General features: G+C 61.3%; 56 protein-coding genes and 1 tRNA gene (2 of these 57 only partly in view). 36 read left to right on the plus strand and 21 right to left on the minus strand.

Going from position 1 to position 55,780, the window contains the following annotated elements; genetic code table 11:
* A protein-coding gene (gene dnaG / locus BW967_RS03950) for a DNA primase (RefSeq protein ID WP_076483755.1) crosses the window boundary here: on the minus strand, positions 1–1,638 show its 5' portion. It extends 294 nt beyond the left edge of the window; only the first 1,638 of its 1,932 coding nucleotides appear in the window; its start codon is at positions 1,636–1,638; its stop codon lies off the left edge, out of view.
* A 324-nt stretch (positions 1,639–1,962) separates the two neighbouring features.
* On the opposite strand from dnaG, the gene BW967_RS03955 reads away from it, so the two are divergent.
* From BW967_RS03955 to BW967_RS03965, 3 genes are all read left to right on the plus strand, one after another.
* Positions 1,963–3,681: a TadE/TadG family type IV pilus assembly protein gene (locus BW967_RS03955; RefSeq protein WP_076483756.1), complete on the plus strand. Its 1,719-nt coding sequence runs from the start codon at positions 1,963–1,965 to the stop codon at positions 3,679–3,681.
* Positions 3,682–3,752: 71 nt separating this feature from the next.
* Positions 3,753–4,247, plus strand: a complete 495-nt coding sequence (locus BW967_RS03960) for a hypothetical protein (protein WP_143128637.1) — start codon at positions 3,753–3,755, stop codon at positions 4,245–4,247.
* Between the two features lies 1 nt (position 4,248).
* On the plus strand, positions 4,249–4,875 hold the full coding sequence (locus BW967_RS03965) for a hypothetical protein (protein ID WP_076483758.1): 627 nt from the start codon (positions 4,249–4,251) through the stop codon (positions 4,873–4,875).
* Between the two features lie 15 nt (positions 4,876–4,890).
* On the opposite strand, the gene BW967_RS03970 is transcribed toward BW967_RS03965, so the two are convergent.
* A complete protein-coding gene (locus tag BW967_RS03970) occupies positions 4,891–5,478 on the minus strand; it encodes a TetR/AcrR family transcriptional regulator (protein ID WP_076483759.1) in 588 nt (195 codons plus the stop codon).
* Between the two features lie 105 nt (positions 5,479–5,583).
* Between BW967_RS03970 and BW967_RS03975 the strand changes: the two genes are divergently transcribed.
* From BW967_RS03975 to BW967_RS04000, 6 genes are all read left to right on the plus strand, one after another.
* Positions 5,584–5,802: a hypothetical protein gene (locus BW967_RS03975; protein WP_076483760.1), complete on the plus strand. Its 219-nt coding sequence runs from the start codon at positions 5,584–5,586 to the stop codon at positions 5,800–5,802.
* Between the two features lie 92 nt (positions 5,803–5,894).
* A complete protein-coding gene (locus BW967_RS03980) occupies positions 5,895–7,190 on the plus strand; it encodes a homoserine dehydrogenase (RefSeq protein WP_076483761.1) in 1,296 nt (431 codons plus the stop codon).
* A 32-nt stretch (positions 7,191–7,222) separates the two neighbouring features.
* Positions 7,223–7,924, plus strand: a complete 702-nt coding sequence (locus BW967_RS03985; RefSeq protein WP_076483762.1) for a ceramidase domain-containing protein — start codon at positions 7,223–7,225, stop codon at positions 7,922–7,924.
* Between the two features lie 91 nt (positions 7,925–8,015).
* Complete coding sequence (gene glpX / locus BW967_RS03990) at positions 8,016–8,981, plus strand: class II fructose-bisphosphatase (protein WP_076483763.1); 966 nt, start codon at positions 8,016–8,018, stop codon at positions 8,979–8,981.
* 76 nt (positions 8,982–9,057) lie between these two features.
* Positions 9,058–10,800: a single-stranded-DNA-specific exonuclease RecJ gene (gene recJ, locus BW967_RS03995; RefSeq protein ID WP_076483764.1), complete on the plus strand. Its 1,743-nt coding sequence runs from the start codon at positions 9,058–9,060 to the stop codon at positions 10,798–10,800.
* A 156-nt stretch (positions 10,801–10,956) separates the two neighbouring features.
* Positions 10,957–11,031 (plus strand) — tRNA-Glu (locus BW967_RS04000).
* Between the two features lie 174 nt (positions 11,032–11,205).
* Here BW967_RS04000 and BW967_RS04005 read toward each other — a convergent pair.
* The 8 genes from BW967_RS04005 to BW967_RS04040 all read right to left on the minus strand — a co-directional run bounded on the left by BW967_RS04005 (position 11,206) and on the right by BW967_RS04040 (position 20,338).
* Complete coding sequence (locus BW967_RS04005; RefSeq protein WP_076483765.1) at positions 11,206–11,469, minus strand: hypothetical protein; 264 nt, start codon at positions 11,467–11,469, stop codon at positions 11,206–11,208.
* Positions 11,470–11,950: 481 nt separating this feature from the next.
* Entirely contained in the window at positions 11,951–15,475 is a 3,525-nt protein-coding gene (locus BW967_RS04010) for a class I SAM-dependent DNA methyltransferase (RefSeq protein ID WP_342742902.1), read from the minus strand.
* 26 nt (positions 15,476–15,501) lie between these two features.
* Positions 15,502–15,870: a hypothetical protein gene (locus BW967_RS04015; protein ID WP_076483766.1), complete on the minus strand. Its 369-nt coding sequence runs from the start codon at positions 15,868–15,870 to the stop codon at positions 15,502–15,504.
* Entirely contained in the window at positions 15,860–17,353 is a 1,494-nt protein-coding gene (locus tag BW967_RS04020) for a YfjI family protein (RefSeq protein ID WP_076483767.1), read from the minus strand. The genes BW967_RS04015 and BW967_RS04020 overlap by 11 nt, the downstream gene beginning before the upstream one ends.
* Positions 17,350–18,120, minus strand: a complete 771-nt coding sequence (locus tag BW967_RS04025) for a DUF7146 domain-containing protein (RefSeq protein ID WP_245826426.1) — start codon at positions 18,118–18,120, stop codon at positions 17,350–17,352. The genes BW967_RS04020 and BW967_RS04025 overlap by 4 nt, the downstream gene beginning before the upstream one ends.
* Before the next feature lie 107 nt (positions 18,121–18,227).
* Positions 18,228–18,551: a hypothetical protein gene (locus tag BW967_RS04030; RefSeq protein WP_139327793.1), complete on the minus strand. Its 324-nt coding sequence runs from the start codon at positions 18,549–18,551 to the stop codon at positions 18,228–18,230.
* A 3-nt stretch (positions 18,552–18,554) separates the two neighbouring features.
* Positions 18,555–18,740: a helix-turn-helix transcriptional regulator gene (locus tag BW967_RS04035; RefSeq protein ID WP_076483770.1), complete on the minus strand. Its 186-nt coding sequence runs from the start codon at positions 18,738–18,740 to the stop codon at positions 18,555–18,557.
* A 323-nt stretch (positions 18,741–19,063) separates the two neighbouring features.
* On the minus strand, positions 19,064–20,338 hold the full coding sequence (locus BW967_RS04040; protein WP_076483771.1) for a tyrosine-type recombinase/integrase: 1,275 nt from the start codon (positions 20,336–20,338) through the stop codon (positions 19,064–19,066).
* A gap of 523 nt (positions 20,339–20,861) precedes the next feature.
* Here BW967_RS04040 and BW967_RS04045 point away from each other — a divergent pair.
* From BW967_RS04045 to hydA, 12 genes are all read left to right on the plus strand, one after another.
* Complete coding sequence (locus BW967_RS04045) at positions 20,862–22,064, plus strand: CaiB/BaiF CoA transferase family protein (protein WP_076483772.1); 1,203 nt, start codon at positions 20,862–20,864, stop codon at positions 22,062–22,064.
* A 33-nt stretch (positions 22,065–22,097) separates the two neighbouring features.
* On the plus strand, positions 22,098–23,258 hold the full coding sequence (locus BW967_RS04050; RefSeq protein ID WP_076483773.1) for an acyl-CoA dehydrogenase family protein: 1,161 nt from the start codon (positions 22,098–22,100) through the stop codon (positions 23,256–23,258).
* Between the two features lie 14 nt (positions 23,259–23,272).
* Entirely contained in the window at positions 23,273–23,668 is a 396-nt protein-coding gene (locus BW967_RS04055; RefSeq protein WP_076483774.1) for a hotdog domain-containing protein, read from the plus strand.
* Entirely contained in the window at positions 23,661–24,095 is a 435-nt protein-coding gene (locus tag BW967_RS04060) for a MaoC family dehydratase (protein ID WP_076483775.1), read from the plus strand. Before BW967_RS04055 ends, BW967_RS04060 begins: the two co-directional genes overlap by 8 nt.
* A complete protein-coding gene (locus BW967_RS04065; protein WP_076483776.1) occupies positions 24,092–25,021 on the plus strand; it encodes a dihydrodipicolinate synthase family protein in 930 nt (309 codons plus the stop codon). The genes BW967_RS04060 and BW967_RS04065 overlap by 4 nt, the downstream gene beginning before the upstream one ends.
* Complete coding sequence (locus BW967_RS04070; protein WP_076483777.1) at positions 25,021–25,944, plus strand: dihydrodipicolinate synthase family protein; 924 nt, start codon at positions 25,021–25,023, stop codon at positions 25,942–25,944. Before BW967_RS04065 ends, BW967_RS04070 begins: the two co-directional genes overlap by 1 nt.
* A complete protein-coding gene (locus BW967_RS04075) occupies positions 25,941–26,222 on the plus strand; it encodes an EthD domain-containing protein (protein ID WP_076483778.1) in 282 nt (93 codons plus the stop codon). The genes BW967_RS04070 and BW967_RS04075 overlap by 4 nt, the downstream gene beginning before the upstream one ends.
* 34 nt (positions 26,223–26,256) lie before the next feature.
* Positions 26,257–27,186 carry a LysR substrate-binding domain-containing protein gene (locus tag BW967_RS04080; RefSeq protein ID WP_245826428.1) on the plus strand — a complete coding sequence of 310 codons (930 nt, stop codon included), beginning with the start codon at positions 26,257–26,259 and terminating at the stop codon, positions 27,184–27,186.
* Positions 27,187–27,542: 356 nt separating this feature from the next.
* Positions 27,543–28,121 carry a TRAP transporter small permease gene (locus BW967_RS04085; RefSeq protein WP_083951923.1) on the plus strand — a complete coding sequence of 193 codons (579 nt, stop codon included), beginning with the start codon at positions 27,543–27,545 and terminating at the stop codon, positions 28,119–28,121.
* Entirely contained in the window at positions 28,118–29,395 is a 1,278-nt protein-coding gene (locus tag BW967_RS04090; protein WP_076483780.1) for a TRAP transporter large permease, read from the plus strand. Before BW967_RS04085 ends, BW967_RS04090 begins: the two co-directional genes overlap by 4 nt.
* A 56-nt stretch (positions 29,396–29,451) precedes the next feature.
* Positions 29,452–30,423, plus strand: coding sequence for a TRAP transporter substrate-binding protein (locus tag BW967_RS04095; RefSeq protein WP_076483781.1), 972 nt, complete (start codon positions 29,452–29,454; stop codon positions 30,421–30,423).
* Positions 30,424–30,505: 82 nt separating this feature from the next.
* Complete coding sequence (gene hydA, locus BW967_RS04100; RefSeq protein WP_076483782.1) at positions 30,506–31,915, plus strand: dihydropyrimidinase; 1,410 nt, start codon at positions 30,506–30,508, stop codon at positions 31,913–31,915.
* On the opposite strand, the gene BW967_RS04105 is transcribed toward hydA, so the two are convergent.
* Genes BW967_RS04105 through BW967_RS04120 form a run of 4 tightly spaced genes read right to left on the minus strand, consistent with a single transcriptional unit; the run spans position 31,916 to position 34,613 of the window.
* Positions 31,916–32,587 (minus strand): GntR family transcriptional regulator, encoded by a 672-nt coding sequence (locus BW967_RS04105; RefSeq protein ID WP_076483783.1) that lies wholly within the window; start codon positions 32,585–32,587, stop codon positions 31,916–31,918. It abuts the gene before it with no gap.
* 14 nt (positions 32,588–32,601) lie between these two features.
* Positions 32,602–33,042, minus strand: coding sequence for a MaoC family dehydratase (locus BW967_RS04110; protein ID WP_076483784.1), 441 nt, complete (start codon positions 33,040–33,042; stop codon positions 32,602–32,604).
* On the minus strand, positions 33,039–34,202 hold the full coding sequence (locus BW967_RS04115; RefSeq protein ID WP_245826430.1) for an acyl-CoA dehydrogenase family protein: 1,164 nt from the start codon (positions 34,200–34,202) through the stop codon (positions 33,039–33,041). The genes BW967_RS04110 and BW967_RS04115 overlap by 4 nt, the downstream gene beginning before the upstream one ends.
* A 45-nt stretch (positions 34,203–34,247) precedes the next feature.
* A complete protein-coding gene (locus tag BW967_RS04120) occupies positions 34,248–34,613 on the minus strand; it encodes a tautomerase family protein (RefSeq protein ID WP_076483786.1) in 366 nt (121 codons plus the stop codon).
* Positions 34,614–34,718: 105 nt separating this feature from the next.
* On the opposite strand from BW967_RS04120, the gene BW967_RS04125 reads away from it, so the two are divergent.
* From BW967_RS04125 to BW967_RS04165, 9 genes are all read left to right on the plus strand, one after another.
* Positions 34,719–35,612, plus strand: coding sequence for a dihydrodipicolinate synthase family protein (locus BW967_RS04125; protein ID WP_245826431.1), 894 nt, complete (start codon positions 34,719–34,721; stop codon positions 35,610–35,612).
* 59 nt (positions 35,613–35,671) lie between these two features.
* On the plus strand, positions 35,672–36,649 hold the full coding sequence (locus BW967_RS04130; RefSeq protein ID WP_076483787.1) for a TRAP transporter substrate-binding protein: 978 nt from the start codon (positions 35,672–35,674) through the stop codon (positions 36,647–36,649).
* Between the two features lie 79 nt (positions 36,650–36,728).
* Positions 36,729–37,244: a TRAP transporter small permease gene (locus tag BW967_RS04135; protein WP_076483788.1), complete on the plus strand. Its 516-nt coding sequence runs from the start codon at positions 36,729–36,731 to the stop codon at positions 37,242–37,244.
* Between the two features lies 1 nt (position 37,245).
* Positions 37,246–38,532 carry a TRAP transporter large permease gene (locus BW967_RS04140; protein WP_076483789.1) on the plus strand — a complete coding sequence of 429 codons (1,287 nt, stop codon included), beginning with the start codon at positions 37,246–37,248 and terminating at the stop codon, positions 38,530–38,532.
* Positions 38,533–38,551: 19 nt separating this feature from the next.
* Positions 38,552–38,965 carry a DUF3830 family protein gene (locus tag BW967_RS04145; protein ID WP_076483790.1) on the plus strand — a complete coding sequence of 138 codons (414 nt, stop codon included), beginning with the start codon at positions 38,552–38,554 and terminating at the stop codon, positions 38,963–38,965.
* Between the two features lie 27 nt (positions 38,966–38,992).
* Positions 38,993–40,486, plus strand: coding sequence for an AMP-binding protein (locus BW967_RS04150; protein WP_076483791.1), 1,494 nt, complete (start codon positions 38,993–38,995; stop codon positions 40,484–40,486).
* Between the two features lie 158 nt (positions 40,487–40,644).
* Positions 40,645–40,935 carry an ArsR/SmtB family transcription factor gene (locus tag BW967_RS04155; RefSeq protein WP_076483792.1) on the plus strand — a complete coding sequence of 97 codons (291 nt, stop codon included), beginning with the start codon at positions 40,645–40,647 and terminating at the stop codon, positions 40,933–40,935.
* The gene (locus BW967_RS04160; protein ID WP_083951925.1) at positions 40,932–41,987 is read left to right on the plus strand and encodes a permease; all 1,056 of its coding nucleotides are present in this window, start codon (positions 40,932–40,934) and stop codon (positions 41,985–41,987) included. The genes BW967_RS04155 and BW967_RS04160 overlap by 4 nt, the downstream gene beginning before the upstream one ends.
* An 11-nt stretch (positions 41,988–41,998) precedes the next feature.
* Positions 41,999–42,235 (plus strand): thioredoxin family protein, encoded by a 237-nt coding sequence (locus tag BW967_RS04165; RefSeq protein ID WP_076483793.1) that lies wholly within the window; start codon positions 41,999–42,001, stop codon positions 42,233–42,235.
* Between the two features lie 19 nt (positions 42,236–42,254).
* Here BW967_RS04165 and BW967_RS04170 read toward each other — a convergent pair whose 3' ends face one another.
* The 3 genes from BW967_RS04170 to BW967_RS04180 form a co-directional block, all read right to left on the minus strand.
* Positions 42,255–43,022, minus strand: a complete 768-nt coding sequence (locus tag BW967_RS04170; RefSeq protein ID WP_076483794.1) for an EcsC family protein — start codon at positions 43,020–43,022, stop codon at positions 42,255–42,257.
* A 51-nt stretch (positions 43,023–43,073) separates the two neighbouring features.
* Positions 43,074–43,559 carry a GNAT family N-acetyltransferase gene (locus BW967_RS04175; RefSeq protein ID WP_076483795.1) on the minus strand — a complete coding sequence of 162 codons (486 nt, stop codon included), beginning with the start codon at positions 43,557–43,559 and terminating at the stop codon, positions 43,074–43,076.
* Positions 43,560–43,639: 80 nt separating this feature from the next.
* The gene (locus BW967_RS04180; protein WP_076483796.1) at positions 43,640–44,494 is read right to left on the minus strand and encodes a DMT family transporter; all 855 of its coding nucleotides are present in this window, start codon (positions 44,492–44,494) and stop codon (positions 43,640–43,642) included.
* 129 nt (positions 44,495–44,623) lie between these two features.
* Between BW967_RS04180 and BW967_RS04185 the strand changes: the two genes are divergently transcribed.
* From BW967_RS04185 to BW967_RS04195, 3 genes are read left to right on the plus strand one after another with little or no spacing between them, the layout of a single operon-like run.
* Positions 44,624–45,502, plus strand: a complete 879-nt coding sequence (locus BW967_RS04185; RefSeq protein ID WP_076483797.1) for an S-methyl-5'-thioadenosine phosphorylase — start codon at positions 44,624–44,626, stop codon at positions 45,500–45,502.
* 3 nt (positions 45,503–45,505) lie between these two features.
* Positions 45,506–46,036, plus strand: coding sequence for an adenine phosphoribosyltransferase (locus BW967_RS04190; protein ID WP_076483798.1), 531 nt, complete (start codon positions 45,506–45,508; stop codon positions 46,034–46,036).
* Positions 46,033–46,866 (plus strand): DUF1444 domain-containing protein, encoded by an 834-nt coding sequence (locus BW967_RS04195; RefSeq protein ID WP_076483799.1) that lies wholly within the window; start codon positions 46,033–46,035, stop codon positions 46,864–46,866. The genes BW967_RS04190 and BW967_RS04195 overlap by 4 nt, the downstream gene beginning before the upstream one ends.
* A gap of 184 nt (positions 46,867–47,050) precedes the next feature.
* Here BW967_RS04195 and BW967_RS04200 read toward each other — a convergent pair whose 3' ends face one another.
* From BW967_RS04200 to thrC, 4 genes are read right to left on the minus strand one after another with little or no spacing between them, the layout of a single operon-like run.
* Entirely contained in the window at positions 47,051–48,460 is a 1,410-nt protein-coding gene (locus BW967_RS04200) for an FAD-binding oxidoreductase (protein ID WP_076483800.1), read from the minus strand.
* Positions 48,461–48,496: 36 nt separating this feature from the next.
* Positions 48,497–49,081, minus strand: coding sequence for a GNAT family N-acetyltransferase (locus BW967_RS04205; protein ID WP_076483801.1), 585 nt, complete (start codon positions 49,079–49,081; stop codon positions 48,497–48,499).
* On the minus strand, positions 49,081–50,340 hold the full coding sequence (locus tag BW967_RS04210) for a M16 family metallopeptidase (RefSeq protein WP_076483802.1): 1,260 nt from the start codon (positions 50,338–50,340) through the stop codon (positions 49,081–49,083). Before BW967_RS04210 ends, BW967_RS04205 begins: the two co-directional genes overlap by 1 nt.
* Complete coding sequence (gene thrC / locus BW967_RS04215) at positions 50,337–51,728, minus strand: threonine synthase (protein ID WP_076483803.1); 1,392 nt, start codon at positions 51,726–51,728, stop codon at positions 50,337–50,339. The genes BW967_RS04210 and thrC overlap by 4 nt, the downstream gene beginning before the upstream one ends.
* A 173-nt stretch (positions 51,729–51,901) precedes the next feature.
* On the opposite strand from thrC, the gene tldD reads away from it, so the two are divergent.
* The 3 genes from tldD to topA form a co-directional block, all read left to right on the plus strand.
* Positions 51,902–53,323 (plus strand): metalloprotease TldD, encoded by a 1,422-nt coding sequence (gene tldD / locus BW967_RS04220; RefSeq protein ID WP_076483804.1) that lies wholly within the window; start codon positions 51,902–51,904, stop codon positions 53,321–53,323.
* A 173-nt stretch (positions 53,324–53,496) separates the two neighbouring features.
* Positions 53,497–54,657 carry a DNA-processing protein DprA gene (dprA, locus tag BW967_RS04225; RefSeq protein ID WP_076483805.1) on the plus strand — a complete coding sequence of 387 codons (1,161 nt, stop codon included), beginning with the start codon at positions 53,497–53,499 and terminating at the stop codon, positions 54,655–54,657.
* Between the two features lie 107 nt (positions 54,658–54,764).
* Positions 54,765–55,780, plus strand: the 5' portion of a protein-coding gene (gene topA, locus BW967_RS04230) for a type I DNA topoisomerase (protein ID WP_076483806.1). The gene runs 1,687 nt beyond the window's last position; the window shows 1,016 of its 2,703 coding nt (coding positions 1–1,016); its start codon is at positions 54,765–54,767; the stop codon falls past the right edge of the window.

The following is a 55,780-nucleotide window of genomic DNA, read 5'->3' on the forward strand; positions in this document are numbered from 1 at the left end:
CACATGGGGGTGGTTCAGCAGCTTTTCAAGCGCAGCGGGCGCTTCACGCGCAAGGGTTTCACCCAGCGCCTCGGGCATATCGTGGGCATGGGTCAACATCAGCGTCAAAAGCGCATCCAGTTCGGCATCTGACAGATGCAGACGCTCCATCTGGCTTTCAAACTCGGCCACCAGCGCGGGATGCGTGATCAAGATCGCGAGGCACATCGTTTCACGCAATTGCTCGGCCACCGCATCGCCTGCGGCAGCGGCGAGCAGCGTGGAGCGCGTTGAACTCAGTGGCAGCACCGGCCCCTTACCCGGTTTCCACGGCATCCGCGGGCGCGGCTGCCAACCCGCATTAGCGACGGGACCAAGGCCGAACAACTCTTCGCGCAGGCGCTTAATTTCGGCGCCGTAATGGCTGCGCAGCGATGGATCAACGATCCGCTGCAAGGTGGTGCGCAGGGTTTTATCCAGCGCGGCGCGGCGTTCGGGGCTGTCAAACACCTTCCCCTCAGTCTCGCGCCGCCACAAAAGATCGACCATCGGGCGCGCGCCCAAGATCACCTTTTCCATCGCCTCGCGCCCTTCGGCACGGATCAAATCATCGGGGTCTTGGCCACCGGGCAAAATGGCAAAGCGCAGCCCTTTGCCCGCTTCCAGCATCGGCATGGCCACATCCACAAGCCGCATCCCCGCGCGCAGACCCGCCGCATCGCCATCCAACGCAATGATCGGCTCGTCAGAAATACGCCACATCAGCCGCAACTGATCTTCGGTGATCGCCGTGCCCAAAGGCGCCACGGCCCCGGTGAACCCCGCCTCCACCAGAGCAATCACATCGACATAGCCCTCAGCCACGATCAGCGGCTGCCCCTTGCCGCAGGCTTGGCGTGCGGGGCCGACGTTATAGAGGTTTCGCCCCTTATCAAAAAGCTCGGTCTCGGGCCCGTTGAGGTATTTGGCGCGGGCATTTGGGTCCATTGCCCGGCCCCCCAACGAAATCGCCCGCCCGCGCGCGTCGCGAATAGGGAAGATGATCCGCCCCCGAAACCGGTCATAAGGCGCGCCACCGTCATCTGGGCGAATGCAAAGCCCGGCATCCACAATCAGGTCGGGCGCAATCCCCTTGCCGGTCAGCGCCTGAAACAGCCCCTGGCGGCTGTCGGGCGCGAAGCCAATTTCAAAGTGCTCAAGCGCCGCAGCAGGAAAGCGGCGCCGCGCCAAATAATCCCGCGCGCCCGCACCTGCCTGCGTGTTCAATTGCAGGCGGAAATATTTCACCGCCTCTTCCATCACATTGGCCAGTTCGGTGCGCCGGTCGGCCCGCTCTACCGCCCTTGGGTCGCGCTCGGGCATTGGCATGCCCGCCTCCCGCGCCAAAATCTCTACCGCTTCCATAAAGGAGACGTTCTCGGTTTCCTTGATGAAGCCCAGCGCATCGCCCTTCGCGTGACAGCCAAAGCAATAGTAAAAGCCCTTGCGGTCATCGACATGGAAAGAGGCGGTTTTTTCATGGTGAAACGGGCACGGCGCCCAATAATCGCCCTTCGCCCGGTTCGACTTTCGCTGATCCCACATGACTTTGCGCCCGACAACGTCAGACAAGGTCACGCGCGAGCGCAGGTCATCAAGGAATCCGGGGGGCAGCGACATGGCGCTAATATCGGGCTTCGCCGCGCCGGAGTCGAGAGCCCCAAATACAAGCCGACACGCCGCACCCTTCTGCGAATCGCTACGCCCAAAGACTTAACGCCCATATCCAAATGCATAAGCTACACGGAATTTTCGTGTCACACTGTTAATTTCACAGAAACCAAGCTGCTGCGCAGCGTCAAACCGTTGCAAATCCTAAGACAATACAGCCCCGCTGCCCTCGTGGCGCCTCATTTCCGCCCCTATCCCCCCGGATAAGAGGGACGGGAAATTATATTCCGGTTGCCCTCACACCCCGGGGGCAAACCGATGCGGAGTGGTGGAATGCAACAGAAGCGGCACAGAACGGACGCCTCACAAAGCTGCGCAAAGCGCTGGCTTGCGAAGTTCATACGCGACGAAGATGGCGCACTCATCATCCTGTCTCTGCAAATCTTCATTCTGATGATGGTCTGCACCGGCATCGCCATCGACTTCGTGCGGGTCGAGGATCGACGCGCCGTTATCCAAAACACGCTGGACCGCGCGGCGCTTGCAGCGGCCTCCCTCTCCCAAGACCTCGAGCCTGAGGCAGTGATTGACGACTATCTGGCGAAGGCCGGGCTCGACTATCTTGATGTGGACACCACGGTTGAAGAGGGCAATTTCAAAGAGTGGCGCCGTGTCACGATCCGCGCGACGGATCGGATGCCCACCCTGTTTGGCCCGCTGATGGGCATTAATGAGCTTTACACCGCGGGCAACAGCCAAGCGACAGAGTCCATCGGCAACGTCGAAATCTCGCTCGTGCTCGACATTTCTGGCTCGATGAACTTCAACATTTATCATGACGATGACTCGCGCTGGAACGGCGTCTACCCGACGCGCATGGACCAGTTGCGCCCGGCCGCATTGAATTTTGTTGAGCAGATGTTCGATACCGTGCAACCGGCCAGCGCACCCGCCGGGCGCTTGTCGATTTCGGTGGTGCCTTACAACCAGCAAGTGACGCTCGGCTCGCGCGTTGGTTCGGTGTTCAGCCTGTCGACGGAGCACACGCAAAACACCTGCGCCGATGTTTTCAAACTGCCGACGAGCCAGATTGCCATCTCCCCCTCTACGACGCTCCAACGCACCATGTATGGCGATAGCTTCGACTATTGGGGCAACAACTTCAGCCTCGTGCGCACGACCTCTAGTGGGATCATGAACTGCCCGAACGAAAGCTTCGCCTCGGTTCTGGCCTACGGTAACGATGAGCAAACGATCAAGGACAAGATTTCGGGGTTGACCCCCGGTGGCGACACCGCAATTGACGTCGGCGCCCGCTGGGGGCTTGCACTTCTGGACCCGGCAGCGCGTCCGGCCCTGACCTCGATGATCTCGCAAGGCTGGGCATCGAACGATCTAGCGGGCCGCCCGCTCGATTACGATGACGGTACGAAGGATGTCGACGACACAGCGATGAAAGTCATGGTCCTGATGACGGACGGTCAAAACACCCGTTCCTACTCCACCAAGACCGCCTATCGCACCGGGGACTCGGGCTTTGTCTCGACGCGCAACTCGTCTGCCTTCTCGACCAACAGCACCGATTGGGACAACCTCTATTACTACGTGCCGTCCTACTATAAACCCTACTACCGGATGCGTGATGGCGCGTGGCTCTATTCTTGGCAAATGCCGAGCCAGAAATACAACATCACGTGGCAAACGATCTGGGGCAAAGGCTACACGCTGCAAGGGTTCATCGACCAGTTCGGCGGGCGCGCAGCCGGGGCAGCCTATGGCATGAGCAAAACTGCGATCTATGACACGATGGCAGAACAATCGGAATTTTCGACCAAGGACTCCGCGCTTATCAGCCTGTGCGAAGCGGCTAAGGACGAAGACCGCAATATCGTGATCTTTACCGTCGCGGTGGACGCTCCGGATGCGGGCAAAGAAGTTCTGAGCGAATGCGCGACGGCGGAAACCTATGCCTATGAGGTTGATGCGCTCGATCTAACAGAGGCCTTCGCCTCGATTGCTTCGGCCATCAACTCGCTGCGGCTAACGAACTGAGCAGAAAAATGAAAATCAGGGGGCTTCACATCAATCTGCCGCGCCAGTTGCGCCGCTCCGAAGAGGGCGCGGTGACGATCCCTACCCTTTTCTGGCTCCCGCTGTTTTTGATGATCATGGCAGCTGGGGTTGAATTGGGGGTGACGACGATCAAGCAAACCCTGTTTGACCGGGGCGTTGACATGAGCGTGCGCATCTTGCGCCTTGGCATCGCCGATCTGCCAACACGCGAACAGCTTAAGCGCTCGATTTGCGAAAATATCGCCTTCATTCCCGATTGCATGGAAACGCTCTCGGTCGAGGTGGTGCCGATCATCACGACCGGCACCCCTTGGACCGCCCCGCAACAAGTTCCCGCGCTCTGCCCAAAAGACATCGCGAACTATCCAACCCCGCAGGTTCTGCGGGGGGCAACCAACCAACCGATGCTGGTGCGTGCCTGCCTTGAAATGGAACCGATGATGAAGGCAAACCCGCTTGGCATGGTCTTGGGCAGCGGCCCGAACGGGACCTTCCCGCTGATTGCCCGCAGCGTCTTCATTAACGAACCTCGCCCCGGGTCGTAAAATGATTAAATTTTTCAGAAAATTCCGGCAACGTGAGGAGGGCTCAGTCGCAATCGAGGGGCTCTTTGGCGGGCTGCTCGTTCTGGGCTGGTTCGTGATTGCCTTCCAATTTTACGAAGCTTTCCGCATGCGCTCGCAGGCGCTGCGCGCAAGCTACACGATTGCCGATATGGTCTCGCGCGAGCGCGATGCGATTGGGCCGAACTATGTTTCTGGCCTGAAGCAGATTTTCGATTTCATCAGCTTTGCGCCAAATGAAAACTACACTTGGCTGCGGCTCTCGATCATTACTTGCGGCGCAACGACGTCCGATCTGCGCGCCTGCGACGGCACCAACAAGCAATTCACGCTTGAAAAGTCCTACACCGCCGCGAGCGGGGTCGCGATCCATACCCAATCCTCGATCAATGCCGAGGCCGACCGGATTCCGATGATGGCCGCAGGCGACACAGCGGTGGTCCTCGAGACCTCCTATACCTTCTTCCCGATCTTCTCGATTGGCGACAAGGCCTTGAAGCTCGACGGTCAAAACTGGACCCGGCAGGGCCTAAGTAGCCGGATCAGGATGTCGAATTTTGTTGTCACGCGCCCGCGCGGCCCGCGCACCGTCTGGAACGACACGAAATAGGTTTGGGCCGGCCGATCAGGCCCCAACCGCCTTTCGCACCATATCCCAGTAGATCGTTTCGACGGTGGCGCGGCTCAGCCGCCCCCCTTCGCGATACCAGGTGTTCACCCCCGTCAGCATCGCGATAATCGCCATGGTTGCGAGCTTGGTATCGGGCACAGAAACGGCACCCGCCGCCTGCCCCGCCTTTAAAATTTCCTCAAGCTCGGTTTCATATCGCTTCCGCAGCCCCTCGATCACCGCGAAATTCGGCTCTGACAGGTTACGCAATTCCATATAGCTCAGAAACACCGCCTCAGCGCGTTCAAGATTGAAGCGGATGTGAAAGCGCACGAAACGCTCAAGTGCCGCAAGCGGGTCTGTGCCGCGCGGTTCTTGCGCCCAAGCGGCAAGCAATTCATCCATGTGCCCTTTGAGCAGATCAAAAAGCAGCGCCTCTTTATCGGGGGTGTAAAGATAAAGCGCTCCGGCCTGCACGCCCACTGCTGCCGCGATCTGGCGCATTGAAACAGCGGCAAAGCCGTGGCGCGCAAACAGGCGGCTGGCCTCCGCACGAATCCGCGGGCCGGTGATTTCTGCATGTGAGCCAGTCTTGCGTGCCATAGCCCAAGGTAACTGAACACCCGTTCAGAATTCAACTGCAAAGCACTCTGGCGCCGCCTGCCCGGCCCGCCTATGGTGGGCCGATCCGAACCAGAGCGATGCCGCATGCCCTGCAACACCCCTACGTTCCCGCTGTTTCTAACCGCGCTCTTGCTGGCACTCGCCGCCTGCGGTGGCCCGCAAAGCAGCCCCTATCCTGCCCTCGTGCCCTCAGAAACGCTGCTGATCGAAGAGCCGCTTTCCCCCTCCCCCGCACCGGAGCTAGAAGCGCGCGCCGCCGCGCTGAAAGCCCGCGCGGCGGCCTTGCGCTCGGCGACGCCATAACTCTACGCGCGGCCATACCGCACGGGCGCGTTGCAAGCGCCACGGCAAACGGCTAACAGAGCGCAACAGTCCGTCAATCGCACGAGGTTCCCATGTCTGCCCCCGCCCAACCGCTCCGCCTCGGCATCGCGGGACTTGGCACCGTCGGCATCGGCGTGGTGAAGATTGTGCAGCGCCACGCAGAAATGCTGACCGCGCGCACCGGTCGCCCCGTCACGATCACGGCCGTTTCGGCGCGTGACCGCACGAAGAACCGCGATGCGGATCTTTCGGCCTATGCATGGGAAACCGATCCAGTGGCGCTGGCCACGCGTGACGATGTCGATGTGTTCGTGGAATTGATGGGCGGGCATGAAGGCACGGCAAAAGACGCGACCATTGCCGCGCTCAATGCGGGCAAAGATGTGGTCACCGCAAACAAAGCGCTTTTGGCGCATCACGGCCAAGAGCTTGCCGAATTGGCCGAAGGCGCAGGCCGCGTGATCCGCTATGAAGCCGCCGTGGCCGGTGGCATTCCGGTGATCAAATCCCTGACCGAAGGTTTGGCGGGCAACGCGATCCGCCGTGTCATGGGCGTGATGAACGGCACCTGCAACTACATCCTGACGCGCATGGAAACCGCGGGCCTGCCCTATGACACGGTCTTCGAAGAGGCCCGGCAATTGGGCTATCTGGAAGCTGACCCGAACCTAGACGTCGGCGGCATTGATGCCGGGCATAAGCTTTCGATCCTCGCCGCGATCGCTTTTGGCACCAAGGTCAGCTTTGACAATGTGGTGCTGGAAGGCATCGGCTGCATCTCGATTGATGACATCCGCCGCGCCGCCGATATGGGCTATAAGATCAAACTGCTGGGTGTCGCGCAGATGACCGGGCGCGGCCTAGAACAACGTATGACGCCCTGCCTTGTGCCGGCGGCCTCGCCCTTGGGCCAGCTGCAAGGCGGCACGAATATGGTGGTGATCGAGGGCGACTCGGTTGGCCAAATCGTGCTGCGTGGTGCAGGCGCGGGCGAAGGCCCGACCGCCAGCGCGGTGATGGGCGATGTGCTCGATATCGCACGCGGGCTGCGGTTGCCGACCTTTGGCCAACCTGCGACCAGCTTGGCAGATCCGATTCCGGCGGCGGTTTCCGCCCCGGCGCCCTTCTATTTGCGCCTGCAACTGGTCGACAAACCCGGCGCGCTGGCAAAAATCGCCTCCGCTTTGGGCGATGCGGGCGTCTCCATTTCGCGGATGCGGCAATATGGCCACGCCGACACCACCGCCCCGGTGCTGATCGTCACCCATAAAACCACCCGCGATGCGATTGATGTGGCGATTGCCGCGCTGCCCGGCACCGGCGTGGTGGATGGTGCGCCCGTCGCCTTGCGTATCGAAGAGGTCTAAGGCAGGCTTTTCCCGACCCTCGGGAGAAGCGCATGGACTGGTTCACCCCCGTCGATATCTATTGCGAACGGCTTGGTCCGGGCTTTTGGGCCGAGCCGTTGAACGCGATCTCTAACCTGTCTTTCCCGCTGTTCGCGGCCCTTGCCGCACTCACCGCACGAACGCGGGGCACCGACCTTATGGGCTGGGTGCTGATTGTGATGGCGGCGCTCATTGGGGTCGGGTCTTTCCTGTTTCACACCTTTGCCAACCGCTGGTCTGAACTGGCCGATGTGCTGCCGATCTGGAGCTTCGTCGCCGTCTATATCATTGCGCTCACGGCAAAACTCCGAAGGAAGCCGCCCCCTCCCGTGCTTGTCGCCGCGATCGCTTTGGCCGCCGTCGCCACGCTGATCTTTTTGGCGATGGGCGAAGGTGCACCGCCTGAAACCCTGCCCGAAGTCCCCACCAAGCCCGACCCGCTCAACGGCTCTGGCCAATATGCGCCGGCGGTCATCGCGATGGCGGTGTTCGGCATCATCATGTTTCGTCGCCGCCATCCAGAGCGCTGGTGGCTCGCGGCGGCAGCTGGGACGTTTTTACTCTCGCTCACCTTCCGCACGCTGGATCGCGACATCTGCACCAGCCTGCCCCAAGGCACGCATTTCCTGTGGCACCTGCTCAATGGCGCGATGATCGGAATGATCTTGCAACTCTACCTGCGCGTGCAGCGGCCTCCCGCCGACGCCATCTGACACAGAATTTCGCGTTAGCGTTCACAGGGTTGTCACCCGGTGGTGCGACGGATTAGCTGTGCCCAACCCATCTTCATGCACAGGAAACGCTATGAGTGTCCCCACCGATTTCAATGACCGTCTGCTTTCCCTTGGCCTCGCCCGCGTCTCGGAAGCCGCGGCCCATGCCTCGGCTCAGCTGATCGGTCACGGCGACGAGAAAGCCGCCGACCAAGCCGCCGTGAACGCGATGCGCGAACAGCTCAACGCGCTCGACATTCGCGGCGTGGTGGTAATCGGCGAAGGCGAACGCGACGAAGCGCCCATGCTTTACATTGGCGAAGAAGTCGGCACCGGCGAAGGCCCGGCGGTGGACATCGCGCTTGACCCGCTTGAAGGCACGACACTGACCGCGAAAGACATGCCCAACGCGCTCACCGTGATCGCCATGGCTCCGCGCGGCACCATGCTTCACGCGCCCGATGTTTACATGGACAAACTCGCCATCGGCCCGGGTTACCCCAAAGACGTAGTGAGCCTCGACATGACGCCGACCGAGCGCGTGAACGCGCTGGCCAAAGCCAAAGGCTGCACCAATCGCGACATCACCTGCTGCATTCTGGAGCGTCCGCGCCACGAAGACCTGATCGAGGAAGTGCGCGCCACCGGTGCTGCGATCCGCCTGATCACCGATGGCGATGTGGCTGGCATCATCCACTGCGCCGAACCCGATGTGACCGGCATCGACATGTATATGGGCTCGGGCGGCGCGCCGGAAGGCGTGCTTGCTGCCTCGGCGCTCAAATGCATGGGCGGGCAAATGTGGGGCAAACTCTTGTTCCGCAACGATGACGAACGCGGCCGGGCGCGAAAGGCGGGCATCACCGATCTCGACAAAATCTATGGCCGCGACGACATGGTCCGCGCCGATGTAATTTTTGCGGCCACCGGGGTGACCAATGGCTCGATCCTGCGCGGCGTGAAGCGCAACCCGAAATTCTTGGAAACGGAAACGATCCTGATGCGCTCGAAAACCGGCTCGGTGCGCCATATGATCTACCGTAACCCGATCCGCTGATCTTGGATCTGCAAAGTTTCATATCTCGCTGCGCCCGCCACTGGCGGGCGTTTGCGATTTTCGCTATGCGAAAGCCATGAATGCGTTCCTGAATGTCGAGATGTCGTTGACCGGGCGGCGCTGGGTCGGCCCCACGATTGAGGCGGACCGGCTGGCCGAGGCGATGGCGCAAACCACCCGCCTGCCCTTGCCGCTCGCTCGTGTACTGGTGGCGCGGGGTGTCGCGCCAGAAGAGGCCGCAGGCTTCCTTGAGCCGACCTTGCGTGACCTGCTGCCCGATCCGCATAACCTCAAAGACATGGAGACCGCCGCTGCGCGGTTCCTGCGCGCAATCAAAGCGCGCGAGAAAATCGCAGTCTTTGCCGATTATGATGTGGATGGCGGCGCCTCTGCCGCGCTCCTGCTTACATGGCTGCGCCAGTTCAACGCCTCTGCCACGCTTTATATTCCCGACCGGATCGACGAGGGCTATGGCCCGAACGTCCCCGCAATGCAGGAACTCGGGCGCACGCATGGGCTGATCGTCTGCGTGGATTGCGGCACGCTCAGCCACGAGCCCGTGGCCGCCGCCAAACCCGCCGATGTGGTGATTTTGGATCACCATTTGGGCGGCGAGACATTGCCCCCCGCCGTGGCCTGCGTGAACCCCAACCGCCAAGATGAAAGCGGCGATCTGGGGCATCTTTGCGCGGCTTCGGTCGTGTTCTTGATGCTCGTGGAAGCAAATCGCCAATTACGGGCAGAGGGTATCAAAGGCCCTGATCTGATGGCGCTTTTGGATCTTGTTGCGCTTGCCACCGTGGCCGATGTCGCCCCGCTGATCGGCGTGAACCGGGCGCTGGTGCGCCAAGGGCTCAAGGTGATGGCGCGGCGCGAACGCCCCGGGCTTGTCGCGCTGTCGGACGTGGCGCGCATCGACCGCCCACCCACTGCCTATCATCTGGGCTTCCTCTTGGGCCCGCGCGTGAACGCAGGCGGGCGCATCGGCGCCGCAGACCTTGGCGCACGGCTTCTGGCCACCGATCAACAGGCAGAGGCCGAAGCGCTGGCCGAACGGCTGGACCGACTCAACTCTGAACGCCGCGATATTGAAAACCGCGTCCGCGAAGCTGCGCTCGCACAGGCGGAAAGCCGTGGCCTTGATGGCCCCTTGGTTTGGGCCGCAGGCGAGGGCTGGCATCCCGGCGTGGTGGGCATTGTCGCCGCACGCCTGAAGGAAGCCACGAACCGCCCGGCGGTGGTGATTGGGCTTGAAAACGGCATCGGCAAAGGCTCGGCCCGTTCCGTGGCGGGCGTCGACCTTGGGGCCGCTGTGCAGCGCGTTGCCGCCGAGGGACTTTTGCTCAAGGGCGGCGGCCACCGAATGGCGGCGGGCCTGACAGTCGAGGCGGAAAAGCTAGACCCCGCGATGGCACGTTTGGCCGAACTTTTGGAACGGCAAGGTGCGGGCGCAGGGGGCCCAACCGATCTGCGGCTCGACGGGCTTTTGATGCCCGGAGCCGCCAGCACCGCGCTTGTGGAAGACCTCGACCGCGCTGGCCCGTTCGGGCAAGGCGCGCCCGCACCGCGCTTTGCCTTTGCCGATATGGCGATCTCTGGCGCGCGGCGGATCGGTGAAACGCATCTGCGGTTTTCGTTCGGGGACGGGCTTGGTGCCAAAATCGACGCCATCGCCTTTGGCGCCTTTGACGGACCGCTTGGCGACATCCTCTCGGCAGGCGGCGCGGGGCGGTTTCACCTTGCCGGAAAGCTTGAAATCAACAGTTGGGGCGGGCGCAACAAGGTGCAACTGCGCCTTGACGATGCAGCGCGCGCCTAAGCCCCCTCACAACCCATTGCCACAAAACATTTTTTCAGAAACTTACGCGATCTGAAAGAAAGTTTGGAAAAACTGCAAAAACCCTCTTGCGAGTCACGCGCGGCTGGCCTAAACACCGCTCCACGCCGCGCGGCAACGCAACAAAGCGGCAACGGTGGCCCGTTCGTCTATCGGTTAGGACGTCAGGTTTTCAACCTGAAAAGAGGGGTTCGACTCCCCTACGGGCTGCCACTTAAGTTCCCTAAATGACTGATAAGGTTCAGAGATTTAAAGTCTCTTGATCTGTTATCCCCCACAATGCCCCCCACGTTAATCTGGACTGAACCGGAACGTGCCGGAATAAAGCTGTTCCGGTGAAAGTGCCGCCCTCGCGCGCGCGTAATGCAAAACCCCAAGTGACTTCACTTAAATCGGCTCCCCAGACGCCCGCGCGCGCTTGGCCCGCTTGCGACAAGCCTCACGGCAATAGATCGCATCGGCGCGGCGCGTGAAGGGCACCGGGTCACCGCACGCGGGGCAGGTCCAGCCAAGGGGGCTGGCAATCTTGCGCACGATTCGCACCGCGCGGGCTTTTCGGTGCTTCACATTCCCATTGGGCCAAGTATCCACCCAAACTGAAATCGGGTTAGCTAGGCTTGGCGCAATGCCGAAAGGATCGGGGGCAGGCATTCAGGGCACCTCTTGCAACGGGCAAATTTGATTTTCGCAGGGGCCACAGACGGGTCAAGCGCTTGATCGAAAAGTCCGCAGGGGGGGCTTAAAAACTTCCCCCTCTCCGAACCCCCAGACCGGACGTCCCTTTCACGGACGGAAAAAATCCGCGTTTGAATTTTGGGTGCAGCCGATCGGCGGGGGAAAGGGAACGCGCGCCATCTCTCGCCCTCGCGTAATGACTTCAAATAAATCGGCCCTCGCGCGTGCGCGCGTAGTTCTATCGCTCGCGTAGTGACTTCGGATAAATCGGTGACTTCGCACGCGCGCATGGTTCCAAAAATTCGCCCCATCGGTCTAGGGTATATAAAAGGCACCCGTTTGTGAGGTGACAGGAAGTAAATCGGCCCCCTTACGCGCGCGTGCGCGTATTGGTTGCTTTGCCCGCGTAATGACCCCCGATAAATCGGTGAAACCCACCTGCGCGCCGCTCCCTCTGTCAGGCGGCAAAGCGGCCATCTTCGGTAAACCTTGCCTGCCCGATCGCGGTGAGGCTTTCCAGAAGCGGTTGCACCGATGCCGCGCGGCCCCGTTGGAAGGTGCGGGCCACCTGTTCCGGGGTCGCGGTGCCCATGTCATTCAGCACGGCACGCACAGCGGCAATTTGTTCGGGCAAAGATTTCGGCCAAGGTGCTTTTTGCGTGGTATCGCTTGGGCCAATCTCCATTGCGGCTTGCTCGCCCTTGCCCACAGCCGCGCGGCCTTGCGGGTTTTGATACTCGGGGCGCAACCAACGCACATCGCCGCGCGCTTCCTCGGCTGCCCGTTCGCGGTTCAAGTCCACCAGCCGGTGCAAAATGCCATCTTCGGACAGATCGGCAGGCCAGCCATAGGCTTCGGCCACGGAGGTGTCGATTTGGTCGTGAATGGCGCGCAAGATGCCCAAAAGCCCTTGGTCGTAAATTTCGCGGTCCTTGCCTTCGATCCGCTCACCCGCGCGCAACTTTTCAAGCACGTTATACATGCCGGTCAGGGTCAGCTTGGGGTGGGCCTTTTGTTGCGCCTTGCGGTGCGCGTCCAATTGCTCGCCAAGGCTGCGCAGGTGGATTTTCTGGGCCTCTGTCAGGGCAGGAAAAGGGAAAGGGTCAAAGCATTTGGACTTCGTGTAACGCGGATCGTTGCCAACACCGAGCCGCGCTCCAGCGCTCAACGCCCAGATGACGTGAACTTGCGACGAAAGAACGGAAAGCCAAGCTGCGTCATCGAGAGCGACCGCAATCAGCATGTTATCGGGCAGCGTCGCCCCATCTAAAAACTGGCAAACCCGGTGCTTGGTCGTTTCAACTGTTGCAATGAACCGGGGCAAACCAGCTAGCGCTGGGCGCAAATCCTTGCGCGGCTCGCCATGTATCCACCAATTCCGCTTGTAACCTTCGCGGTTGTTTTGGTCCCTTTCCGGTTTCACCTTATCCCAAACATGCTGATAAACGGCGGGGAAACGGCTGCGCACATCGGCCTCGGTCAGGCCAAAAAGATCAATGACCATAACACCGCGTGGTGTGGCGGTCAGGTCGCGCCCGTTGCGATAATGCCGGATATTGTTTTCCAGCCCCGGCACCGTCCCTAGCCCCAACGCGCGGGCTTCTGAAGGCGTGACGATGAAGCCCGAGCCGTGCAGCTTGACTCCCGGAGAGGAAAGCCCCTCATTCGCCCGAAGCGGCTTTGCCCCCGCCACGTCGGCCCCGATGCGCAGATTTGAAAAGAGCTTCCCCTTTTCCATCTGCAATTTTACCGGTCGCCCCTCGGCTTCACTCTCGCCCTTGGCTTCCTCGGTCACCGTCAAAAGCCGCCCCGGCGCTTTGCCCGCTTCGGCCACGGTCATGGCAATGCGCACCGCCGCCCCGTCGCTCGCATCCACCCAAGGGTGGTCGGGGATCGCAAAGGCGAGGGACAGGGGTGTTTTCGGGTCATTCAAATGCGGTTCCAAAACCTTGCGGTTGAAAGTTTGGCGCAAAGAATTGGTGGTGATAAAGCCAAAGCGCCGCGCCCCCTTGGCCCTTGCCTTACCACTTGCGGCTTTGAAGCCGCGCGCGGCAAGCGCTGCCTTGTGCCACCAGAACATGACGAAATCGGCGCTTTGCGGCATCTTGGGGTAAGTCGCCCAAAGCGCCTCGGTATAGCCATCGCCCAGCGCGTCGCGCATCCGGCTTGCACCGATGAAAGGCGGGTTGCCCACAATGAAATCGGCCTCGGGCCATTGTGCGGGGGCCGGGGTCATATAGTCCAGCACAGCCACCCTTGCGGCGGGGTCAGGCACGCGCTCGCCCGTGATCGGATGTAAAATGGTGCCAATGCCATCCCAGCGCGTTACCGGTTCGCCCCGTTCATCAAGGCGGGGTTGTGTGCTGGCCCATGTCATCAGCGCGTCGCGGCATTCGATATTGTGGAAATCGCGCAGCACGGGTTCGGCGGGGCTTGCCTTGCCGTGGGTGCGGAAATGCCATTGAAGGTAACCGATCCACAGCACCAATTCGGCCACCGCCGCCGCCCAAGGGTTCACTTCCAGCCCAAGGAATTGGTGCGGGTCCACCGTGTGACCGGCCAAGGCAAGGGCGGTTTGTTCCTCGCCCAGATCGTGCAAAAGGGCTGTTACCTCGCCTTCTAGCCGCTTCATCAATTCGAGCGCGACATAAAGGAAGTTGCCCGATCCGCAAGCCGGGTCCAAAACCTTGATTTCGCAAAGCCGCAAATGGAAGGCGCGCACGGTTTCGCGGGCTTCCTCTTGCTTGCCTTGCTTGGCGAGCGTGGCGGCTGCGACTTGCACATCGCGCCAATCAGCGCGCAACGGCTCCATGATCGTGGGCACCACCAGCCGTTCCACATAGGCGCGCGGCGTGTAATGCGCGCCCAGCTTGTGTCGTTGGCGCTTATCAAGCGCACGTTCCAGAAGGGTGCCAAAGATCGCCGGTTCCACCGCGCGCCAATCACGGTTGGCGGCATCAATCAAAAGCGAAAGCTGCACTTCAGACAGGGGCAGCGCCTCGGCATCTTTGAAAAGCCCCCCGTTGAAGCGCTTTAGATCGGCGGTCAGCACCGGGGAAAAGCCCCCGGTGTTCATGGTATCCCAAAGGGCTTTCAGCGTGGGGGCCGCATGTTCCGGGTGCCCGCGCAGCCGGTCCAGAAGATCGGAAAAGCTGCCCATCGGGATCAGGTCCACATCTTCGGCAAACATGGTGAAAAGGCACCGCATAAGGAAGCGGGCCACGGCTTCGGATTCGTGCCCCTGCCCTTCAAAGGATCGGCCAAGCGCGGCCAAGCGATCGGCAACTTCACGGGTGACCTTGGCCGAAATCTTGGCGGGGTCTAGCGCGTGTGGATCGGTCCAGATCGCGCGCAGCCGATCGCGCGTTTCTTGGTCGCGCAAATCCTCCATTGTGATGCGGTAGCGGTTACCATCGGGATATTGGGTATAGCCCTGCCCCTGCCCCGAGAAATCGGCGTAAACCTCGATAACGTGGCCCACGTCCACCACCAAAAGGAACGGGGGCCAGCCATCGGTGCGCGATACGGCGCGCGCGTATCCATCGGCCTGATTGCGTGCGCGCAACATCGTATCATCCCAACGGCGGGTGCCGCGTGTGCCGTGCCCCTTGCGTGTCGCGCTGGGCAAATCAGGGATCAGAGCCGGTTGCGCGTCATCCTCGGGGGCAGCGCCATCGGTGCCTTGTTTGGCCTCCATGACGAAATGGCCCGCGTGGTAAAGGTCGATAAAGCCGCGCGATTGCGTGCCCGTGTGAATGAAGGTCACCGGGTGTTCAAAACAATAGGAATTGGCGCGCGTTGCTTCCTTCGCGGGGTCAGGTTTGGGCAAGTCGAGAACTTCGCAAAGTTCATTTGCGAAGGTTTGGAAATTGGCTCGCTCGCTTCCGCCAGAATGTTTCCAACGGTCAATGAAATCTTCGATATTCAAAACACGCACCCCAAAAACAGGCCGTGCGCCTATTTTTGCAACGGATACGTGCACAAATAAAGAAATTTAGATGCGACTTTCTAGCCGGGGGTTTCCCATTGCCGGGTGATGCCGTTCCAATGCTTGCCTTGCGGGCCGTGCTTTTCCCATTTGGAAAGCCGCCGCCAATCATCCAGCGAAACCACCCGCCCAGACCAAGTAAGCGGCGAAAGCCCCAGATCGCAGGCGGTGCCATAGGGGAAGCCGCCCCCGGTGGGGGCGACTTTTGGGCTTTGGGGGCTTGCGACACTCGCGACACCTGCGACGCGGGGCCGTGCGGGTGCGATCAGGGCCGGTTGCGACAGTTGCGACTTCTGCGACGCATCGGGCACCGTGCGGGCGTCGGTCACGCACTGCGCAGGGGCTTCGGCCATGATTTCTGAGAGTTTCGCGCGTGCATCAAACCACATCGAAGGCCCTCACGATCGCCCAAGCCTCTTTGCGCGCGGTCCCTCGCACCACGGTTCCGGGTTCGAGCCGATGCAACCACCCGTGCAGCTCAAGCACGCCCAGCGCAGCCCGAGCCTTTGGGCTTTCGCGCAAGGGGTTTGGCCCCAGCCGCACCACATCGCGCACCGTGACATTCGGATGCGGCCAGCTTTCAATCAGCCATTTTCGCAGCGTTTCGGCACGGTCAATTTCAGCCGATACCGTGGCCGCGCTCGCCAAACGTGAAGCCTCCGAAAGGTAAAACTGCGCTAGGCTGATAGCGTCGGCCATATCGCCCGCTTCCACCTTCGCGGCATCCAGATCGCGCCATAACGTCAGCACCCCAGAAATGCGCGCAGCCTGTTCCGCCGCTTTAGAGGCATAGCCCGAAACATGGGCGAGATCACCACCGGGGCCTTGCGCGGCTTCGATCGCATCGGAAAAGCCAACCAAAAGCTTTCTGGCCTCAGGGCTTAGCTGCAAGGTGCGCGGCGTGAGTTCCCGCGTCTCCGGGTCCATCGGCATATCGGTTTCAAGGATCGCGCGAAGCCTCGCCTCAAAGGCTGCAAGCGCCGCATCATCGCGCCGCGTGTTTGCGTGCATCCTTGTTCCAATGGTCGAAAGCGGTTCACAGATCAGGAACCGGGGCAAAAAGCCCGTATCAACCGCCAAAGGATCGGACATAAAGGCACGCGCCACAGCGGGCTGAACCATAAGGTGAACCGCAAGCTTTCGCCCATAAAGCGTGTAAGCCCCATCGCCCTGCCGGGTGCGGCGGATCGGGTTGCCCTGCCAAAGGTCATTCAACGCGGCCAAAGTCTTTTGCCTGTTGTCCGAGTTCATCGCGTGCCCGCCTAAGAATTGCCCGCCTTCATCCGAAAACAGCCCAAGTGAAGGCTGCCCCTCGGCAAAAAGCCGCGTTAGCCCTTCATATGTGGGTTCCGTTACGGTTCGATCGGTGGAAGGGGGTGCAGCCGGTTCCTTTCCCAAAGCGTTTAAGTCGGCTTCGGCAGCGACCCGTTTTTCGCTCTTCCCACTCTTTGCAGAGGCTAAGATGCGATCGCGCTCGCCCTTCCAGAGCGCATGGGCGTTTTGCCAACTTGCTACCGCATCGCGCTGGGCTTTCGCTTGCTCCCGCTCATAATCGCGCAAAGCCGCCATCAAAGGCGCGTCGCAGCTTGATTTACGCTCCCCGCTTTTCGCAATGGTCAGAGCAAAAAGAGACAAGGGCCGCGTTCCGCCCAGCGTTTCCACATCCGCAAAGGCTTGAACGGCGAGCGATGCCACGGCCAAAGCCGATGCCGCCGGGATCGCAAGCGGGGCTTGCGTTATGCCCTGCACGGCCTCCACAGCCGCGCGCAATGGCCCAAGCGCATCTACAGGGTAGACTTCGCCGGGGGGGATTTCCCGCACCAGCGGTTGCGGCCCCTCGGATTGAAAGGGGATCGGTTCGGGCGCGTTCATGCTGCACCGCCTTTCATTCGCAAAATATCATTCCAATCTCGCCCATCGGGCGCGGGCAAAATTGACACATCCCAGCCCAGCGCTTGCGCACGTTCGGCCAAGGCGTGCCCCGCTGCACGGCCCGGTGGGTCGCCATCGGTTGCGATCGTCAGCCGCCCCGGTTTGATCGGCAGGCGCAACCCGCGAAGGCCCGAAGTTGAAAGCGCGGCCCAAACCTCTGCCGGTGCGCGCAAAAGGCCCGACAGAAGCGAAAGCGCGGTTTCGACACCTTCAGCCACCACAAGCGGCCCCGGCCCACCAGAGAGCCGCACAGCGCCACCGGTGACGGCCCCAAGCATCGCCTTCGCGGGTTCGACAGGTGCTTTGCCAGAGCCATCAGCCGCTAAATAGGTCCGATGCACGGCGAAGCCTTCGCCCCCTTCCACAAGCGCCACCAAAGCAGGGTAGCGGCGGGCCGTTGCGCCGTGCCATGCCTCAGGATGAAAACGCACCGTTGCCGGAAGTTGGCAGGTAATGCCCCGCCCCCTTAGATACATCTCCGCAGAACTGCCTTCGATCGAGTCGGCTTCATCCCAAAGCCGCTTGGCTTGTGTCGCTTTACGTTTCGCTTCTGCCTTTGCTTCTGCTTCGCGCTGGGCAATTAGGGCCGGATCTGGGGCGCGATAGTCACCCGCACGCAGGCCCGCCGCTGAAAGAATATCGGCAAAAGCGCAGCCCGATTTTTTGCAATGTAGCAAAAGGCCCGAACGGCCATCCGCCAAGGTCAAGGCGTCTTGCCCCGATCGCCTTTCGTGTTGGCATATCGGACAAGGGGCAGTTCCATAGCGGCGATGCCAGCGCCCGCCTAGAGTTTGGGTGAGAGTTTGAGCGTCTGTCATGCCACCCCCCCAAATTTCTCAGGCAGCGCCGCCAAGGCGGCAAGCGCGGCGGGGTCAATCCGGCCACAGGCGGCCCGGCTGGCACGCAAAAGCGCCTCTCGGGTCAAGAAGTATTGCACGCCCGTCCAGCGCGCCCGACCGGCCCTTGAAGCGTCGCGCTTTTGCAAAACCCATTGCAAATTGCCCTTGCAAACGATCACCCGCCAGCGGTCGCTAAGCCGCGCAACAAGGCCCCTGTAATGATCGGCGGTTTCGTGGTGGCAAAGCCCCTCCCGCCCGGTGGAAGGCTCCACCGGGTTAGCATTTTGAACATTCCTCATGAGTTAGCCCGCCTTCGGTTCGCGCGCTTCGAGCCAAGCCTGAATATCAGACTCGCGCCAAGCAACCAGCCGCGCACCAAGCGCAACAGGGCGGGGGAATTTGTTAAGCCTCATCCACTCGTAAATGGTCGAGCGACTAAGCCCGGTGAGTTCTTCGACCGCTGGGCGGCGAAGGATTTTGCCTGTCATCGACAGCCCCTTTTTTTGCCAAAGCGCAGCAAAAAAGTTGCGCTTGGAACCGGTTTCTGTTCAAAAAGGGGGTGTGAGGATGCAAACTTTCACAACCCGGGCCCTTCGAGCGTTGCCGCGCTCGGGGGCCTTTTCCTTTTCGTTTTCAAACTAAGTGATCTGCGATCCCAACCAGATGTTCGCGGGTAAGCGACATGGGTCTAATGGGCCGGTCAACTAGTGCATCCATGGTAGCAGCAGGAATCACCCGCACAAGAGTTTTGCGGACATTCCGTCGTCTATGATGGGTCATAGCTTAATTCTGCAGACGATTTAGAACCGGCTCACGGCCCGTTCAGCCGCACAACATTCTGCGCTTGCACCACATCACCACGCAGAAACGCGGCCCAAGCCGCCGCCATTGCGCGCCGCTGCTCTAACATGTCCGAGCGCTGATAAGCCCGCTCAACTTCACTGCCTTGCCAATGGGCCAACGCAAGTTCCGCCATATCGCGCGGGTAGCCCTGTTCAGCCGCCCATTGCCTGAAAGTCGATCGCAACCCGTGCGGCACCGCCGCCTTGCGGCTTTGCGGATCAAGAAAGCCCGAACGGCCCGCCTTTTCCTCGGCTTCCTGCATCCGGCGCATAACGGCGGAAATGGTCATATCCGAAAGCATCCCGCCGCGCGGGGCAAAGAACACATAAGGGCTTCCATCTAGTCGCGGCAAAGCACGCAGCACGGCCACCGCTTCGGGGGTCAGGGGCACGCGATGCGGCTTGCCGTTTTTCATCCGCGAAGCCGGAACGGTCCAAAGCGGTTTCGGTGTCGCAGAAGTCGCGGAAGTCGCAGCCTCTCCGAAGTCGATTTCATCCCATGTCAACCCCCGGACCTCTCCCGATCGGGCTGCGGTCAGCGTCAAAAATTCAAGCGCCCGAGCCGCCATCCCTTCGCGCTCGCTCAAGGCTGCCCACCAACGCGCCACATCGCCCAGCGCCAAGGCCGGATGGTGTTCAGCCTTCGCCACCTTGCCGGGGGCCGGAAGCAATTCCTTTAGGTTACCGCGCCACGCGGCGGGGTTGTCACCTTCGCGCAGGCCCTTGACCGTCGCCCATGTCAGCACCGCTTCCACCTGCCCGCGCAATTTCTTGGCCGTGACTGTGCGTTCCTGCCAATGCGGTTCGAGCATTCGCAAAACATCTTTTGTGCCTATGTCCTGAACTTGCATCCGCCCAAGAACCGGAAGCGCCAACCGGTCAAGCAAAGAAACCCATTGCTTGCGGTGCTTCTCGCTCCGAAATTCGGACAGCTTTGCCTCGGCATAGCCTGTCAAACATTCAGCGAAGGTGAGGCGCTTCACCTTCTCGGCATGTTTCTCGGACAGAGGGTCGCCACCCAACATGGCCTTGCCCTTATTTTCGATCGCCAGTTTCCGCGCCGTGGCAAGGCTGATAGCAGGCGGGCTACCCAGCCCGATCTCCCGCCGCTTGCCGTGAATAACGATGCGCTGCACCCATTGGCGAGATCCGCTTGGCAGCACGCGAAGGAAAAGACCCGTTCCGCCCCCGTCGTGATACTTTCCGGGGATCGCTACAGTATCGACAAAGCGCGCCGTGAGCATGTTCCTTTTCCGTTCAGGTATCATTTATCCCCCTCCATGTCCCCCAGACAAACAGAGAACAAAGCGGATTATGCCGGAACTTATCGGACTAGGGAAGGTGCTTCGCGATCAATGAAGACTGATATATTGGGGATTTTTCGGAATTTCCCGGCACATACTATGGCGGCCCTACGGGCTGCCACTTTTCCAATAAATTCAAGCGATGCAAGCAAGAAGTCCGAAAAGACTTCCGCGTGACTTCCCCCTTTTCCCCGTTGCCTGGATTGTTTTAAGGACGACCTGGGAGCGCTTGGCCATCTCACCGACCGAAACCGCGCGCAACACCAAGCGCCATTGCGCCCCACTCAAGCGCAGCGTCTATAAATTCAGTGACTCCTCGTATCGGCTGATACGACCGCCATCGAGATGCCGTGACTATTTAAAAAACGAATTCATGGCGCCGATAATAGCATAGTAAGCTATATTCCAAAGAATCCTGCTCTGACCTAGGCTCACCTTCTCATTGACAAAGACGGGACGGCACATGGGCGCGCTTGACGGAATTCGGGTACTGAGCCTCAACCACTTCCTTTCGGGCCCTGCGGCCGCCCAGCATCTGGGCGACCTTGGCGCCGATGTGATTTCGGTGGAGCCGCTGACCGGCGCGTTCCAGCGCAATTGGGCCGTGGCGAACCATTTCGTCGATGACACCTCGGTCAATCACATCACCACAGGGCGCAACAAACGCTCGATCGCGATTGACCTGAAATCGCCCGAAGGGATCGCCACGGTGAAGAAGCTGATCGCGGTTTCGGATGTGGTGATGGAAAATTTCCGTCCCGGCACGCTTGATAAGCTTGGCCTTTCGGAAGCCGAGATGCGCGCGGTCAACCCGACGATCATTTATGCCACGACCACCGGATACGGCGTCGATGGCCCCTATATGAAACGCCCCGGGCAAGACATCTTGCTGCAGGCGATGTCCGGCCTTGCCGCCCACACTGGCAGCATGGAAAGCGGCCCGGTCGCCATCGGCTCGGTGCCGATTGATCACCACGCCGCCGCGCTAACCGCTTTTGGCATTGTTTCGGCACTGTTTGAACGGACCCGCACCGGGAAAGGCCGCCGCGTTGACGTGAACATGTTGCAAGCGGCGATGGATATGCAAGGCGAGTCGATCACCGCTTGGATGAACGGGGCCGATCATGCGGGTCCGCGCGGCGCGAATGGCATGGCCAACTGGTTCAGCCCGGCCCCCTATGGCGTCTACGCGACCACCGATGGCCATGTGATGATTTCCATGTCGACGCCCGCCGATCTGGCGCGTGCGCTTGATCTGCCCGAATTCCTCGACTTCACCGCCAAAGACGGGTTCGACAGGCGTGGCGAGATTTCCTCTGGGGTGCGCGCCGGCATGGCGGCCCTCAGCACGGCCGAAGCCGTAGAAAAGCTGACCGCCGCCGGGGTCTGGCATGAGGTTGTGCAAGATTACGATGCGCTGCGCGAAAACCCGCAGGTCAAGCATCTGGGCGCCTTCCTGGATGTCACCTCGCCCAGCGGGACGAAGATGACGATGCTGGCAAGCCCCGTGCGCTACGACGGGGAAACGCTACCGGTGCGGCTGACGCCGCCCGCTCTTGGCGCGCAAAGCCGGGAAATTTTGGCAGATGCGGGCCTCGGGGAGGAGGAGATCGCGCGGCTGATCGCCGAAGGCGTGGTCGCCCAAACCGACAAGATGCGCAACTGAGCGCATCCCCGAGACAACAGGAGCCGAACCCCAATGGATTTCACCGTTTCAGACGAAATGAGAATGGTCACCGAAGCGGTCGGACGCTTCGTGCGCGAAAAGGTCCAACCGCTTGAGCAGGCGACCGAAGAGGCGGCAAAGATCCCGCCAGAAAAGCTCGCCGCTGTAAAGGCCGAAGCGCAGGCGCTTGGCTTCTATGCGCTCAACATGTCCGAAGAGGTCGGCGGCGGCGGGCTGGGCGTGCTGGATATGTGCTTGGTCGAAGAGCAACTCGGCCAAACGTCGGACGCGCTGATCCGGCGCATCTTTGGCCAAGTCTACCCAATGCTAGAGTTGTTCGAGGGCGAGCTGCGCGAGAAATACCTCTTCCCGACCGTGCGGGGGGAGAAAATCTGCGCGATGGCGATCACCGAGCCGGGGGCCGGATCGGATGCGGCGGCGATCAAAACCAATGCGCGGCTGGATGGCGACGCATGGGTGCTCAATGGCACCAAACACTTCATTTCGGATGGCGATATTGCCGATTACGTCATCGTCATGGCGCTGACCGACCCCGAGAAAGGCGCGCGCGGCGGTATCTCTCTCTTGATCGTCGATAAAGATATGCCGGGCTTCAAGGTCCTGCGCAGCCAGCCGATGATGGGGCATCGCGGTTACGGGCATGCGGAGATGGTCTTCGACGATGTGCGCGTGCCCAAGGGCAATGTGCTTGGCACGGTCGGCGATGGCTTCCGGGTGATGATGGGCAATGTGAGCGGCATCCGGCTTGGCCATATCGGTGCGCGCGCCGTGGGCATGGCGAGCCGCGTGTTGGAATTGATGCGCGAGCACGCCGCCACGCGCAAGCAATTCGGCCAACCGATTGGCGATTTTCAGATGGTGCAGCAGATGATCGCTGACAGCGCGATGGAAATCTTTGCCACGCGGATGATGGTGCTCAACACCGCTTGGGAAGTCGATCAAGGAATGGACCCGCGCGACAAGGTCTCGATGGTCAAGGTGCAGGCCTCGGAGATGTTGGGCCGGGTGGCGGATCGCGGCATTCAGGTCTTTGGCGGCTATGGCTTCACCAAAGAACTGCCGCTGGAGCGGATCTACCGCGACGCCCGCGTGACCCGGATTTACGACGGCACCTCTGAGATTCACCGCATGCTGATCGCCCGTTCGGTGATCAAGCACGGCCTGACCCTGTGAGCGGAGCGAAGATCATGACCTTTCCCACACAAGGCCAATCCATCACCTTCCGCAAAACGCTCAGCGTTGCCGAACAAGGCTTCTTCACCGGAATCTCTGGCAATCTTGGCGGTCTTTATGTCGATAGGACCAAGGCCAAGGCTCAAGGTCTGGCCGATATGGCGGTGTTTGAACTCGCCGCAGGTGCGCTTTTCACCACCGCGCTCGCGCGGCTAGCGGGGCCGGAATGGCGGATCTCCGAAATTTCCTTCCGCTTCTTGCGGCCGATGGTTCTGGCAGAAACGCTGGCCGCGACCGCAACCGTCACCGAGGTCGGTGAGAGCCTCGCCTTCACCCTCACCGGGACGGCTGGCGATGAAACCGTGATCGAGGGCGCGGCGCGCATGGCGCGCGTTTGTGCCGATGTATGATATTCGCCCCATCGATGCGCTGAATGTTGGCGACCGGGTCACTGTCTCCAAAACGGTGACCGAGGTTGATGGCGGCATGTATATCGCCGCAACGGGCGATTTTGGCCCGGTGCATGTAGACGAGGAATATGCCGCCGACACCCGCTTTGGCGAGCGGCTCGCGCCCGGAATTTTGGTCGCGGGCATCTGCACCTCGGTGCTGACCGCCGAACTGGTTGGCACGCTTGGTGTCTCGATCCGTGACAGTTTTTGGTTCACCGGGGCGGTGCGCTACGGCGACACGATCACCTTCGAAATTTGGATCTCCGCCAAGGACGAAGAAAACCGCACCGTGGACTGGCAGGCCTCGGCAAAAAACGAAGACGGCGTTGAAGTGCTCAAAGCCGATGCGACGCTGAAATTCCCGCGAAAGAAAGTGACATCATGACCCTGACCGGCAAAGACCTGCGCGGCATTACCGTTGCCACTGTGCTTCCCTTTGATGAGGCGGGCGCGATTGACTGGGACGGCTATGCCGCCGTGCTCGACCATTGCGCCAAGCCCGAAACCACCGATTGCGTCTTCGTCAATGGCCATGCGGGCGAAGCCACCGCGCTCACCGACGATGAAAAGATCGAGGTGATCAAACGCACCCGTGCGCAAATCGCGCCGAGCCAGCCGCTTTTGTCTGGTGTCGTTGCCACGGGTATTCCCGATGCGCTGCGCCAAGCCGAGATGGTGCGCGAAGCGGGCGCCGATGTGGCGGTGATCTTCCCGGTCGAGGCGCTTGGCGGCGGCAATGCCAATACGGCTGCGGCGGTGAAGCTCTTTGAAAAGCTCGCCCGCGAATTGCAAATGCCGCTGTCGCATTTCCAATTCCCGATCGCGTCTGGCTTCGGCCTTTCGACCGACGTCTTGGCCGAAATCGCGAAAATCCCCGAGGTTGTCGCGATCAAGGAAGGCTCGGCAACGCTGCTCGCCTATGATGAAAACCGCCGCGCGGTGAAAGCCGCCTCTCCCGAGACCGCGATCCTGCCCTCGAACTTTCATTGGTTCTTTTCGCAAGTGGCGCTTGGCGGCGACGGCATCCTGTCGGGGCTGGCAAGCCTTGTGCCCGGGCTTTTGGCCGATCTTTGGCAAGCCTCGGAAGAGATGGACCTTGCCAAGATGCGCGCCGCAAATGACCGGCTCTACCCGGTGGTCCGGGCGATCTATGGCCCCGCGCCAGTGGTCGACATGCACACCCGGATGAAAGACGGGCTGCAGATGATGGGCGTGATCAAAAATGCCACGCCGCGCCTTCCGCTTCTGCCGCAATCCGAAGCGGTCCGCGAAGGCGTCCGCAAAGCGCTGATCGCGGCGGAGGTTCTCTGATGCCCCTTGCTGCGCGCGGTGGGCTTTACGCGGCGACTATCTGCCCAATGATCGAGACTGGCGCGCTTGATCGCGCCAGCCTTGAGCGGCACTTTGAGACCGTTTTGGCCGACCCCGGTCAAGCGGGGCTCTTGCTCAACGGCCATGCGGGCGAAGGCATCCATATGACGCGCGACGAGCAGGCCGAGGTGGTCCGCATCGCCCGCACTGTGGCTGGCTCTCGCCGTATTCTGGCCGCCGTCAGTTCCGAAACCACCGCCACGGCCGCCGCCGATGCGCAAGCCGCGCTGAGGGCGGGGGCGGATGCGATCATGGTCTTTGCGCCCTTTTCTTGGGCGCTTGGCGCCGATCCGCGCGCGATTGTGGCCCATCATGCCGGGATCGCCGAAGCCACCGGGGCGGAGATTTATCTTTTCCAAGGCTCGGTTGGCTCCGGCAAGCTTGCCTATACGCCCGATGTTTTGCGCCAATTGCTTGAAATCGAAGCGGTTGTTGGCATCAAAGAGGGCAGCTGGGAAACCAAATCCTACGAGGTGACCCGGCGCATCGCGCGCGAAATGCGCCCCGATGTGGCGGTGATGGCCTCGGGCGACGAGCATCTTTTCCCCTGTTTCATGATCGGCAGCGATGGCTCGGCGGTAAGCCTCTCGGCGCTTGTGCCCAAACAGATTACCGCGCTGAATGCCCATGTCCGCGCCGGGCGGATCGACGCGGCCCGTGCCATTCACGAAACCCTCTTTGGCCTCGCGCGTTTGGTTTACGCGGCGCCGGGGCACCTTGCCGCCGCGCGTCTTAAGGCCTGCCTTGCGGAACTTGGCCGCATTGAGTCCCCAGCCTGTCGCGCGCCCACACCGCGTATTTTGCCCGCAGAACTCGACGCCCTGATGGCCGCGTTGCGCCCCTGCTTGGAGGCCCCAGAATGAGCCAGACACATATCGTCTTCGTCGACATCGACCCCGAACACGAGGCCGCCTTCGACGCATGGTACGAAGACCAACATCTGCCCGATATCCTTGCCTGCCCGGGCTGGCTGGATGCGCGGCGCGAGAAATGCCTTGAAGGTGGTCCGCGCCATGTCGCGATCTACACGATCACCGGTCCAGAGGCCTATGAAACGCCCGAATTCAATGCTATCAAAGGCTTTGGGCCGTTCACTGAAAAGGTGCGTAATTTCCGGCGAATTCGTCTGACACGCAGCTGATACGGTCGGTGCAAATGGGGACGACAAAGGCGACATGCTGAATCTCAGGCAGCTCGAAATCCTTCGAGCCGTGGTGCAATATCGGACCACCGTGGGGGCAGCGGAAACGCTGGGCATGTCGCAACCGACGATTTCCAACACCATCCGTCATGTCGAGACCCTTCTTGGCTTCGCGCTTTTTGAACGGGTGAGCAATCGGCTCACCCCGACCGAAGAGGCGCTTATCCTGCTTGAGGAATCCGAGCCGCTTTTCTTGCTCCGCGACGCGGTGAACCAGCGCGCGGCAGACCTGCGGATGGGCAAAATCGGCCGTTTGCGCGTGGCCACAACCGCAGAACTCAGCGAAGCGGTGCTGCCAAGCCTGATTGCCGATTACGGGCGCGAATTTCCGCGCGTGCAAATTTCGGTCGAGACCCGCCCGCTCGACAGTGTGCTTCAGGTGGTTGAAAACGGCGTCGCCGACGTTGCCTTCATGATCTCCGCCTATGAACGGCAAGGATTGCAATTCGAAACCGTCGATGAATTGCGCACCGTCTGTCTTTGCGATGCCCAAGACCCGCTGGCGAAGCTGGACGTGGTCACGCCGCGTGACCTTGTTGATCGCCCCTTGGTTGGGCCGCAGGTTGCCAACCGGGTCGGGCTGACACTGGCTGACAGTTTTCAAGCCGCCGGTTACGACTACCGCCCCAACATCGAAACCCGTTTCATGAACACCGCCGCGCGGATCGCAAGCGAGGGATGGGGGGTCGCGCTGGTCGATGAGCTATCGGCTTTCACGGCGATGCGCCCCGGCCTCGTCGTGCGCCCCTATGCACCAGAGTTGCGCTTTGACCTGCTGGCCGCGACGCCGAAGTCGCGCCCCCCGTCGCGCCAGACCCAGCGCTTCATCAATGCTTTTGGCAAGCGCGTGGTGGAGCGCATTGCCGAAGTCAGGCTGGCCAGCCAACGCTCTGGCACCGTCTGAGCAGCGCGTAAAGCGGCGCCTTTCCTAAAATTCCCCGAAGCGATTCTTACCAACACACCGTCGAAAGGCGGGTTTGGGGTCGATTTTCCCAAATGTGGGCGTTAACATTCTGACCTGATTTTGGTCGCTGATCCAAAATATGCCTGCTTCTTGTTCGCCATGCGAACGGTGCCCCCTCAAAGGCAAGCGGACACTCTGGGAATATTCGCGAAAACGGCGCATCGAATACTTCCTATAAAGAAATTTATAGCTCCTCGCCTTCCTACACGCGCCTTTGCCGATAACCTTTCCCAAAAGCACCGTTGCGGGCGCCGCTCAGGCAGATCGCACGAAAAAGGAAGAATGGAGAGACCGCGATGAGTAGGCAGACCACCGATGAAACCGGAGCGAAGGGCTCTGGCATGCCTCGTTGGCTGATTGCCCCGGCGGCCTTTTTGAAAATCGCTCTGGTCGTATTGCGCCGGGTGGTCGATGTCATCGCGCTTCTGCTCATCGCCTATATGGCCTGTGCGATCCTTGCGCAGATCATCGGGCGGTACTTCTTCAACTATTCCATCGCTTGGAGCGAGGAAACGGCGACCTTCGCACAGGTCTGGCTCACGCTCCTTGGCGCGGGCATCGCCATGCGTTTCAACCAGCATGTCGCGGTCGATTTTTTGCTCCTCCGGGCATCTCGCCCGATCCAACGGCTTTGCAATGGCGCGGGCTTCCTGCTCGGGATCTGGTTCCTCGGCGTCGTGGTGACGGGCTCGCTGTCGCTGCTCGCCATCGGCTTCATCGTCAAATCCCCGGCGCTGCAAATCCCGATGGCGGTGCCTTACATGGCCTTGCCGGTGGGCTTTAGCTACTTCCTTCTGGAATTCGCCGTGGCGACCCTGCCCCGCGTAGTGCACCCCGCCCGAGTACGCGCAGAGATCGCGGAGGCCGAAGCATGATCTGGGCGGCTGGCGGATTTCTCATTCTTCTTGTCTCTGGCACGCCGATCGTTCTGGCCCTTGGCATCGCGGCCCTCTTGGCGATTGAACTCACCACGAATGCCCCGATCTCTATCGTGGCACAGCGTATCTATGGCGGGATCAGTTCCTTCACCCTGATGGCGATCCCCTTCTTCGTGGCCGCGGGCCTCTTGATGGAAGCGGGAGGCATTGCGCGGCGCTTCGTCAACCTTGCCTCTGCGCTGGTCGGCTGGATCACCGGGAGCCTCTATCTCGTCTCTATTGTGACGGGCACCGGGCTGGCGGCGATTTCGGGCTCTGGATCTGCCGATACGGCCGCCATTAGCGCGGTGATGACACCCGAGATGCGCAAACGCCGCTATGACATTGACCTTGCCGCCTCTGTCATTGCCGCTTCTGGCGCGCTCGCCGCAATCATCCCGCCGTCGATCATCATGATCATCATCGCGATCACCGCAAACCAGTCGATCGGAGCCATGTTCCTCGGTGGGATCGGGCCGGGCCTCTTGGTCATGGTGGGCCTGATGCTCGGTTGCTGGCTCTTTGCGCGGCGTGGCGGCGACGCTTACCGCGAGCATGAAGCCTTCACCCTGCGCCGCCTCTGGGTCAGCTTTGTCGATGCTGCGCCGGGCCTTCTTGTTCCCGTTGTCATCGTTGGCGGTATCGTCGGCGGTATCTTCACGGCAACCGAGGCCGCTTGCGTGGCGCTTTTCACGACGCTGGTCATCACCATCTTCGTTTATAAAGAACTCCGCCTAAATGACCTTCCGCGTATTTTCCTGCGCGCCATCTCGCTTTCGGCGACGGTGCTGATCATCGTCTCGACCGCCTCGGTCTTTACATGGATCATCGCCACCCAAGGCTTCCCGGCGATGCTGCGTGACTGGCTCACCGGCGTCACAGACAGCGCGGTCGTCTTTCTGCTTTTGGTGAACGTTTTGCTGCTGGTCGTCGGCATGTTCATGGAAAGCATCTCGGCGGTGCTGATCTTGCTGCCGATCCTGCTGCCCATCGCGCAAAGCTACGGGATCAACCCGGTCCAGTTCGGCATTATCACCGCGCTCAACCTGTCCATCGGCCTCGTGACGCCGCCCTACGGGATCTGCCTCTACGTCTCTGCCACGGTGGCCGGGCGGCGGATCGAGCAGGTCTCGCGCCGGGTATGGCTGCCCCTGCTGTGCATGTTGGTGGTGCTGATGCTTGTCACCTTCGTACCGGCGATTTCGCTCTGGCTTCCTTCGGTGCTTCTCTAAAGAGCCGCACCCTCCCCCTTTCTCCCCTCCCTCAACCACAAGAAAGAGAAACTCACGTGTCCAACAGACTTCTTACCACCCTTGCGACCCTCGCAGCTTTTGCCACCGCCACCGGCCCGGCACTCGCCGCCGACTACACCTTCAAAGTTGCCCATACCAATGCGGCAAACGAGGTTCAGGACATGGGCCTGCAGAAGATGAAGGAGTTGCTCGAAGCCAAGACCGATGGCGCGGCCACGCTTGAAATCTATGCCGGCGGCCAACTCGGGGACGAACAGCAAACGGTGGAAGGCGTGATGCTCGGCTCGCTCGACATGGGCATGACCTCGAACGCGATGCTGTCGAACTATGTCGAAGATTACAAAGTCTTCGATCTGCCGTTTCTCTTCCCGTCGATCCCGGCCCTTGGCGAGAAAGTCGATGCCAATTGGGACATGATGGAAGCCTCTGCCAACAAGTCTGGCTTCCAACTGATCGGCATCTTTTCCTCGGGCATCCGCCACCTGATGACCTCGAAACCGATCAACGGCATGGAAGATCTGGCGGGCATGAAGATCCGCACCATGCAAAACCCGATCCATGTTGAGGCCTTCCGCGCCTATGGCGCCAACCCGACCCCGATGTCCTATTCGGAGCTTTACGGCGCGCTGCAAGCGGGCGTGGTCGACGGGGCCGAGGGTGCCTCGACCGGCTATGACGGGATGAAATTCTACGAAGTCGCCCCCGATTTCGCGCTGGTTGGCTGGCTCAACATGACCGCGCCGATCACGATGAAAAAAGACACGTTCGACGCCCTGCCCGCAGAGATCCAGACCGCGCTGATGGAAGCCGGTGCCGAAGCCGCCACCTGGCAGCGCCAATATGTTGTCGATATGGAGCAGCCGCTTCTCGACAGCTTTGCGGCGCATGGGGTGACGATCACCACGCCCGACACCGCGCCCTTCATCGAAGCCTCGCAGCCGCTCTATGAAAGCCAACTGACCACCGATGGTCAAAAGGCGCTCTTTGACGCGCTGACCGCGAAATAACCCACTCACGGTTATACCCGCAGGCCCGCGGCGCCCATTTGGTGGCGCGGGCCATCTTCCCCCTCTCGGAGACCCGTCGGTCATGCTTGATACCGCCATTCGCAATGCCACCATCGTCACCGCCGCCGACCGGACAAAGGCCGAGATCGGCATCAAGGATGGGCGCATCATAGCCATTGCCGAGGATATCGGCCCTGCCCGCGAAGAAATCGACGCCACGGGTCTTTTGGCGCTTCCGGGGGGGATTGACGCCCATGTCCATCTTGAGCAGCCGCAAGGTGGCGGCGTGGTCATGGCCGATGGCTTTGAAAGCGGAACGCGCTCGGCTGCGGCGGGGGGCAATACGACCGTTTTGCCCTTTGCGCTGCAACAGCGCGGCCAGTCTTTGCGCGAAGCCGTGGAAGCCTATCATGCTGCCGCCAAAGGCAAATGCTACGTCGACACCTCTTTTCACCTGATCATCACCGACCCGACGCCGCAGGTTCTCGGCCAAGAATTACCGGCCTTGGTCAAGGCGGGTTACACCTCGTTCAAGGTCTTCATGACCTATGACGATATGGTGCTGAACGACGCGCAATTGATCGAGGTTTTCGATCTGGCGCGGCGCGAGAAAGCCATGGTGATGGTCCATGCCGAGGGCTATGACGCGATCCGCTACATGGCACGCCGTCTAGAAGAGGCAGGCAAGACCGCGCCCTATTACCATGCCGAAAGCCGCCCGCAGAGCGTGGAGCGTGAAGCGACGCATCGCGCGATCAGCCACGCCGAATTGACCAATGTGCCGATCACCATCGTCCATGTCTCGGGCCGCGAGCCGATGGAGCAAATCCAATGGGCTAAGAAGCATGGCCTGAACATCTTCGCCGAAACCTGCCCGCAATATATCGCGCTGACAGCCGAAGACCTGAAAGGGCTCGATATGGATTTCGAGGGGGCGAAATATGTCTGCTCCCCACCGCCGCGCGACCTCGATAGTCAAAAGGCGATTTGGGAAGGGCTGCGCGACGGCACCTTTGACATCTTCTCTTCGGACCATTGCCCGTTCCGCTTCGACGATCCGAAGGGCAAGAACGTGCAGGGCGCGCGCAGTTCCTTCCGCTGGGTGCCAAATGGCATCCCCGGCATTGAAACGCGGCTGCCGATCCTATTTTCGGAAGGGGTTTCGAAAGGGCGGATTTCGCTGGAACGCTTTGTGGCATTGACCGCGACCAACCCGGCCAAGCTGTTCGGCCTTTACCCGCGCAAAGGTTCCATCGCGGTCGGGGCGGATGCCGATATCACGCTTTGGGACCCGAGCCGTGAGGTTGTGATCTCGCAAGCGCTGATGCACCACGATTGCGATTACACCCCCTACGAAGGGTTTGAGGTGACGGGCTGGCCCGTGCGCACGATCTTGCGCGGGCAGACGATCTTTTGCGAAGGGGACGTCATTGGTGCCCCCGGCACTGGCGCCTATCTGGAGCGTGGCACCAGCCAAGCGTTCGGGGGCTAATCAGCCCTCGGGCGCGATGCGTTGGACAAGGTCTTCCATCATCGCCGCGTTCTGCATCCGCAAGATCGCCTCGGCGGCAGTCATATCCTGCCGCCACAAAGCTTGGATCAGCAGTTGCATCTCTTCGGCCATAACGCTGCGGCGCCCCGGCCCGTAACCGTAGCTGCGGCGAAAAGCGAAGATCGTGTCCCAGCCGCGCTGGAAGACCCGGAGCGCCTCACGGTTGCCGCCATATTCAACCAGCAGCGCACTGAAACGCCGGTTCGCATCCAAGGCGGCAAGGTCCTCCCCGGCAGCAAGCTTCTCGGCATATTCTGTCGCCAAAGCCTCCAAAGCGCGCAGCCGCTCCAACGTCATTGTGGTTATGCAGCGGCGCAGCGCAAAGATGCGTAATTCTGTATTCAGATCGAAAAGGTCCGTGATATAGGCGCGGTCGAGTTGGCGGACCGTCGCGCCGCGATGCGGCTCGATCTCCACCAACCCTTCGCCCTCAAGCTTCCGAAGCGCCTCGCGCAGCGGCATGGTTGAAAGCCCCAGCCGTTTGGCCAGTTCTGCCGTTTTCAAACGCTCCCCCGGCGCGAGCCGCCCGGAGAGGATATCTTCGCGAATTTGGCGTGTGGCCTGTTCGGTAGAATTGAGAGCGGTCTCGAAAGAGAGGTCATCATTTGTCATGCGCGGCGCTTCCCTTAGCCCTTTTGCCGGATCAAGGAGATATGCTCGGCGTCGATCACCACCTCATCGCCGCGCATCAGCCGCACCGCCTCGGTGATCACCCCCGCCGGGCGCGAGGCGCTCGCGCGTTTGGCGGTAAACTCCATTTCCACACGGACGGTATCGCCCGCCAAGATCGGCTTCACAAAGCGCACATTGTTCCACCCCAGCGAAGCGATCGAGGTTTCCTCGTAGAGCTTCAACTCGGTCTTCAACCCTTCCATCAGCGACAGACCGTAAAGCCCATGCGCGATGATACCGCCGAAACCCGCCGCTTTGGCATAGGCTTCATCGGTGTGCAGCGGGTGGTGGTCGCGCGTTAGCCGACAGAAATCCGCAATATCGGCGGAGGTGATCTCATGCGCATCCGTCACATAATGCGCACCAACCTCTACATCTTCGAAAAACAGGTTCATCCGTAGGCCTTTTGCACTTGGCGCGCGATGATCATGCGCTGAATCTGGTTGGTGCCCTCATAGATCTGGCTCAGCCGCACGTCACGGAAAAGCCGCTCTAGGCGATATTCGCGCGAGTAGCCGTTGCCGCCGTGAATTTGCAGCGCATTGGAAATATGCACCTGCGCCATATCGGTGGTGAAGAGCTTGGCATGCGCCGCCTCCATCGCGATCGGCTGGCCGATGTCATAAAGCTTGGCCGCATGGTGGATCAGCAGCCGGGCGGCGGCAATATCCTTCGACATATCGGCGATCATGAATTGCACCGCTTGATGCTCAAAGATCGCCTTGCCGAACTGCTTGCGGTCTTGCGCATAGGCAAGCGCATCTTCCATCGCGGCTTGCGCCATGCCGAGCGCCATTGAAGACATCATCAGCCGCGAGAAGTTGAAATTCTCCATCGCCATTTTGAAGGCCCCGTGTTCCGGCCCAAGGCGGTTCGTTACCGGAACGCGCACCTCGTCAAAGATGACCATGCATTCGGCCAAGCCGTGCATCCCCATCAAATCCTCGGACTTCCCGCGGATCACACCGGGGCGGTTGGTTTCGACCATGATGCACGAAATCCCGCGATGGCCTGCCTCCGGATCGGTCTTGGCAAAGACCAAGATCACATCGGCCACTTGGCCAAAGGTGACCCAAGCCTTGGTGCCTTTGATGACATAGTCGTCGCCGTCGCGGCGCGCGGTGGTTTTCATCGCCGCAACATCCGAGCCGTAATCGGGTTCAGTGACGGCGGTGGCGGGAATCACGCTGCCATCCAAAATGCCGGGAATCAGCGCGTGATGCACCGCGCTGCCGTGGTGGTGAAGAAAGAGCGCCGCCTCGACCGGAATCGCGAAGGCATTGCCGACCGAACCGGAGCCCCGGGCAATCTCTTCCATGACGATGCAGGCGGCGACGGCATCAAGCCCCACACCGCCCGCTTCTTCCGCAAGCGCGACCCCGAAAAGCCCCTGTTCCGCAAGCGCTTCGTAGATCGCGCGGGGAAAAACGTCGTCTCGGTCGATGGCCGCCGCCGCCGGGGCGACCACGTCATCAGAGAGCCGCCGCGCGGTTTCGCGCACCATGCGCTGCTCCTCGGTGAAGAAGTGATCCAATGTGATCTCCATTTGGCTCATTTTGGTATTATCCGATCAACTTCTACACACGGCTTCGCAAACGGGTCAAGCCGAGGCAGTCCCGCCGTGGAACGCGTCGGACGGGTCGCGGTCGATGAAGTAGACAATCACGTCCTTCGGGGCGGCCCCATAGGCCGCAACAAGCGCCTCTGTCAGGGCTGTTGCAGCTTTTTGCTTCAATACCTGCGGTCGTGGAAAGGCGTGGACTTTTACGAATACGCGGAATTTTTCAGCATTTTTGCCATGTTTTCCAGCATGACCATAGGAATAGTCAGGTAGGCAAAAATAATAGCAGGTCACGATTTCGGGCTTGATCTCGTAAGCGCCGCAGAGCGCTTCGGTCATGCTGCGGGTCGCAACCTCCCGTTTTTCTTCGTCTGATACGCAGTCGATGACTTCGATGAAGGGCATATGCTGGGTCCTTTCGCTTTGGGCAGGGCTTTGCCTGCTGGCGCCGTTCGAGTTGACTCATAATCTGATCTCAAAAATTCTCAATACAACGAATTTGGATCAGAGATGAGCGCAACAGCCATGACCTTCCGCGGCAGCTACACAGTCTGCATCACCCCCTTTGACGCCGAGGGCGGCGTCGACCTTCCTACCCTGCGCGACTATGTCGATTGGCAGATTGACGAGGGCGTCCACGGGCTCATTCCGCTGGGCTCCACAGGCGAATTCCTCTCGCTGAGCCGCGAAGAACGCGCCGCCGTGGCCGAGACGGTGATCACCCAAGCCGCAGGCCGGGTTCCGGTGTTGATCGGCACCGCCGCAGAATGGACCGACGAGGCGATCGCCATCAGCCGGGAAGCCGAAGCGCTTGGCGCCGATGGCGTGATGCTGGTGCCGCCCTATTATTCCTCGCCGACCGATGCGGAACTCATCGTGCACTTTACCCGCGTGGCCGAGGCGCTCTCGATCCCGGTGATGCTCTACAACAACCCCTTCACCGCCAATGTCGACCTTTCGGCAGCGCTGGTGGGCCGGTTGTCGGAGGTCGACAACATCTCCTACATCAAGGACACGTCAAAGAACGTCCATCGCGTCACCGAGCTGCTTGAGGCCTGCCAAGGCCGGATGACCGTCTTTGCCGGTTACTACCCGTGGGAAAGCTATCTGGCGGGGGCCGAGGGCTATAGCTCGGTGATGTCCAATATCATGCCGAAGCTTTCGGCCCAGACCTTTGATCGCACGGTGGACGGCTCAAACGAGGGCCGCGCGCTTTACATAAAGAGCCTGCCGCTTATCAACGCCTTGGCCGGTGATCTTTATGTCTCTGCGACGAAGGCCGCGATGGCGATGATCGGTCGCCCCGTTGGCGCGCCGCGCCCGCCGCGCCTGCCGCTGCCGGCGGCCAAGGCGGCTGAACTCCAAACCATTCTCAAGTATCTCGGGCTGCCAGTGGAAGCCTGAAACCGGCCCGCGCCGGGCCATCTCTCTCCTCCCCACAACAGAGCCAACAGGAACGCTAGATGAAATTCACCAAATTTGCCCTCCCCCTCGCCCTTGGCGCGGCCCTCTTTGCGCCGCAGGCCTATGCGCAAGAGATCACGCTCAAAGCCAGCCACAACGCCAATGCCGAGGAGCCCTATGGCGTTGGTATGCGCAAGATGGCCGAGATCCTCGAAGAGCAAACCGGCGGCAAAGCCACCATCGAGGTCTATGACAACGCCACGCTTGGCGACGAAATGGAGAGCATCCAAGGCACCCAGATGGGCACCGTGGATATCGCGGTCACGGCAAACTCGACGCTGGCGAACTTCGTGCCGGATCTGTCGGTCTTCTCGCTGCCCTTCCTCTTCGACGGGGCCGAGCAGATGGACCGCGCGCTGAGCGACCCGGCGGTTCTGGCCGAGATCGAAACCGCGCTGGATGCGAAAGGCTTCCACCTGCTCGCGGTCTTTTCGGCGGGCACGCGCCACATCATGACGAAAAAGCCGATCAACGGGCTGGAAGATATGGCGGGGCTGAAAATCCGCACCATGCAAACCCCGGCGCATGTCGATACGTTCAACGCCTTCGGCGCCAATGCGACCCCGATCGCCTATGCCGAGCTTTACGGCGCGCTGGAAACCGGCGTGGTGGATGGCGCAGAAGCCGCCAACACCAACTTCTACGCCAAAAAGTTCTATGAAGTCGCCCCCGACTGGGCGGTGCTTGGCTGGCTCGAACTGGTGGCTCCGGTGGTCATGGGCAAAGCCGCCTATGAAGCGCTCCCCGATGACGTGAAAGTCGCGCTCGACCAAGCCGGGCTTGAAGCAGGCAAAGCCGAACGTGCAGCCTATCTGGCCTCCGACAATGCGCGTTTTGCCGATCTTGAGGCGGTTGGCGTGACGATCACCCATCCGGATGCCGCTCCCTTCCGCGAGGCCGCCGCCGCCGTGCAGCAAAAATACCTCGAAACGGATACCCAAAAGGCAATCTTCGACCTGCTGAAAGCGGTCGAGTAATCTCTCACCCTATCCGATCTGCCCGGCCACGCCCCCCTCACGTGGCCGGGTTCTTCTCCCTCCCTGTCCGAGCTTGCGAATGGTCCGCCTTCTGGAACTCCTCTGCCTGCTGCTGCGCCGCGTCATATCGGGCGTGGTCATCTTGCTGTTTGCAGTGATGATGACTTCTGTCCTCGTGCAGGTCGCTGGTCGCTACATCTTTAACTTTTCCATCGCGCAGGCCTCCGAGATCGCGACCTTTTCGCAGATTTGGCTGGTTTTGCTTGGCGCAGGCATCGCGGTCTCGCGCAGTCAGCATGTCGCCATTGATGTGGTGCCCGCGATGTTGCCTCGCGCGCAGGCGCGCCTCGCGCTTTTGGCCATTTCTGGCATCTCCATCGCGTTTCTGGCCGTGCTTGCCTATGGCAGCCTGCCGCTGATCAAGATGGGCGCGTTTCAGACTTCGCCGACTTTGCGTATCCCAATGAAATACATGTATTTCTGCTTGCCTGCTGGGGCCGCCTATATGGCGCTCGAAATGGTGCTTGCCGTGATCCAGCGCTGGCACGACCCCTTCCCCAGCGAACAAGTTGACCCGCATGAGGAGGCCATCTGACATGCTGGTTATTGCTTTCGCTTTCATCATCTTGCTGACGCTGGGCGTTCCGGTGGTCTTCGTCCTTGGCGTTTCGGCGGTGACCGCGCTGGTCACCACGACCGATGTGCCGGTCGCGATTGTCAGCCAGCGCGTCTTTGCCGGGCTGAACTCCTTCACCCTCGCCGCGATCCCGTTTTTCGTCTTTGCGGGCGTGATCATGGATGCGGGCGGCATCTCCAAGCGGATCGTCGAATTCGCCTCAGCGCTGATCGGCTGGGTTGTTGGTAGCCTGTATCAAGTCTGTTGCGTGGCGGCGGCGGGGCTTGCGGCAATCTCGGGCTCGGGCTCTGCGGACACCGCGGCGATTTCCGCCATCATGCAACCCCAGCTACGCCGAAAGGGGTATGACGTGGAATTTGGCGCCGCGCTGATCGCCTGCGCGGGCTCTATTGCACAGGTCATCCCGCCAAGCCTGACCATGGTCGTTTTGGCCGTGATCTCCAACGTCTCCATCGGAGCGCTCTTCATTTCCGGCGTCCTGCCGGGCCTTATGTGCATCTTGATGCTGATGGGCGTCGCCTATTGGCGCGCCAGCAAGGGCGGCCATGTCTACCGCGAAACCGAGCCTTTCTCAATTTCCCGCCTCGGGAGCACCGGATGGGCCGCGCTGCCCGCTGCGGGGATGCCGTTCCTTATTCTTGGCGGCATTCTAGGGGGTGTCTTCACGCCGACCGAAGCGGCCGCCGTCTCCGGCTTTTACGGCCTTCTCGTCGGTCTGTTTGTGTATGGCGAACTCAAACTCTCTGACTTGCCGCAACTTGTGCTGCGCACGGTCTCGCTTTCCTCGGCGGTGATGTTGATCATTGGCACCGCCAGCGTTTTTGCCTGGCTCATTGCCAATGCCAATGTGCCGCAAATGCTGGGTGAATGGATCGCTGCCGTCTCCACAAACAAGTTCGTGTTCCTGATCATCGCCAACTTGCTCTTCCTGTTCGTTGGCATGTTCCTAGAGACCATCGCCGCGATTCTGATCATCGTGCCGGTGCTCTCGCCGATTGCCGCGCAGATGGGGGTGGACCCGATCCACTTCTCTTTGCTGGTGATCGTCAATTGCGCCATCGGCACGGTGACGCCGCCCTATGGCGTTTCGCTTTTCGTCGCTTCCAGCGTTGCCAACCGTTCCGTCATGCAGGTGTCGCGCCGTCTCGGCCTACCGCTGGCGGGGCTGTTCCTGATGCTGATTGCGGTGACCTTCATTCCCGATTTGTCGCTGTTCTTGCCGCGCCTTTTCGGGCTCATCGACTAAAACTTCAAAGGCAAAGCCCATGACCAAACTCAAAGTGACAATCTCCGGCATCGAATTCGACGCGCGTTTCGAAGAAGAGGCCGCCCCCAAAACCGTCGCCGCTTTCCGCGCCCAACTGCCCTACAAAAGCCAAGTGGTGCATGTGCGCTGGAGTGGCGAAGGCGTCTGGATTCCGCTCGGCGAGACCGATTTCGGCGTCGATTATGAAAACCACACCAGCTTCCCCGCCCCCGGCCAATTTGTCCTTTATCCCGGTGGCATCTCAGAGACTGAAATCCTGCTTGCCTATGGCGGGGTGCATTTCAAATCGAAGATGGGGCAACTGGCGGGCAACCACTTCATCACGCTGACCTCTAATCTGGACAAGCTTGCCGAAATCGGGCCAAAGGTCCTGTGGGAAGGCGCGCAAGAAATCCTCTTTGAGGAAGTCTGAGCCGCTACTGAACGCCGGAGCCATCCATTGACCCAAGATCCGATCAGTTACGGTGCACGGCTGCGCCAGTTGGCCGCCGAGCGCGGCACCGCAGAGGCCGTGCGCTTCCTGCCCGCTCGCGGCGAGGAGCAGAGCCTAAGCTGGGCGGAGCTTGACGCAATGACTAACCGTTTCGCCCGCGCGCTGGCGGCGCGCGGGGTGGCGCAAGGGGCTATTGTTGGCTTCGCGCTGCCCAACATTCCGGCGCATCTGGCCTTGGCGCTGGCGATCTGGCGCGTGGGCGCCACCACGATGGTGCTCGACCCCGGCATTCATCCCGAGACCGCCCAAGCCATGAAGGCGCGCAGCGGCGCGGCACTCGTGATTGGGCGGGAGGCAGGGCAAGGCGATATCACCCTCGCGGAGTTCATCGCCTTGGCCGATGGCCTTCCGCGCACGCCTGTGGAAGACCAGATTTCGGTTCCGGGTAAAATCGTACTTTCGGGCGGCTCGACCGGCCTGCCCAAGATGATGTGCGACACCCGCCCCTTCGCGCGCATCCCCGGCCAAAGTTGGGGTCGCGTGGCACCAAGCCTTGGCTTTCGGTGTGAGCAAACCCAACTCGTTTGTGCCGCGATGTCCCACAACGCGCCGTTCACTTGGGCGCACAATGGCCTTTTCGAAGGGAACCGCTTGGTGCTGCTGGAGCACTTTGATGCGGTGGCAGTGTTGCAGGCCATTGACCGTTTCGAGATTGGCTTTGCGATGGTCGTGCCGACAATGATGGTCCGGATGATCGACCACTTCGAAGAAAGCGGGGCAACGCTCGAAAGCTTGCATGCGCTTTATCACACCGGCGCCCCCTGCGCGCGCTGGCTCAAACAGGCTTGGATTGATCGGCTTGGCCCAGAGCGGGTGACAGAGATGTATGGCTCGGGCGAAAACACCGGCCAGACAGTGATTTCGGGAGCCGAATGGCTACGCCATCCCGGTTCGGTCGGTTGCGGATTTGAGACCGAAATTCGCATCTATGGCGAGGCAGGCGAGATCCTCCCCCCCGGCGAGGTGGGTGAGATTTTCATGCGGCCTGACGATCCCGATGGGCGCAGCAATTACTTTGGCCCCGACGCGCCCCAACCACGCCGCGATGGGGATGGGTTCCAAAGCATCGGCGATCTGGGTTGGCTGGACGCGGAAGGGTATCTCTACCTCAGCGGGCGGCGCGACGATGTGATCAACACCGGTGGCGTCAAAGTTCACCCCGAAACGATCGAGGCGGTGCTTTTGACCCATCCGCAAATCGCCGACGCGGTGTCCTTCGGGATTGAGGACCGCGAATGGGGCCAGAAGGTCGTCGCCGTCTTGGTTGCAAAACCCGGCGCGTGCCCCTCTGTCGACGCCCTGCATGATTTTTGCGCGGAGCATCTCAGCCGGGCAGAGACGCCAAAGGTTTTTCGTCTGTGCGAGGCATTGCCGCGCGACGGCTTTGGAAAAATCCGCCGCCGGATGCTGGCCGTAAAACTCGCGCAAGAAGAGATTTGATTCCCCGCAGGCAAACACAATAGGCCGGGCGAAGGGGCTCGCCCCACGCTCCTGCGCGATAAAACCTTGGCTTCACGCGCCCCGTCCCGCCCAAACTGATGCAGATCAAGGCAAGCGCCCCCGCTTATGCGCAAATGCGCATAAGGAGGCACGCACCGATGATCCTGATCACCCTCTCTGCGCTTGCCGAGCCCACCCGGCTGCAAGCGATGCAATTGCTCTCTGATGGCTCGGAACATTGCGTCTGTGAATTGATGCGCAAGCTTGGGGCAACGCAAAGCCGGATGTCGCGGCATATGCAGGTGCTCAAGCAAGCTGGGCTTGTGGTGGATCGGCGCGATGCGCAATGGGTGCGCTATTCGATGAACCCCGCGATGCCACCCGAAATCGCGCGTGTTCTCGCCGCTGTGGTCGAGGCCGCGCCACGCATGCGGGAGGTTGCCGCATGAGCACCGAACTCCCCCTCTCCACCCCGCGTCATGGCTGGAGCTGGCATCTGGGCGTGGTCGCCTTCCTGATCCTTTGGGCCCTCATCTACCAACAATTGCAGCCACTCTCTGAGGGTCTTACAAGCCTCCTGCCCGTGGAGCGGCACAGCCATACAGGCGAGGCGATTGCCTTCTTTCTGTATGACGTGCCGAAAGTGCTGTTCCTGCTCACCTTGATCGTTTTCGCGATGGGGGTGGTGCGCAGTTTCTTTTCACCCGAGAAAACCCGCGCTGCGCTTTCGGGCCGACGCGAAGGTGTTGGGAATATCATGGCGGCGGGGCTCGGGGTGCTGACACCGTTTTGCTCTTGCTCGGCTGTGCCACTGTTTCTGGGCTTTGTGTCGGCCGGGGTGCCGCTTGGCGTCACCTTTTCTTTCCTGATCGCCGCGCCAATGGTGAACGAGGTGGCCTTGGTGCTGCTTTTTGGTCTTGTGGGCTGGCCGGTCGCGCTCACCTATCTTGGCTTCGGGCTCGCCATCGCCGTTGTGGCGGGCTGGGTCATTGGCAAGCTGCGGCTGGAAGGCTGGCTGCAAGATTGGGTGCGCGATCTGCATTCGGGGGCCAGCAGCCCCGCCACCGTTACAGACACGCCCCTGACTTTGGTGGACCGTTACCGCCAAGGCATCACAGCGGTGCGGGACATTCTGGCAAAGGTCTGGCTGTGGGTCATTTTGGGCATCGGCATGGGGGCGGTGATCCATGGCTATGTGCCGCAGGAGCTGATGGCCCGGATCATGGGCGCCGATGCGTGGTGGTCGGTGCCCGCCGCCGTCGTGATGGGCATTCCGATGTATACAAATGCCGCTGGCGTGATCCCAATTGTCGAAGCGCTTTTGGGCAAGGGCGCTGCGCTTGGCACCGTGCTCGCGTTCATGATGAGCGTGATCGCGCTCAGCCTGCCCGAAATGATCATCTTGCGGCAGGTGCTGACCCTGCGCCTGATCGCCGTTTTCATTGGCGTGGTGGCCAGCGGCATCCTCGCTGTCGGCTTTTTGTTCAACCTGCTTTTCTGAAAGGACGCTCCATGAAATCCGTCAAAGTCTATGGTCCGGGCTGCAAGCGCTGCGAAACCACTGCAACCATGGTGAAAGAGGCCGCCGAGAAACTGGGCATCGCTGTTGATGTGGAGAAAGTCACCGATCCCAAAGCCATTGCGCTGGCGGGGGTGATGTCGACCCCCGGCATTGCGATTGATGGCAAGCTGGTTCACACTGGCGGTCTGCCCGAAGCCGCGAAGATCGAAGGCTGGTTGAGGGCTTAAGCTTTGGGCAAGCGCCGCCTTATCGCGGCGCGGCCCCACTCAGCCGCATCACCAATTCCTCACGCAAAAGCCCCTCATCCTCGCCGCTGTCGCGCGCCAACCGCTTGAGCCCAAAATGCACACGGGCGATTTCTTGGTAGTAACTGGTGAACGCGTAATTCACCGCCGCCCCGGCTACAGCCCCCAGAACCGGCACCGTTTGCGTGGCGAGCTTTTGCCCCAAAGCTGCGGCCAAACGCGGGGCGACCTTGGCCACCAACCCATGCAGCCCCGCCCCAGTGATGGTCATCCGCGCGGTCAAAAAGCCCATATCCGCGCCGTCATCGGCCTCAAGCGGACCCGCAGAGGCAAAGACGCGCAGGCATTCCAACTTCACCTCATCGCTTTCAGGGTCAAACCCATGTTCGGCGGCAATCCCTTGGATCGCGCGCAACAGCATGGTGATGGTGAAAGGCAATTCCGCCAAGGCGCTTGGCAGCCCGCCCGCGCCCCCCGCTGCGCCCAAAGCCGTTGTCAGCACCTTGTTGACCCAGTCGGGCCGATCAGACACCACGCCACGCGAGCGGCTTGCGGCCTCTAGCGCGGCATCAAGCCCGCGCTCGGTCGCAGATTGCAGCCCATCGCGCACCGGTGGCGGCAACCGCCCCAGCAGGCTTTCCGTCGTGCCGCCGACAAAGGTGATCACCTGCATCATCGGGCCAGAGGCGGCGCGGTGGCGCTTGGCCAAGTCTTCTAACTGCGAAGTCAGACCCGGATCGGTCACGGGTAGAAGGATTTCAGGCTGCATCGGCTCCCCCTGTTTTCCCAAATATGGGAAGCCAGACCGGGCATCGAAAGATCAGGGCGTGAATTTCTCAACCGCGCCGCGCACCCCCGCCCAAGCGCCGGGTTGCAATTCCAGCCCCAAAACACGTTCCGGGTTCGTCGGCGGTGGCATTTCCACATCGTCAAGCCGCTCAAAGCCAAAGCGCTGGTAATAGGGCGCGTCGCCCACCAAAAGCACCCGCTCCCAGCCAAGCTTGCGCGCCTCTGACAGGCTTTCGCGCATCAAAAGACCGCCCAACCCCTCGCCTTGGCGGGTGGGGTGCACCGCCACGGGGCCGAGCAGCAACACCCTTTGCCCGCCCACCAGAACCGGCCAATAGCGGATCACCGCGGCCAAGACGCCATCTTCACGCAGCGTCAGGCACAAGGCCCTCACCGGGGGCACATCTTCGCGCAGTCGGTAGGAAGAGAGCGCCGTACGACCCGGCGCAAAGCAGAGGTCATAAAGCGCCTCTACCTCCCACCAATCCGCCTCTGTCTCTTCCTCGAGCTGATACATGCCGCCCCCAGGTCTTATCTTGGCCCGCGCCTAACACGCGGAGAAGACAGGTTCAAATCAAAGCGGGTGCCTTCCGGCGTTTAGCGCCGCGCGCTGTGCAAAAGCGTATAGACGCCCGAAGCCACCACCAGCGCCGCACCCAGAAGCGTGGCCAGATCCGGCTCTTCGCCAAAGACCAAAACGCCCAAGATCAGCGCAAAAATCAGCCGCGTGTAGCGGAACGGGGTGACGACCGAGACCTCGCCCGTGCGCATCGCCGCCGTCAGCGCCCAATAGGCGGCCACGCCAAAAGCCACTGCCCCCGCAATCGGCAACAACGCGATCGGGCGCGGGGTCGTGGCCCCGCCGGTAACGGCCAAGATAATCGCCCCCGCAGGGATCAACGCGGCAAAGCCATAAACCCCAAGCTGGAAATTGGTCAGCACTTTGGGCGCAGCCCGCGTGGCAAGGTCGCGCCCGGCAAAGCCCAACAGGCCCAAAACGGTCCACAGTGCGGCGGGCACAAACCCCTCCAAACCGGGGCGCAAAATCACCAACACGCCCAGAAAGCCCACCGCAATCGCCCCCCAGCGCCGCGCATCGACCCGTTCACGGAAGAAAAGCGCCGCCCCCGCCACCACGACCAAAGGCGTGGCTTGCAAAATTGCCGAGGCGTTGGAAAGCGGCGTCAGCGCAATGCCGAGTGTATAGCCCAGCCGCCCGACAATCTCGAACCCTGCCTTCACCAGCATCAAGCGGCTCGCCACCGCGCGATGCCACAGCGGCTGCCCCGCCCCTAAAGCCAACGCCATAAAGACCGCCATGCCTCCCGCGCCAAACAGCATCAGCACTTCACCCACCGGCAAATGCCCCGCCGCGCGTTTGACGAACATGTCTTCAAGCGCAAAAAGCGCCATGGCGACCACCATCAGCACTGCGCCGCGCAGATTTTCCATTGGCTCTCCCTGCCGCTCTCCCAAGCGGGTGAAAATATGACGCGGGAAGCAAGGGCCCTACGCCCTTTCCACACCCGCTCCCCCGGCCTAATCTCGCCCTGCCGCATAAGCAAGCGCGAGAGGAAGGCCATGACTGCAGAACGGGTGATCGGGGTGATCGGGGGCTCGGGTGTCTATGACATCGACGGGCTGGAAGGCGCAACATGGCAGGCGGTCGAAACCACCTTTGGCGCGCCCTCGGATGAGCTATTGGTGGGCAGCTATGACGGCGTGAAAATGGTGTTCTTGCCGCGTCACGGGCGCGGCCATCGCTACACGCCCTCGACCGTGCCCTATCGCGCCAATATTGCCGCGATGAAGATTATGGGCGTGACGGATCTTGTTGCCGTTTCCGCCGTGGGTTCGCTGCGCGAAGACTATGCGCCGGGCGATTTTGTCGTGGTCGACCAATATATCGACCGCACCTTCGCACGCGATAAGACCTTTTTTGACACCGGGCTCGTCGGCCATGTTTCGGTCGCGCATCCGACCTGTAGCCGCCTGTCGGCCCATTGCGCCGAGGCCGCCCGCGCGGTGGGCGTGAAGGTGCATGACGGTGGCACCTATGTCGCAATGGAAGGGCCGCAATTTTCCACCCAAGCCGAAAGCGAACTCTACCGCAGTTGGAAGGCCGACATCATCGGCATGACCGGGATGCCCGAGGCGAAACTCGCCCGCGAAGCCGAGATGTGCTACGCCTGCGTCGCCATGGTGACCGATTATGACTGCTGGCACCCCGACCATGATGCGGTCGATGTGGCCCAAGTGATCGCCACCGCCACCGCCAATGCCAATAAGGCGCGCAGCCTTGTGGCGGCGCTGCCCGCATTGTTGAAAGGCCCGGCAGAGGCTTGCGAAAAAGGCTGCACCCATGTGCTGGATGGCGCGATCATGACCGCGCCTGCGAAACGCGACCCTGAAGTGATCGCGCGTCTGATGCCCGTGATGGGCCGGGTTCTGAAAGGCTAAGAGATGAAGACCGTCAAAGACTATATCCGCACCATCGCCGATTTCCCGCATGAAGGGATCATGTTCCGCGATGTCACCACGCTCTTTGCCGATCCGCGCGGCTTCCGCATGGCGATTGACCAACTGCTGCACCCTTGGGCGGGCGAAAAGATCGACAAGATCGTCGGGCTTGAGGCGCGCGGCTTCATTTTGGGCGGCGCGATTGCGCACCAGCTTTCCAAGGGGTTCGTGCCGATCCGCAAAAAGGGCAAGCTGCCGGGGCAAACGCTCAGCCAAGCCTATAAGCTTGAATATGGCGAAGCGATCATGGAGATCCATGACGATGCCATTCAACCGGGCGAAAAGGTGTTGATCGTCGATGACCTTCTGGCCACCGGCGGCACCTGCGGCGCGGCGATCCAACTGATCGAGCGGCTCGGCGGCGACATTGTTGGCTGCTCCTTCATTGTGGACCTGCCCGAACTCGGCGGGCGCAAGCTTTTGGGCGATTTGGGCATGGACGTGAACGTCCTGTGCGAATTCGAAGGGGCATGAGGGGCGCCGCGCTCCTTCTTGCGCTGCTGCTTTCCGCGGGGGCGGCCACAGCCGATGTGGCGCGCCCGCGCGACCTTGAAACGCTTCTGGCCGTTTTGCAAAACGCCGCCCTCGCGACAGGCGACGCGACCGAGGTGCAGATCCGTGACGACAAGCTCTACCTGACGTGGAACGGCACCGCGCTGATCGCCGATCCGCACAACCTGTTCATGGAGATGCAACAGGCGGCGAGCGATGCGGAGCGGCAAAAGCTGGTCGATACCTATTTCGCCGCTTTCGACGATATCTTGCAGCTTGATACGGGCGTTCTCGACCCGGCAAGCCTGATGCCGATCATCCGCCCCAGCACCTTTGCCGAACATATCCCCGATGCCAAATCGGTGGCTTCTGAGCCGTGGTTTGCAGGGCTCTCGATCTATCTGGTCGAAGATTCGCCAAGCTCCACCGCCTATCTGCGCAATGACCGGATGCAGGCGGTAGGGTTGGATTTTGAGACCGCCAAGAAACAGGCGCTGGCCAATCTGAGCACCCTTAGCCCGCGCTTCGAGCCGCTTGGCCCCAAGCGGTGGGGATTGGTGCTCGATGGCTATTATGAAAGCTCGCTTTTGCTTGAGAGCGAGTTGTGGCGGCGCATGGCCGAAGACCAAGGCGAGATCATCATGGTCGTGCCCAGCCGTGACGCGGTGGTGATTGATGCCAGCGGCGATCCGGCGGCAGTGCAAGAGTTGGCCATCTTCGCGCAAGAAAGCGGTCGCGCCCGTCCTTACCCGGTCTCAGAATATGTGTTCGGCTGGAAAGGGACGCATTGGGAAATCCTGCCCAAACAATAGGCGGCATCACTCTTCGAACACGGCAAGTGTCTCCGATTACAAAAGAAAACCGGCCAGAGTTAATGCGATTAACCTTCCGGTAACCCGAATCGCGCTACCCCGAACGGGCCTGATGGTTCTGCTGCTTGCAAACACGTGAACCAAAAGCGCAGCGCCCTGCCCACCCCGGCAGGGCGCACCCATTTCAGGGCTTCTGCGGCGCGGGCAAAATCACCCCTGGGTTCAGAATTCCGCGCGGATCAAGCGCGGTTTTCACCGCCTGCATCATCGCCAATTTCGCCGGGTCCGCGGTGCGCGCAAGTTCCCCAACCTTGAGCCGTCCAATCCCATGCTCGGCCGAGATCGAGCCATCAAACCGCTCCACCACCAGCTTATGCACCGCTTCCATCACCGGCGGCGCGTCATAGTCCGAACGGCTGCGCCCTTCGGCAGGGAAGACGTTGAAATGCAAATTGCCGTCGCCCACGTGGCCAAAGCAATTAAGCCGGAAGTCGCCCATCGCGTTCAGCAATGCAGTGGCCTCGGCAATAAAGTCTGGGATCGCGGCCACCGGCACGGCAATATCGTGGCTGGAAATCGCACCAATGCGCCGGTTGGCCAGCGGGATCGACTCGCGCATTTGCCAAAGTTGCGCCGCCTGTGCCGCCGATTGCGCGACAACGGCATCGGTGACGCGATCCCCCGCCGCCTCATAAAGATCGGCAAAGGCGGCCTCTGCCTCCATCCCCGCAGGCAGGCCAAGGTCGATCAGCACCGACCAGTCTGGGTCTTGGGCAAAGGGCAGATGCACCTCTGGCCCAACATCGCGCAAGAAGCCAAGCCCCCAGCCAGAGATCAGTTCAAACGCGCTCACGCAGCCCGCAAAACGCGCCTGCGCCAACCCCAACAATTCCACCGCGGCTTGCGGGGAGGTCACGGCAAAAACCGCCGTACCTTCCACCGCAGGCGGCTCATAAAGCCGCAAACTGGCAGCAGTGATCAGCCCCAAGCTGCCCTCTGCCCCAATCACCAGATCGCGCAGATCATAGCCCGTGTTGTCTTTCGCAAGCCGCTTCAGCCCGTGCCAGATCGTGCCATCGGCCAGCACCACCTCCAGCCCCAAGCACAGCGCGCGCGCATTCCCGTAGCGCAGCACATTCACGCCGCCCGCATTGGTGGCGAGACACCCGCCGATCTGCGCGGACCCTTGGGAGGCGAGCGTCAGCGGAAAGCGCCGCCCCGCGCTTGCCGCATGGTCTTGCACCGTTTGAAGCGTGGCTCCGGCCTCAATCACCAAGCTTTGCGCATCCATCGCACGCAACGCGGTCATCTTTTCAAGGCTCACTAGAACCGGCGCGGGGCCATCCGAGCAGACCTGCCCGCCCACAAGCCCGGTGCCGCCACCATAGGGCACGACGCCCACGCGCGCGGCATGACAAAAGGCCATCAGCGCCGAGACTTGCGCGGTCGTGGCGGGTTTCGCCAGCACCCCCGCCTGCCCCTTCCAGCGCCCGCGCGGCTCTTCCAGATAGCGCGGCTCGGGCGCGCCCAGCCACAAATCGGGCACAGCTTCGGCCAGCTTTTGGACAAAGGCATCATCGGCGGGGTTCAGCATCCTGCCCTCTTCTTTTGAGCTTACGACCGACAGCACCTAGCCAATATCGGTACGCCCGCGCCGGTCAAGGCGCAGGTTGGAATAAAGCACATGGTTGCGCCAGCGCCCATTGATCTGCAAATAGCTTTGCGCGACGCCTTCATATTTGAAGCCCGATTTCTCCAGCACGCCGCGCGAGGCGGCGTTTTCGGGCAGGCAAGCGGCCTCAATCCGGCTCAGATCCAGCGGACCAAAAGCATAGTCGACCACCGCCGCAATCGCCTCGCGCATATAGCCTTGGCGGGCGTAGCGTTCCCCCACCCAATAGCCCAAGGTGCCCGCCTGCGCGGGGCCACGGCGAATGTTATCAAGCGTGATCGCGCCCAGCACTGTGCCCGAATAGGTCTCGATCAGAAAAAACGGCAGCGCGGTCCCCGAAGCCTCTGCCCGCGCCGCCCAATAGACGCGGTTGGCAAAGGCTTTGCGGCCCAGATGATCCGAAGACCAAGCCGGTTCCCAAGGCGTAAGAAAATCACGGCTTTCCGCGCGCAAGGTGGCCCAGCCACGGTAGTCGGAATGCATTGGCAGGCGCAGCGTCAGCCGCTCGGTCTCGACCAATGGCTTCCGACGACGCATGAACATCAGGCTGCGAGCCTCCGCCGCAGCCCCTCAAGATCAGGCGCCAATTGCGCGGGGCCATAAAGCGCAAGCGCAATCCGGTCTTGCGAGATCATCCGGCCCGCATAGTCGCGCACGGCTTCCACGCTCACCGCATCAATGCGGTTCGACACTTCATCAAGCCCCGGCACGCGGCCCCAAATAGCGATATTGCGCGCCATCCGCTCGGCCCGGCTGGAGGGGCTCTCAAGACCCATCAACAGCCCCGCCTTCATTTGCGCACGGGCGCGGGCGACCTCCGCCTCGGTCATATCCTCGGCGGCACGTTTGAGTTCATCCACCGTGAGCCCACACAAATCGGCCACTTCCTCGCCCGAAGTGCCTGCATAGATCGTGATCATGCCGGTATCGTCATAAGCGCCCGCTTGCGCGAAGATCGAATAGCACAGACCCCGCTCTTCGCGGATTTTTTGGAACAGTCGCGAAGACATGCCCCCGCCCAGCGCGGTGGAATAGACCTGCGCGGTGTAAAGATCGGCGTCTTGGTAGGATGGCCCCTCAAACGCGAGTGCGAAATGCACCTGCTCAAGGTCTTTCAACTCGCGCCGTTCATGGCCCGACCACGCTGCCTTTTGCACATCGCGTTTGCCGATCGCAGAGAGGTGACCGAACAAAGCCTCCGCCTGTTTCACCACCGCATCATGGTCCACCGCGCCCGCGGCGGACAGGATCATTTGGTCGGGGCCATAATGCTCGCCCACGAAGCAAGACAGATCCGCACGGCCAAAGTTAGAGACTTTCTCCGCCGGGCCCAAAATGGTGCGCCCAATCGCCTGATCGGGGTAAGCGGCCTCTTGCAGCCAGTCAAAAATGATATCGTCGGGCGTGTCGAGCGCTTGGCCGATCTCTTGCAAGATCACATGGCGCTCAACCTCAATCTCGCGCGCATCGAAGACCGGGTTGAGCACGATGTCGGAAATCACGTCGAGCGCCAGCGCCACATCATCGCCCAGAACCCGCGCGTAATAGGCTGTCGTCTCGCGCGAAGTGTAGGCGTTCATATAGCCGCCCACATCCTCAATCGCCTCGGCAATTTGCAGCGCATTGCGGGTTTTCGTGCCCTTGAACGCCATATGTTCAAGGAAATGCGCGATCCCGTTTTGCTCGGGCCGCTCATGCCGACCGCCCGCTTGCACCCAGACACCAATGGAGGCCGAGGCAAGGCTCGGCATCCGCTCGGTGACGATGCGCAAACCGTTGGGCAGCGTCGTCAGGTTGATCATGCGCGGCGCTCCTGCCGGATCAGCGCCTCAAGTGCGGCAAGGTCATTCGGCACGCGGGTCACGCGCTCGTCACGCTCAAACAAATCGGCCATGCGCGCGGGCAGCGGCGGGCGAATGCCGGTGGCCGCCTCGACCGCATCGGGGAATTTCGCGGGATGCGCGGTGGCCAGCGTCACCATCGGCACCGGCGCATGCACATGGGTATGGCCCACGCGCACGCCCACCGCCGAGTGCGGGCACAACAGCTCGCCCGACCGGGCCAGTTCTTCCGCAATCGTCGCACTGGTTTCGGCTTCCGACACGCTGCCCGAGGCATAAATCTCGCGCAGGGTTTGCAGCGCCCCTTGAGAGACGCTGAAACCGCTTTGGGTCTTCAGTTCTTCCATCAGTTGCGCCACGGCCGCGCCATCCTTGCCATAAGCAAAGAACAACGCGCGCTCGAAGTTCGACGAGATTTGAATATCCATCGACGGGCTGATCGAGGGTTTCACCCCATCCATCCGATAGTCACCCGTGGTCAGGCAACGGTGCAGGATGTCATTTTGGTTCGTGGCGATCACCAGTTTGTCGATCGGCAGGCCCATTTCCTTGGCGATATAGCCCGCGAAAATGTCGCCAAAGTTGCCCGTCGGCACGGTGAAGCTGATCTTACGCTCCGGCGCGCCAAGGCTGACAGCGGCGGTGAAGTAATAGACAACCTGCGCCAAAACCCGCGCCCAGTTGATCGAGTTCACGCCCGCAAGGCCGACCTCGTCGCGGAAGGCGAAATCGTTGAACATGTCTTTGAGACGGTTTTGGCAATCGTCAAAGGTCCCATCCAGCGCCAAAGCATGGACGTTTTCCTCCGCAGGCGTCGTCATCTGGCGGCGCTGCACTTCCGATACCCGGCCATGCGGGAACAGAATGAAGACATCGACATTCTCAAGGCCTTTGAACGCCTCAATCGCCGCCGAGCCAGTATCGCCCGAGGTCGCACCGACGATGGTGATACGTTTGCCTTCTTTCGCCAAAGCCAGTTGGAACAGCTGGCCAATGATCTGCATGGCAAAATCTTTGAACGCCAGCGTCGGCCCGTGGAACAGTTCCAGCAAGTGATGGCCCGGCGCCAATTGCACCAAGGGCGCGCGGGCGGCATGGCCAAAGCCCGCATAGGCACGCTCAATCGCGCCGCGCAATTCGGCCTCGGTGAAAGCGGCGCCAACGAAGGGCGACATCACCCGGAACGCCACCTCTTCATAGCTGCGCCCCGCAAGGTCTGCGATTTCTCCGGGGCTCATCGCCGGCACCCATTCAGGCACATAAAGGCCGCCATCGCGGGCAAGCCCGGTCAACATCGCCTCGGCAAAGCTCAGAACCGGGGCCTGACCCCGGGTGGAGATATAGCGCATCGTTCGCCCTTTTCTTGCGTTGCCGCGTGATACGCGAGATCGTCGGGAGTGTCACGCCCAAGGATGCAAGGCAAATGGCCACAATCCGACCGATCCGCGCGCATTCGCGTGATTGGCTTCCCTTTCGGGCCCCTCGCCCCTATTTCTGAACCATGACACCACAGGAGCCCGCGATGAGCCAAGACCAGTTCGCCCCTTTCGAGAGCCATATCGACGAGGCCAAAGCTTTGGGCGTGCTGCGCGAGGCCACGGCAGGCGCCGAAGACGGTGAGTTGTTCCTTGAGCGGCGCCGTTCAGAAGCGCTGGTCTTTGATGATGGCCGGGTCAAGAACGCCTCTTATGATGCCTCAGAAGGGTTTGGCCTGCGCGCCGTGAAGGGCGAGGTATCGGGCTTTGCCCATTCGACGGAGATTTCGGAAGCCGCGCTGAAACGCGCCGCAGAAACCGCGCGTCTGGCCGTGGGCGATGGCGGGGGCGTGATGGCCCCGCCGCCTTCGCGCACCAATCGCGCGCTTTATGGCAGCGCCGATCCGATGGCGGATGCGCCCTTTGCCACGAAAATTGACCTGCTGCGCGAGATTGATGCTTTCACCCGCGATCTGGACAAGCGGGTGGTGCAGGTCACCGCCAGCATGGCTGCAAGCCTGCAAGAGGTGTTCATTCTGCGCCCCGAAGGCGGGCTGGTGAGTGATATTCGCCCAATGGCGCGGCTCAATGTTTCGGTCATCGTCGAAGAAAACGGGCGGCGCGAAAGCGGCAGCCACGGCGGCGGCGGGCGGTTTGGGCTCGCGGGGCTCTTGGAACCGCATCATTGGCAAGGCGCGGCGCGCGAGGCGCTGCGGATTGCGCTGGTGAACCTTGTCGCCGAACCCGCCCCCGCGGGGGCCTTTGATGTGGTGCTTGGCCCCGGCTGGCCCGGTGTGATGCTGCATGAAGCCGTGGGCCACGGGCTTGAGGGCGATTTCAACCGCAAGAAAACATCCGCCTTTGCCGGGCTGATGGGCACGCAGGTCGCCGCCAAAGGCGTGACCGTGGTGGATGATGGCACGATTCCCGACCGGCGCGGTTCGATTTCCATTGATGACGAGGGCACCCCCTCGGCGCGCAATGTGCTGATCGAAGATGGTGTGCTGGTGGGCTACATGCAGGATCGGCAAAATGCGCGGTTGATGGGCGTCTCCCCCACCGGCAACGGGCGGCGCGAGGGCCACGCCCATCCGCCGATGCCGCGCATGACCAACACCTATATGCTGGGCGGCACCACCGACCCGGCGGCGATTCTCGCCGATCTGAAAGATGGCATCTATGCGGTGGGCTTTGGCGGCGGACAGGTGGATATCACCAACGGCAAATTCGTCTTCAACTGCACCGAGGCCTATCGGGTGAAAAACGGTGTCGTCGGCGCCCCGGTCAAGGGCGCGACCTTGGTGGGCGACGGCCCGGCCGCGATGAAGGGCATCCGCGCCATCGGCAGTGACATGGCGCTTGATCCCGGTGTCGGCAATTGCGGCAAGGCCGGGCAATGGGTGCCGGTGGGCGTGGGCCAACCGACGCTCCTGATTTCGGGCCTGACGGTCGGCGGATCGGCCGCTTGATTCGACGCCCCAAACGCCAGAATCAGAAAGGCCGGAGGGGCGGTCTGTAATCCAAGCTCATTTTTTGCGATTTTTTTGAAATTTTTTCTCAACTCAGGGGAGAAAGGTTTTCTCGGTAATATTTTGTTAAGATTAACGGGGCAAATTGAAGGTGCGACGAGGCGGAGGGACGGATGAAAACAAGTTTGTTTTCTTACCCCACCCCCTTCACCCCACCCACCACGGAAGAAGACGAGCTCTCGTTTCTCCGCCTCGCTCGCTCCCGTCGTGTCGGGGCCACGACTTTCCACAGATTGCTGACAGAACATGGCTCCGCACAGGCGGCGTTGGACGCCCTGCCCGATGTGGCGCGGGCCGCTGGCGCCACCGGCTATAGCCCCTGCCCGCGTTCCGTGGCCGAGGCGGAATGGGCGGCAGGGCATCGCGCAGGTGCGTGCCTTTTGTTGCCCGGAACAGCGCATTACCCCGAAGATCTGCTGCAATTCCCTGACGCGCCCCCGCTCCTATGGGCTCTGGGTGACCCGGTTTTACTCAACCGCCCCCGGATTGCGCTCGTCGGGGCCCGCAACGCCTCATCGCTTGGTCTTCGGATGGCGCGCAAGCTTGCCGAAGAATTGGGCAAAGAGGGGTTCACGGTCGTTTCGGGCCTTGCGCGGGGCATTGACGCCGCCGCGCATGAAGCGGCCCTACCCACCGGCACCATCGCCGTAACAGCGGGCGGCATTGATGTGATCTATCCGCAAGAAAACAAAGCCTTGGCCGAAAAAATCGCCAAAATGGGCCTGCGGCTTTCCGAACTGCCGCCGGGGGTGGAGCCACAAGCGCGCCACTTCCCACAACGCAACCGGATCATTGCCGCGCTTTCCCGCGCCACTTTGGTGGTGGAGGCCGCCGCCCGCTCTGGCAGCCTGCTCACCGCGCGCATGGCGCTTGATTACGGGCGCGAGGTGATGGCGGTGCCGGGCCACCCGATGGATGCACGCGCCTCTGGCTGCAATATGCTCATCCGCGATGGCGCCACGCTTATTCGCGGTGCGGAAGATGTGCTGGAGGCGCTTGGCGCGCCGCCCGAGACCATAAAACCCGTCAAATCCAAAACCGCGCCCCACAGCCCAGCACCGGCCCCAGCTGCCCCGGCACCTCCCCCGCAAACAGCCCCCAAAACCAGCCTGCGCAACCGCTTGCTCGCGCTTTTGGGCCCCGCCCCCACGCCCGAAGATGCGGTCATTCGTGACCTTGGCACCGATGCCGCCACGCTCTCGCGCGAACTCCTTGCGCTAGAGATTGAGGGCACGGTCACACGTCATCCGGGTGGCATGGTAAGCCGCGGATAGCCCGCATCTGCCGTGCCAAGGCGGGTTTCATGCCGGATTGACATTCCCCCCAATCGCCCCGCATGGTCCGCCCTCAGCGAATTGAGAAGCGTAAGAACGAGGAAGTCATGGCCGTTGTCGTTGTCGAATCTCCCGCCAAGGCCAAGACAATCAACAAATATCTGGGCAATGATTACACCGTGCTGGCCTCTTTTGGGCATGTGCGCGATCTGCCGCCCAAAGATGGTTCTGTCGATCCCGAGCATGATTTCGAGATGAAATGGGAGGTTGCCTCCGACTCGAAAAAGCACATCCGCGCGATTGCCGAGGCATTGGCCTCCGATGACGAACTGATCCTCGCAACCGACCCTGATCGCGAGGGGGAGGCGATTTCGTGGCACCTGCAAGAGGCGCTCGCGAGCAAGCTGAAAAAGAAGAAGGTGTCCCGCGTCACCTTTAACGCGATCACCAAATCCGCGATCACCGAGGCGATGAAAGCGCCGCGCGAGGTGGATCAGGCGCTGGTCGAGGCCTATCTTGCCCGCCGCGCGCTCGATTATCTGGTGGGCTTCAATCTCTCGCCCGTTTTGTGGCGCAAACTGCCCGGTGCAAAATCGGCAGGCCGGGTGCAATCGGTTTGCCTGCGGCTGATCGTGGAACGCGAGATGGAGATCGAGGCGTTCCGGGCGCGCGAATATTGGACGGTGAGCGCCGTTCTGGAAACGCCGCGCGGCCAGAGCTTCACCGCGCGTCTGACAGTTTTGGGCGGCAAAAAGCTCGATAAGTTTGACCTTGGCACCGCGACGGATGCGGAACTCGCCGTGCAAGCGGTCACAAGCCGCGATCTGACGGTGAAATCGGTCGAGGCGAAACCCGCCAGCCGCAACCCCTACCCGCCGTTCATGACCTCGACCCTGCAACAAGAGGCCAGCCGTAAATTTGGCATGGGCGCCAAGGCCTGCATGTCGGCGGCGCAGCGGCTCTATGAGGCGGGGCATATCACCTATATGCGGACCGACGGCATTGATATGGCGCCAGAAGCGGTGATGGCCGCGCGCGACGAGATCAAACGCCGCTTTGGGGACAATTACGTTCCCTCCAGCCCGCGCATGTACAAGAACAAAGCGAAGAACGCGCAAGAGGC

It is taken from the genome of Rhodobacter aestuarii (assembly GCF_900156655.1).
In the GTDB taxonomy this organism is placed as follows: Bacteria; Pseudomonadota; Alphaproteobacteria; order Rhodobacterales; family Rhodobacteraceae; genus Rhodobacter; species Rhodobacter aestuarii.

What these genes read in the sequence shown, in the direction of transcription:
- BW967_RS04020 (WP_076483767.1), bottom strand. Translation starts at nt 17,353, where the DNA reads ATGAACGCGCCCGAACCGATCCCCTTTCAATCCGAGGGGCCGCAACCG.
- BW967_RS04180 (WP_076483796.1), bottom strand. Translation starts at nt 44,494, where the DNA reads ATGGAAAATCTGCGCGGCGCAGTGCTGATGGTGGTCGCCATGGCGCTT.
- dprA (WP_076483805.1), top strand. Translation starts at nt 53,497, where the DNA reads ATGAAAACAAGTTTGTTTTCTTACCCCACCCCCTTCACCCCACCCACC.
- BW967_RS04080 (WP_245826428.1), top strand. Translation starts at nt 26,257, where the DNA reads ATGCTGAATCTCAGGCAGCTCGAAATCCTTCGAGCCGTGGTGCAATAT.
- BW967_RS04185 (WP_076483797.1), top strand. Translation starts at nt 44,624, where the DNA reads ATGACTGCAGAACGGGTGATCGGGGTGATCGGGGGCTCGGGTGTCTAT.
- BW967_RS04050 (WP_076483773.1), top strand. Translation starts at nt 22,098, where the DNA reads ATGGATTTCACCGTTTCAGACGAAATGAGAATGGTCACCGAAGCGGTC.
- BW967_RS04195 (WP_076483799.1), top strand. Translation starts at nt 46,033, where the DNA reads ATGAGGGGCGCCGCGCTCCTTCTTGCGCTGCTGCTTTCCGCGGGGGCG.
- BW967_RS04065 (WP_076483776.1), top strand. Translation starts at nt 24,092, where the DNA reads ATGACCCTGACCGGCAAAGACCTGCGCGGCATTACCGTTGCCACTGTG.
- tldD (WP_076483804.1), top strand. Translation starts at nt 51,902, where the DNA reads ATGAGCCAAGACCAGTTCGCCCCTTTCGAGAGCCATATCGACGAGGCC.
- BW967_RS04210 (WP_076483802.1), bottom strand. Translation starts at nt 50,340, where the DNA reads ATGATCAACCTGACGACGCTGCCCAACGGTTTGCGCATCGTCACCGAG.
- BW967_RS04130 (WP_076483787.1), top strand. Translation starts at nt 35,672, where the DNA reads ATGAAATTCACCAAATTTGCCCTCCCCCTCGCCCTTGGCGCGGCCCTC.
- BW967_RS04125 (WP_245826431.1), top strand. Translation starts at nt 34,719, where the DNA reads ATGAGCGCAACAGCCATGACCTTCCGCGGCAGCTACACAGTCTGCATC.
- BW967_RS04160 (WP_083951925.1), top strand. Translation starts at nt 40,932, where the DNA reads ATGAGCACCGAACTCCCCCTCTCCACCCCGCGTCATGGCTGGAGCTGG.
- hydA (WP_076483782.1), top strand. Translation starts at nt 30,506, where the DNA reads ATGCTTGATACCGCCATTCGCAATGCCACCATCGTCACCGCCGCCGAC.
- BW967_RS03985 (WP_076483762.1), top strand. Translation starts at nt 7,223, where the DNA reads ATGGACTGGTTCACCCCCGTCGATATCTATTGCGAACGGCTTGGTCCG.
- BW967_RS04030 (WP_139327793.1), bottom strand. Translation starts at nt 18,551, where the DNA reads ATGAGGAATGTTCAAAATGCTAACCCGGTGGAGCCTTCCACCGGGCGG.
- BW967_RS04170 (WP_076483794.1), bottom strand. Translation starts at nt 43,022, where the DNA reads ATGCAGCCTGAAATCCTTCTACCCGTGACCGATCCGGGTCTGACTTCG.
- BW967_RS04110 (WP_076483784.1), bottom strand. Translation starts at nt 33,042, where the DNA reads ATGAACCTGTTTTTCGAAGATGTAGAGGTTGGTGCGCATTATGTGACG.
- BW967_RS04190 (WP_076483798.1), top strand. Translation starts at nt 45,506, where the DNA reads ATGAAGACCGTCAAAGACTATATCCGCACCATCGCCGATTTCCCGCAT.
- BW967_RS04045 (WP_076483772.1), top strand. Translation starts at nt 20,862, where the DNA reads ATGGGCGCGCTTGACGGAATTCGGGTACTGAGCCTCAACCACTTCCTT.
- recJ (WP_076483764.1), top strand. Translation starts at nt 9,058, where the DNA reads ATGAATGCGTTCCTGAATGTCGAGATGTCGTTGACCGGGCGGCGCTGG.
- BW967_RS04015 (WP_076483766.1), bottom strand. Translation starts at nt 15,870, where the DNA reads ATGTGGTTTGATGCACGCGCGAAACTCTCAGAAATCATGGCCGAAGCC.
- BW967_RS04035 (WP_076483770.1), bottom strand. Translation starts at nt 18,740, where the DNA reads ATGACAGGCAAAATCCTTCGCCGCCCAGCGGTCGAAGAACTCACCGGG.
- BW967_RS04070 (WP_076483777.1), top strand. Translation starts at nt 25,021, where the DNA reads ATGCCCCTTGCTGCGCGCGGTGGGCTTTACGCGGCGACTATCTGCCCA.
- BW967_RS04155 (WP_076483792.1), top strand. Translation starts at nt 40,645, where the DNA reads ATGATCCTGATCACCCTCTCTGCGCTTGCCGAGCCCACCCGGCTGCAA.
- thrC (WP_076483803.1), bottom strand. Translation starts at nt 51,728, where the DNA reads ATGCGCTATATCTCCACCCGGGGTCAGGCCCCGGTTCTGAGCTTTGCC.
- BW967_RS04040 (WP_076483771.1), bottom strand. Translation starts at nt 20,338, where the DNA reads ATGCTCACGGCGCGCTTTGTCGATACTGTAGCGATCCCCGGAAAGTAT.
- BW967_RS03975 (WP_076483760.1), top strand. Translation starts at nt 5,584, where the DNA reads ATGCCCTGCAACACCCCTACGTTCCCGCTGTTTCTAACCGCGCTCTTG.
- BW967_RS04075 (WP_076483778.1), top strand. Translation starts at nt 25,941, where the DNA reads ATGAGCCAGACACATATCGTCTTCGTCGACATCGACCCCGAACACGAG.
- BW967_RS04120 (WP_076483786.1), bottom strand. Translation starts at nt 34,613, where the DNA reads ATGCCCTTCATCGAAGTCATCGACTGCGTATCAGACGAAGAAAAACGG.
- BW967_RS04085 (WP_083951923.1), top strand. Translation starts at nt 27,543, where the DNA reads ATGAGTAGGCAGACCACCGATGAAACCGGAGCGAAGGGCTCTGGCATG.
- BW967_RS04135 (WP_076483788.1), top strand. Translation starts at nt 36,729, where the DNA reads ATGGTCCGCCTTCTGGAACTCCTCTGCCTGCTGCTGCGCCGCGTCATA.
- BW967_RS04060 (WP_076483775.1), top strand. Translation starts at nt 23,661, where the DNA reads ATGTATGATATTCGCCCCATCGATGCGCTGAATGTTGGCGACCGGGTC.
- BW967_RS03955 (WP_076483756.1), top strand. Translation starts at nt 1,963, where the DNA reads ATGCAACAGAAGCGGCACAGAACGGACGCCTCACAAAGCTGCGCAAAG.
- glpX (WP_076483763.1), top strand. Translation starts at nt 8,016, where the DNA reads ATGAGTGTCCCCACCGATTTCAATGACCGTCTGCTTTCCCTTGGCCTC.
- BW967_RS04090 (WP_076483780.1), top strand. Translation starts at nt 28,118, where the DNA reads ATGATCTGGGCGGCTGGCGGATTTCTCATTCTTCTTGTCTCTGGCACG.
- BW967_RS04055 (WP_076483774.1), top strand. Translation starts at nt 23,273, where the DNA reads ATGACCTTTCCCACACAAGGCCAATCCATCACCTTCCGCAAAACGCTC.
- BW967_RS04205 (WP_076483801.1), bottom strand. Translation starts at nt 49,081, where the DNA reads ATGTTCATGCGTCGTCGGAAGCCATTGGTCGAGACCGAGCGGCTGACG.
- BW967_RS04115 (WP_245826430.1), bottom strand. Translation starts at nt 34,202, where the DNA reads ATGAGCCAAATGGAGATCACATTGGATCACTTCTTCACCGAGGAGCAG.
- BW967_RS04105 (WP_076483783.1), bottom strand. Translation starts at nt 32,587, where the DNA reads ATGACAAATGATGACCTCTCTTTCGAGACCGCTCTCAATTCTACCGAA.
- BW967_RS04140 (WP_076483789.1), top strand. Translation starts at nt 37,246, where the DNA reads ATGCTGGTTATTGCTTTCGCTTTCATCATCTTGCTGACGCTGGGCGTT.
- BW967_RS04175 (WP_076483795.1), bottom strand. Translation starts at nt 43,559, where the DNA reads ATGTATCAGCTCGAGGAAGAGACAGAGGCGGATTGGTGGGAGGTAGAG.
- BW967_RS03980 (WP_076483761.1), top strand. Translation starts at nt 5,895, where the DNA reads ATGTCTGCCCCCGCCCAACCGCTCCGCCTCGGCATCGCGGGACTTGGC.
- BW967_RS04145 (WP_076483790.1), top strand. Translation starts at nt 38,552, where the DNA reads ATGACCAAACTCAAAGTGACAATCTCCGGCATCGAATTCGACGCGCGT.
- BW967_RS04200 (WP_076483800.1), bottom strand. Translation starts at nt 48,460, where the DNA reads ATGCTGAACCCCGCCGATGATGCCTTTGTCCAAAAGCTGGCCGAAGCT.
- BW967_RS04165 (WP_076483793.1), top strand. Translation starts at nt 41,999, where the DNA reads ATGAAATCCGTCAAAGTCTATGGTCCGGGCTGCAAGCGCTGCGAAACC.
- BW967_RS04005 (WP_076483765.1), bottom strand. Translation starts at nt 11,469, where the DNA reads ATGCCTGCCCCCGATCCTTTCGGCATTGCGCCAAGCCTAGCTAACCCG.
- BW967_RS03965 (WP_076483758.1), top strand. Translation starts at nt 4,249, where the DNA reads ATGATTAAATTTTTCAGAAAATTCCGGCAACGTGAGGAGGGCTCAGTC.
- BW967_RS03970 (WP_076483759.1), bottom strand. Translation starts at nt 5,478, where the DNA reads ATGGCACGCAAGACTGGCTCACATGCAGAAATCACCGGCCCGCGGATT.